This window comes from uncultured Pontibacter sp. (assembly GCF_947495565.1).
Taxonomy (GTDB): domain Bacteria; phylum Bacteroidota; class Bacteroidia; order Cytophagales; family Hymenobacteraceae; genus Pontibacter.
This window is the reverse complement of sequence record NZ_CANLZM010000003.1, coordinates 173,014-230,684: the sequence shown is the minus strand read 5'-3', so window position 1 is coordinate 230,684 and position 57,671 is coordinate 173,014. Positions and strand designations below refer to the sequence as shown.

At 48.5% G+C, this 57,671-nt stretch carries 51 protein-coding genes and 1 pseudogene (2 of these 52 only partly in view); 23 read left to right on the top strand and 29 right to left on the bottom strand.

The annotated features are described in order from the left end of the window. Positions 1–1,051: the 5' portion of a putative DNA modification/repair radical SAM protein gene (locus Q1B04_RS05670; protein ID WP_299756643.1), read on the bottom strand. The gene continues 215 nt to the left of window position 1, outside the view; only the first 1,051 of its 1,266 coding nucleotides appear in the window; its start codon is at positions 1,049–1,051; the stop codon falls past the left edge of the window. A gap of 269 nt (positions 1,052–1,320) precedes the next feature. Between Q1B04_RS05670 and Q1B04_RS05665 the strand changes: the two genes are divergently transcribed. From Q1B04_RS05665 to Q1B04_RS05630, 8 genes are all read left to right on the top strand, one after another. After that, entirely contained in the window at positions 1,321–3,216 is a 1,896-nt protein-coding gene (locus tag Q1B04_RS05665; protein ID WP_299756641.1) for a hypothetical protein, read from the top strand. 73 nt (positions 3,217–3,289) lie between these two features. Then, positions 3,290–3,892: a ferritin-like domain-containing protein gene (locus Q1B04_RS05660; protein WP_299756638.1), complete on the top strand. Its 603-nt coding sequence runs from the start codon at positions 3,290–3,292 to the stop codon at positions 3,890–3,892. A gap of 835 nt (positions 3,893–4,727) precedes the next feature. Continuing rightward, positions 4,728–5,570, top strand: a complete 843-nt coding sequence (locus tag Q1B04_RS05655) for a S1-like domain-containing RNA-binding protein (RefSeq protein ID WP_299756636.1) — start codon at positions 4,728–4,730, stop codon at positions 5,568–5,570. 102 nt (positions 5,571–5,672) lie between these two features. Then, positions 5,673–8,192: a DUF5916 domain-containing protein gene (locus Q1B04_RS05650; RefSeq protein WP_299756634.1), complete on the top strand. Its 2,520-nt coding sequence runs from the start codon at positions 5,673–5,675 to the stop codon at positions 8,190–8,192. An 11-nt stretch (positions 8,193–8,203) separates the two neighbouring features. Further along, entirely contained in the window at positions 8,204–8,869 is a 666-nt protein-coding gene (locus tag Q1B04_RS05645) for an NAD-dependent epimerase/dehydratase family protein (protein ID WP_299756632.1), read from the top strand. Positions 8,870–8,915: 46 nt separating this feature from the next. Then, positions 8,916–9,701, top strand: a complete 786-nt coding sequence (locus Q1B04_RS05640) for a class I SAM-dependent methyltransferase (protein ID WP_299756629.1) — start codon at positions 8,916–8,918, stop codon at positions 9,699–9,701. A 111-nt stretch (positions 9,702–9,812) separates the two neighbouring features. Next, positions 9,813–10,304, top strand: a complete 492-nt coding sequence (locus Q1B04_RS05635) for a hypothetical protein (protein WP_299756627.1) — start codon at positions 9,813–9,815, stop codon at positions 10,302–10,304. 193 nt (positions 10,305–10,497) lie between these two features. Then, on the top strand, positions 10,498–10,734 hold the full coding sequence (locus Q1B04_RS05630; RefSeq protein ID WP_299756625.1) for a hypothetical protein: 237 nt from the start codon (positions 10,498–10,500) through the stop codon (positions 10,732–10,734). Between the two features lie 81 nt (positions 10,735–10,815). On the opposite strand, the gene Q1B04_RS05625 is transcribed toward Q1B04_RS05630, so the two are convergent. From Q1B04_RS05625 to Q1B04_RS05610, 4 genes are all read right to left on the bottom strand, one after another. Then, positions 10,816–11,757: a succinylglutamate desuccinylase/aspartoacylase family protein gene (locus Q1B04_RS05625; protein ID WP_299756622.1), complete on the bottom strand. Its 942-nt coding sequence runs from the start codon at positions 11,755–11,757 to the stop codon at positions 10,816–10,818. 1 nt (position 11,758) lies between these two features. Continuing rightward, positions 11,759–12,661 carry a 30S ribosomal protein S6--L-glutamate ligase gene (gene rimK, locus Q1B04_RS05620; protein WP_299756620.1) on the bottom strand — a complete coding sequence of 301 codons (903 nt, stop codon included), beginning with the start codon at positions 12,659–12,661 and terminating at the stop codon, positions 11,759–11,761. Positions 12,662–12,670: 9 nt separating this feature from the next. After that, complete coding sequence (locus tag Q1B04_RS05615; protein WP_299756618.1) at positions 12,671–13,153, bottom strand: RimK/LysX family protein; 483 nt, start codon at positions 13,151–13,153, stop codon at positions 12,671–12,673. A 106-nt stretch (positions 13,154–13,259) separates the two neighbouring features. Continuing rightward, the gene (locus Q1B04_RS05610; RefSeq protein ID WP_299756615.1) at positions 13,260–14,456 is read right to left on the bottom strand and encodes a sorbosone dehydrogenase family protein; all 1,197 of its coding nucleotides are present in this window, start codon (positions 14,454–14,456) and stop codon (positions 13,260–13,262) included. Positions 14,457–14,529: 73 nt separating this feature from the next. Here Q1B04_RS05610 and Q1B04_RS05605 point away from each other — a divergent pair, with 73 nt between their 5' ends. Further along, positions 14,530–15,111, top strand: coding sequence for a hypothetical protein (locus Q1B04_RS05605; protein ID WP_299756612.1), 582 nt, complete (start codon positions 14,530–14,532; stop codon positions 15,109–15,111). 16 nt (positions 15,112–15,127) lie between these two features. Here Q1B04_RS05605 and Q1B04_RS05600 read toward each other — a convergent pair whose 3' ends face one another. The 4 genes from Q1B04_RS05600 to cmk all read right to left on the bottom strand — a co-directional run bounded on the left by Q1B04_RS05600 (position 15,128) and on the right by cmk (position 18,344). After that, positions 15,128–15,940 (bottom strand): alpha/beta hydrolase, encoded by an 813-nt coding sequence (locus Q1B04_RS05600; RefSeq protein WP_299756609.1) that lies wholly within the window; start codon positions 15,938–15,940, stop codon positions 15,128–15,130. A gap of 177 nt (positions 15,941–16,117) precedes the next feature. Next, positions 16,118–16,660, bottom strand: a complete 543-nt coding sequence (locus Q1B04_RS05595; protein WP_299756607.1) for a DUF502 domain-containing protein — start codon at positions 16,658–16,660, stop codon at positions 16,118–16,120. 78 nt (positions 16,661–16,738) lie between these two features. Continuing rightward, the gene (locus Q1B04_RS05590; protein WP_299756605.1) at positions 16,739–17,632 is read right to left on the bottom strand and encodes a 4-hydroxy-3-methylbut-2-enyl diphosphate reductase; all 894 of its coding nucleotides are present in this window, start codon (positions 17,630–17,632) and stop codon (positions 16,739–16,741) included. A gap of 7 nt (positions 17,633–17,639) precedes the next feature. Beyond that, positions 17,640–18,344: a (d)CMP kinase gene (gene cmk / locus Q1B04_RS05585; RefSeq protein WP_299756601.1), complete on the bottom strand. Its 705-nt coding sequence runs from the start codon at positions 18,342–18,344 to the stop codon at positions 17,640–17,642. A gap of 267 nt (positions 18,345–18,611) precedes the next feature. Here cmk and ade point away from each other — a divergent pair, with 267 nt between their 5' ends. After that, the gene (gene ade / locus Q1B04_RS05580) at positions 18,612–20,258 is read left to right on the top strand and encodes an adenine deaminase (RefSeq protein WP_299756599.1); all 1,647 of its coding nucleotides are present in this window, start codon (positions 18,612–18,614) and stop codon (positions 20,256–20,258) included. Positions 20,259–20,384: 126 nt separating this feature from the next. Here ade and Q1B04_RS05575 read toward each other — a convergent pair whose 3' ends face one another. Then, positions 20,385–20,822, bottom strand: a complete 438-nt coding sequence (locus Q1B04_RS05575; RefSeq protein WP_299756596.1) for a response regulator — start codon at positions 20,820–20,822, stop codon at positions 20,385–20,387. 304 nt (positions 20,823–21,126) lie between these two features. Further along, positions 21,127–22,107, bottom strand: a pseudogene (locus Q1B04_RS05570) (pyridoxal-phosphate dependent enzyme); the annotation flags it as partial. A 304-nt stretch (positions 22,108–22,411) separates the two neighbouring features. On the opposite strand from Q1B04_RS05570, the gene sucD reads away from it, so the two are divergent. Beyond that, positions 22,412–23,302: a succinate--CoA ligase subunit alpha gene (gene sucD / locus Q1B04_RS05565; protein ID WP_119430910.1), complete on the top strand. Its 891-nt coding sequence runs from the start codon at positions 22,412–22,414 to the stop codon at positions 23,300–23,302. Positions 23,303–23,940: 638 nt separating this feature from the next. Here the strand turns inward: sucD and Q1B04_RS05560 are convergent. Both Q1B04_RS05560 and Q1B04_RS05555 read right to left on the bottom strand, forming a co-directional pair. After that, complete coding sequence (locus tag Q1B04_RS05560; RefSeq protein ID WP_299756591.1) at positions 23,941–24,918, bottom strand: Gfo/Idh/MocA family oxidoreductase; 978 nt, start codon at positions 24,916–24,918, stop codon at positions 23,941–23,943. A gap of 84 nt (positions 24,919–25,002) precedes the next feature. Then, complete coding sequence (locus Q1B04_RS05555; protein ID WP_299756590.1) at positions 25,003–25,938, bottom strand: hydrogen peroxide-inducible genes activator; 936 nt, start codon at positions 25,936–25,938, stop codon at positions 25,003–25,005. 167 nt (positions 25,939–26,105) lie between these two features. Here Q1B04_RS05555 and Q1B04_RS05550 point away from each other — a divergent pair, with 167 nt between their 5' ends. Continuing rightward, positions 26,106–26,579 carry a Dps family protein gene (locus Q1B04_RS05550; protein WP_299756588.1) on the top strand — a complete coding sequence of 158 codons (474 nt, stop codon included), beginning with the start codon at positions 26,106–26,108 and terminating at the stop codon, positions 26,577–26,579. A 375-nt stretch (positions 26,580–26,954) separates the two neighbouring features. Here Q1B04_RS05550 and Q1B04_RS05545 read toward each other — a convergent pair whose 3' ends face one another. From Q1B04_RS05545 to Q1B04_RS05520, 6 genes are all read right to left on the bottom strand, one after another. Then, a complete protein-coding gene (locus tag Q1B04_RS05545) occupies positions 26,955–28,838 on the bottom strand; it encodes an AAA family ATPase (RefSeq protein ID WP_299756586.1) in 1,884 nt (627 codons plus the stop codon). A gap of 233 nt (positions 28,839–29,071) precedes the next feature. Beyond that, positions 29,072–30,667 carry a ribonuclease Y gene (gene rny, locus Q1B04_RS05540; RefSeq protein ID WP_299756584.1) on the bottom strand — a complete coding sequence of 532 codons (1,596 nt, stop codon included), beginning with the start codon at positions 30,665–30,667 and terminating at the stop codon, positions 29,072–29,074. A 116-nt stretch (positions 30,668–30,783) separates the two neighbouring features. Continuing rightward, positions 30,784–31,071, bottom strand: a complete 288-nt coding sequence (locus Q1B04_RS05535; RefSeq protein WP_299756582.1) for a cell division protein ZapA — start codon at positions 31,069–31,071, stop codon at positions 30,784–30,786. Positions 31,072–31,129: 58 nt separating this feature from the next. After that, positions 31,130–31,426, bottom strand: coding sequence for a hypothetical protein (locus Q1B04_RS05530; RefSeq protein WP_299756580.1), 297 nt, complete (start codon positions 31,424–31,426; stop codon positions 31,130–31,132). Positions 31,427–31,430: 4 nt separating this feature from the next. Further along, positions 31,431–33,848: a phenylalanine--tRNA ligase subunit beta gene (gene pheT / locus Q1B04_RS05525; protein WP_299756578.1), complete on the bottom strand. Its 2,418-nt coding sequence runs from the start codon at positions 33,846–33,848 to the stop codon at positions 31,431–31,433. 220 nt (positions 33,849–34,068) lie between these two features. Next, positions 34,069–34,686, bottom strand: a complete 618-nt coding sequence (locus Q1B04_RS05520) for a DUF1684 domain-containing protein (RefSeq protein ID WP_299756576.1) — start codon at positions 34,684–34,686, stop codon at positions 34,069–34,071. A gap of 214 nt (positions 34,687–34,900) precedes the next feature. Here Q1B04_RS05520 and Q1B04_RS05515 point away from each other — a divergent pair, with 214 nt between their 5' ends. The 5 genes from Q1B04_RS05515 to Q1B04_RS05495 all read left to right on the top strand — a co-directional run bounded on the left by Q1B04_RS05515 (position 34,901) and on the right by Q1B04_RS05495 (position 38,842). Next, a complete protein-coding gene (locus tag Q1B04_RS05515; RefSeq protein ID WP_299756574.1) occupies positions 34,901–35,263 on the top strand; it encodes a hypothetical protein in 363 nt (120 codons plus the stop codon). 240 nt (positions 35,264–35,503) lie between these two features. Beyond that, entirely contained in the window at positions 35,504–37,348 is a 1,845-nt protein-coding gene (locus Q1B04_RS05510; RefSeq protein ID WP_299756572.1) for a pyruvate kinase, read from the top strand. A gap of 161 nt (positions 37,349–37,509) precedes the next feature. Then, positions 37,510–38,124: a DJ-1/PfpI family protein gene (locus tag Q1B04_RS05505; RefSeq protein ID WP_299756570.1), complete on the top strand. Its 615-nt coding sequence runs from the start codon at positions 37,510–37,512 to the stop codon at positions 38,122–38,124. A gap of 94 nt (positions 38,125–38,218) precedes the next feature. Further along, positions 38,219–38,452, top strand: coding sequence for a hypothetical protein (locus Q1B04_RS05500; protein WP_299756568.1), 234 nt, complete (start codon positions 38,219–38,221; stop codon positions 38,450–38,452). 189 nt (positions 38,453–38,641) lie between these two features. Next, positions 38,642–38,842, top strand: coding sequence for a YwbE family protein (locus Q1B04_RS05495; protein WP_299756951.1), 201 nt, complete (start codon positions 38,642–38,644; stop codon positions 38,840–38,842). Between the two features lie 236 nt (positions 38,843–39,078). Here Q1B04_RS05495 and radC read toward each other — a convergent pair whose 3' ends face one another. Beyond that, complete coding sequence (gene radC, locus Q1B04_RS05490; protein ID WP_299756552.1) at positions 39,079–39,807, bottom strand: DNA repair protein RadC; 729 nt, start codon at positions 39,805–39,807, stop codon at positions 39,079–39,081. A 162-nt stretch (positions 39,808–39,969) separates the two neighbouring features. On the opposite strand from radC, the gene Q1B04_RS05485 reads away from it, so the two are divergent. The 4 genes from Q1B04_RS05485 to uvsE all read left to right on the top strand — a co-directional run bounded on the left by Q1B04_RS05485 (position 39,970) and on the right by uvsE (position 43,600). After that, positions 39,970–41,196, top strand: a complete 1,227-nt coding sequence (locus tag Q1B04_RS05485; RefSeq protein WP_299756550.1) for a metallophosphoesterase — start codon at positions 39,970–39,972, stop codon at positions 41,194–41,196. Positions 41,197–41,377: 181 nt separating this feature from the next. Continuing rightward, positions 41,378–41,830, top strand: a complete 453-nt coding sequence (locus Q1B04_RS05480) for a hypothetical protein (protein ID WP_299756548.1) — start codon at positions 41,378–41,380, stop codon at positions 41,828–41,830. A 179-nt stretch (positions 41,831–42,009) separates the two neighbouring features. Beyond that, the gene (locus tag Q1B04_RS05475) at positions 42,010–42,645 is read left to right on the top strand and encodes a carboxypeptidase-like regulatory domain-containing protein (RefSeq protein WP_299756546.1); all 636 of its coding nucleotides are present in this window, start codon (positions 42,010–42,012) and stop codon (positions 42,643–42,645) included. A gap of 55 nt (positions 42,646–42,700) precedes the next feature. Then, the gene (gene uvsE, locus Q1B04_RS05470; protein ID WP_299756543.1) at positions 42,701–43,600 is read left to right on the top strand and encodes a UV DNA damage repair endonuclease UvsE; all 900 of its coding nucleotides are present in this window, start codon (positions 42,701–42,703) and stop codon (positions 43,598–43,600) included. Here uvsE and Q1B04_RS05465 read toward each other — a convergent pair. Further along, the gene (locus tag Q1B04_RS05465) at positions 43,589–44,086 is read right to left on the bottom strand and encodes a DUF4112 domain-containing protein (RefSeq protein ID WP_299756540.1); all 498 of its coding nucleotides are present in this window, start codon (positions 44,084–44,086) and stop codon (positions 43,589–43,591) included. The two genes, uvsE and Q1B04_RS05465, sit on opposite strands and share 12 nt — an antisense overlap. 41 nt (positions 44,087–44,127) lie before the next feature. After that, a complete protein-coding gene (locus Q1B04_RS05460; protein ID WP_299756538.1) occupies positions 44,128–44,355 on the bottom strand; it encodes a hypothetical protein in 228 nt (75 codons plus the stop codon). A gap of 380 nt (positions 44,356–44,735) precedes the next feature. Here Q1B04_RS05460 and Q1B04_RS05455 point away from each other — a divergent pair, with 380 nt between their 5' ends. Then, positions 44,736–45,935: a proline dehydrogenase family protein gene (locus tag Q1B04_RS05455; protein WP_299756536.1), complete on the top strand. Its 1,200-nt coding sequence runs from the start codon at positions 44,736–44,738 to the stop codon at positions 45,933–45,935. 29 nt (positions 45,936–45,964) lie between these two features. Here the strand turns inward: Q1B04_RS05455 and Q1B04_RS05450 are convergent, their stop codons facing one another. Then, the gene (locus Q1B04_RS05450; RefSeq protein ID WP_299756534.1) at positions 45,965–47,542 is read right to left on the bottom strand and encodes a sodium/sugar symporter; all 1,578 of its coding nucleotides are present in this window, start codon (positions 47,540–47,542) and stop codon (positions 45,965–45,967) included. Positions 47,543–47,785: 243 nt separating this feature from the next. Between Q1B04_RS05450 and agaR the strand changes: the two genes are divergently transcribed. Continuing rightward, on the top strand, positions 47,786–48,550 hold the full coding sequence (agaR, locus tag Q1B04_RS05445) for a transcriptional repressor AgaR (RefSeq protein ID WP_299756531.1): 765 nt from the start codon (positions 47,786–47,788) through the stop codon (positions 48,548–48,550). Between the two features lie 74 nt (positions 48,551–48,624). Here agaR and Q1B04_RS05440 read toward each other — a convergent pair whose 3' ends face one another. The 6 genes from Q1B04_RS05440 to Q1B04_RS05415 form a co-directional block, all read right to left on the bottom strand. After that, on the bottom strand, positions 48,625–49,329 hold the full coding sequence (locus tag Q1B04_RS05440) for a GDSL-type esterase/lipase family protein (protein ID WP_299756528.1): 705 nt from the start codon (positions 49,327–49,329) through the stop codon (positions 48,625–48,627). A gap of 40 nt (positions 49,330–49,369) precedes the next feature. Further along, a complete protein-coding gene (locus Q1B04_RS05435) occupies positions 49,370–50,281 on the bottom strand; it encodes a glycerophosphodiester phosphodiesterase family protein (RefSeq protein WP_299756526.1) in 912 nt (303 codons plus the stop codon). 24 nt (positions 50,282–50,305) lie between these two features. Next, the gene (locus tag Q1B04_RS05430) at positions 50,306–51,727 is read right to left on the bottom strand and encodes a calcineurin-like phosphoesterase family protein (protein WP_299756524.1); all 1,422 of its coding nucleotides are present in this window, start codon (positions 51,725–51,727) and stop codon (positions 50,306–50,308) included. 207 nt (positions 51,728–51,934) lie between these two features. Continuing rightward, positions 51,935–53,254: a DUF5689 domain-containing protein gene (locus tag Q1B04_RS05425; RefSeq protein ID WP_299756522.1), complete on the bottom strand. Its 1,320-nt coding sequence runs from the start codon at positions 53,252–53,254 to the stop codon at positions 51,935–51,937. A gap of 49 nt (positions 53,255–53,303) precedes the next feature. After that, positions 53,304–54,683 carry a SusD/RagB family nutrient-binding outer membrane lipoprotein gene (locus tag Q1B04_RS05420; RefSeq protein WP_299756949.1) on the bottom strand — a complete coding sequence of 460 codons (1,380 nt, stop codon included), beginning with the start codon at positions 54,681–54,683 and terminating at the stop codon, positions 53,304–53,306. A gap of 114 nt (positions 54,684–54,797) precedes the next feature. After that, positions 54,798–57,671 carry the 3' portion of a SusC/RagA family TonB-linked outer membrane protein gene (locus tag Q1B04_RS05415; RefSeq protein ID WP_299756519.1) on the bottom strand. The gene runs 249 nt beyond the window's last position, so the window shows 2,874 of its 3,123 coding nt (coding positions 250–3,123); its start codon lies off the right edge, out of view — the gene reads right to left on this strand; it ends in the stop codon at positions 54,798–54,800.

Sequence of the window (57,671 nt, the reverse complement as noted above, 5' to 3'; positions counted from 1 at the left end):
ATACAATCTTCTGAGCGCTCTTTATGCCGATACCCGGCACACGCAAAATCATCTCATAGTCAGCCGTGTTTAGCTCCACCGGAAATATATGGCGGTTGCGCAGCGCCCAGCCCAGCTTCGGGTCTATGTCCAGGTCCAGGTGCGGATGCAGCTCATCCACAATCTCTTTAGCATCGAACCCATAAAAGCGCATGAGCCAATCGGCCTGGTAAATTCGATTTTCCCGTATAATGGGCGGCTCTGTAATAATAGGCAGGCGGTTATCGCTGCTTATCGGTACATAGCCGGAGTAATACACCCGCTTCAGGCTATAGTCTTTGTAAAGTTGGCTCGACAGCTGCAGAATCTGATGATCGTTTTCGGCAGAGGCCCCTACAATAAGCTGCGTACTCTGGCCTGCCGGCGCAAAACTTGGTGCCGACTTAAACAGTTTCTTCTCCTCCTTGGCCTGTACCAGCTGCTGCTTAATGTTGCCCATTGGCTCCAGCACCTCTTTGTAGTTCTTCTCCGGCGCAAGCTGCTGCAAACTCATTTCCGACGGAAGCTCTATGTTTACACTCAACCTATCGGCATACAGTCCGGCCTCCTTTATCAGCTCCTCACTGGCTCCCGGTATAGTTTTCAGGTGAATGTAGCCGTTAAACTTATGCTCTTGCCGAAGCTTTTTAGCCACACGCACCAGTCGCTCCATTGTATAATCGGCATTTTTAAAGATGCCTGAGCTTAGAAACAGGCCCTCGATGTAGTTGCGGCGGTAGAAGTTGATTGTCAGGTCCACCACCTCCTGCACCGTAAAGGCGGCACGCTTCACGTCGTTGCTCCTTCTGGTAACACAGTAGGCACAGTCGAAAATGCAATGGTTTGTAAGCAGTATTTTCAGCAGCGATACGCAACGACCATCCTCTGTATAACTATGGCAAATACCCATACCCTCAGCATTGCCTAGCCCTTTGTTCTCATTTTTGCGTTTGCCACCGCTAGATGAGCAGGAAACATCATACTTGGCAGCATCTGCTAAAATAGTTAGCTTTTCTATCAATCTGTTCTCCATATCGCCGTGCTTCTCTACTTCTAATGGGTTAAAGATACGTCTATTGTAAACATAAGCCCAATATTTTTAGCAATTTTTATCCACATCTTTGTCTGCAGGTGTTCATAAACTAACAAAATTAGCATCACTCACTACACCATACTTTCGCCTGATTAGCTATAGTGTACCATAATTGCTATTTTTATAGGCTCAGGCCATCATATCTGGCAACAGAAAACGTTATATTGGAAGGCTAAAACCGAAGCCGATGCTGCCTCGCTATACTACTTATGCCTTACTTACACCCTACATTTAGATTTCTGCCGCTGGCATGCCTGCTGTGTATGCTGCTGCTTTGCATAGGCGTGTGTCAGGGGCAGGAGCAGCCTCAGGATACGGTTCAAACTCAGCCTGCCTTCCAAGACTCCGTTCAGCAATCCTTTAACGCCCGTATCATCGAGAACCTCAAGCAGATGTCGGAGCGGAAAACGATAATGGGCAAACTGCTGAGGGCGCTGCTTGATTTTGACAGGAAGGAGGAGGAAGCGTTTGGCATGGATGCTGAGCTGATCCGTAAGGAGTATGAGCTGCACAACTACAAAGTAGTGCGCCGCATTGATATCCTGACCCTAGACCCGTTTGGCTACTCTATTAACGATACCTCCAGGGTCCCGCGCAATTTCTTCGAGAAAGCCGGCAACTCGCTGCACATCAAAACCGGCCGCGGGCAAGTCCGCAATAAGCTGCTTTTCCGCAAAATGGAACGGCTGGAGCCACTGGCTTTGGTAGAATCCGAGCGTTTGCTGCGCCAGACGCGCCACATCCTGGATGCCAGAATTATTGTAAATGAGGAGACCACCACCAACGACAGCGTGGATGTGTTTGTGGTTACAAGGGATATTTTCAGTTTAGGCGGCTCCGGCTCTTACACGCCTTCCTCCGGCAAAGGGCGCGTTACCTTGCGGGAGCTTAATTTCCTAGGGCAGGGCCACCAGGTGGAAGGCACGTATAAGTTTAACCTTAACAGACCGCGGCCTTGGGAGGTGGCAGGTTTTTATACTGTTGAAAACATTGGCAGAACTTACATCACAGCCGACCTGGCTTATGTAGACGAGAATTACTACAAAGAGAAAAGCTTTTTCCTGCGCCGTGATTTCTTCTCGCTTAACACCAAGTATGCCGGTGCCGTGGGAGCCAGCTGGATAGAGGAGCGCCTGCTGCTGCCATCCGCCCCAGAAGACACTGTAGCGCGTTTCGGCAATGTTGGCTATACGCAGCAGGATGCATGGCTGGGGCGCACATTAAAGTTTAAATCATACAACCTGGGTTATGAGCCGCGTGGCCGTATTATACTTGGCGCCCGCGTTATCAATACAAACTACAGCATCACCCCGACAGAGAATTTCCAGGACAATACGCTGATGATGGGCAGCGTGGGTTACAGCATCCGGAAGTACTACAAAGACCGTTATATTTTTGGCTTTGGCCGAACAGAAGACATACCGGTAGGCACGCTGTTTTCCGTAACAGGCGGCTACCAGGATGGCGATATTTGGGACCGCCGCTACTTTGGCACCTCCCTCTCCTTTGCCAAGTATGGCACTAACTTCGGCTACCTCTACAGCAGGGTTGGCTACGGCACTTTTATCAGGGATGACCGCTGGGAGCAAGGCGTGCTGGATGTGGAGACATTATTTATTACCAGGCTGGCGGAGTGGGGCAACTGGAAGCTGCGGCATTATCTGCTGGGGCGCGGCACGCTGGGCATTAACCGTAACCCGGAGGAGCTTCTCTCTATCGATAACGAAAGTGGCGTCCGGGGATTCCGCTCTGACCTGGTGCGGGGCACGCGTCGGGCATCGTTTAACTATGAGGCAAACCTGTTTACTCCGCTCTCGCTGCTGGGTTTCCGGCTGGCTACTTTTGTGTATGCTGATTTAGCCTGGCTCTCGGTTGGCAACCAAAGCTCCCCGTTTCAGGAGAAGCCCTACCGCAGCTACGGCATTGGCTTCAGGTTCCGGAACGAGTTTACCTCTTTTAGCACCATACAAATAACTTTAGGATATTACCCACAGCTTCCGCCCAGCAGTAACATGCGGGATTTCAGGCTGTACGAGTCTTCGGCACCGTTCTATGACTTCCGAAATTTTGAGTTTGGCCGCCCCGGCGTAGCAGAGTTTTATTAATATCTCGTATCCTTTTGGCGCTTAAGCCTGTTTATAGGGTAGTATAAAAACCCTAAACAGCAATTACGCACCTATGAAAAAAGTTAGAGAGAAAAACGAATATGAAGGAAACCCGGTAGGTCTGCCTAAAGAAACAGCTACGGCCATGGCCAAAGAGCTCGACCGCCACCTGGCTTCATTTATTGTACTATATCATCAGTATCACAAACACCATTGGCTGGTAGAAGGCCCGCAGTTCCGCGATCTGCACTTGTTCTTTGAGGAGCATTACACCGAGATTCACGAACAGTACGACGCCATTGCCGAGCGCCTTACCGTAATGGGCTACTGCCCTACCTGCCACCCGGCCAATCAGCTCAAGATTGCTTACCTGGAGCACGAGGAAGAAGGCGAATTCCGTATCCGCGAAATGCTGAACAAAGATATGGACGATGAGAAAACCATTGCCGTAGAGCTGCGCAAGTCAATTAAGAAGGCTTTTGAGATGGAGGATTTTGCTACCAAATCGCTGCTGGAAGGCATCCTGCTGAAGACAGAGGACCGTTGCCATCACATCGAGCACTTCCTGGGCGAAGACGGCCTATCAATCGGCCTGATTGCCAAACCTGAAGACATCATGGAAGACGGGGAAGCCGACGAGTCTAAATCAAAATTAAAGAAAAAAGCCAAGGCTTAAGACACCTCTGCAAGTACAAAGTATAAAACCCCGGTGGCGCAAGCTGCCGGGGTTTTATACTTTGTATGTGTGTTTGCCATGGCAGATATTACATAGCCACTGCTTACATCTAGCTGCTGTCATTGTACGTGTAGGTCGTGACCTGTCCCTACAAGTATGAACCCACCCATAGATTTGCTCGTGAACGATTACCAGTCCCCTGCTCCTTCGAAGGAGGACTTTGGTTAAGCGGTGGCTAGCTGTATCATCCAACCACCCCTAACCCCTCCTTGGCTAAGGTGGGGAATTCTGTTTAAGCTCCGTCAGCAGCGGCTATCGAAATAATTCCCAGTTCTTGGGTTGAGCGCCTTCTAGATTTCTGGTTTCGCTTCAGCGAAATTGCGACGCAGGAGCAAAGGAAATGCAGAAGGCGCGATGCCCTTAAAGAGGGCCCCTTCCCCCAGGACGAGGCCTCCCTTAAAGAGGGCCCCTACCCCCGCCTGGAGGGAGCCAAAGCCAGAGTTGAAACGAGCAGCTGGTAAAGCAGAGGATAAACAGCTACTAGAAAGTATAGCTTGGTTCTAGCTACAGCAGGCTGCGGCTATCCGAGTATGAACCGACGAGTATAGAGTATAGCCTGTTTCTAACTAAAACAAGCAGCGGCATGCGCCAGAAAAAAACGCAGTTACAAATGATTCATAGTATAAATCAACCGGCTCATACTTATACTTCTAGCAAAATATATCATTTATACCCATTTATCTATTGTTGCAACTTTTAAGCCCGCCCGCTTTTTATTAGATTTGTAGAGGGAGTGCAGCCTCTGCACCAGAACACCTCTTAACGCAACACAACCATGGTAGATTTAGGCAATTATAACGAGCTGGAGATAGCGCGTGAAGTAGACTTTGGCGTATACCTTAGCTCCGAAGATGGAGATATTCTGCTGCCGGGCAAATACTTACCCGAAGGCGCAAAGGTAGGCGACAAGCTTCGCGTTTTCATATACCGCGATTCCGAAGACCGCATGATTGCCACCACACTGGAGCCTTATGCCACCATCGGTGAGTTTGCCTGCCTTACCTGCACCGACGAAACGCCTTTCGGAGCCTTCCTGGACTGGGGCCTGGAGAAAGACCTGCTGGTGCCGCTAAACAACCAGAAAAACAAAATGCAAGTGGGCCGCAAGTACTGCGTGTATGTTTACCTGGATGAAACCTCAGACCGCGTAGTGGCTACCTCCAAACTAGGCAAATACCTGCACAATGAGGACATTAAACTAAGCGAGGGCGATGAAGTACAGTTACTTGTAGCCGGGCTTACCGATATAGGCATCAAAGTACTTATCAACAGCGAGTACATGGGCATACTTTATAAGAATGAGGTATTCCAGGATTTGCGCATCGGCGATAAAGCGACAGGCTACATTAAGCTCATCCGCCCGGATAACAAAATTGATGTGACGCTGCGCAAGCCAGGCATAAACCAGAAAGAGGAAAAAGACGATGCCGCCGATAAAATCATGCGCTCGCTGGAGCAGGGCAGCGGCTGGATGCCTCTTTCTGACAACAGCTCTCCCGAGGACATTTACCAGACACTGGGCATGAGCAAGAAAACATTTAAACGCGCCATTGGCAGTTTGTATAAAGCAGGTAAAATCACCATTGAGCCAGACAACATCCGGCTGAAAAAAGGATAACACCTGCCGCACCGCCACCCGAGTAGACACACGCACCTACAACATACCTGACGATCTCACTTTTAAAACCTTTGCACCCCTGACAAGGTGCAGCCTTGATGTATGCTTACTAAACTATTACCCTTCGCGCTGTTATTAAGCTTGTGCACTGGCGGAGCGCACGCACACGAAACCAAACGCAACAACGATACAGAAAATAGCAAGAGCAGTAAAACCTCTAAAGTTACCAGAACGCAGGTAGTGCCCGTGCTGGATGGATACCTGGAGCCGGAAGTATGGCAACAGGTACAGCCGGCGCAGAACTTCTACCGCTACGACCCCCTGAACGGCAGGCCGTCTTCCCAGAAGACAGAGGTATACATGCTTTTTGATAACGATGCAGTATACATTGGCGCAATGCTTTACGATACCGCCCCCGATTCTATACTTACCCAACTGGGCCAACGCGACTCCGGCGAAAATAACTCTGATATGTTTGGGATATACCTGGACACTTACAACGACAAGCAGAATGCATTTGCTTTTTTGGTGTCAGCGGCCGGAGTGCAGACCGATATTAAGCACTCCCAGGGCAACGAAGACTGGAACTGGGATGCCGTTTGGGAAAGCAGCGTAAGTACCCACGAAAATGGCTGGACAGTGGAAATGCGCATCCCTTACGGCGCAATCCGTTTTCCGGAGGCTGAGGTGCAGACCTGGGGCGTGAATTATATGCGGGTGGTGCGCCGCAACCGCGAAAAGTCCTACTGGAGCCACGTAGACAACTCTGTCAGCGGACTGATAAACCAGGCGGGCCGTGTGATAGGTATAGAGGGCGTTAAGTCTCCGGTCAGGCTCCAATTTATGCCTTACATTTCAGGGTACGTAAACCACTACCCGAACAGCAACAGCGAAACCGATGGCGACACCAAGGACGTCTCCCACTCCATTAATGGCGGCATGGATGTAAAGTATGGCATCAACGACGCTTTTACCCTGGACGTAACCCTGATCCCGGATTTTGGACAAACACAGTCGGACAATCAAGTGCTCAACCTGGGGCCATTTGAAGTAAAGTATAGCGAGAACCGGCAGTTTTTTACCGAAGGCACTGAGCTGTTTAACAAAGCTGGCTTATTTTACTCCCGCCGCATCGGCGCAAGACCTGTGGGCCATGGCTACGTAGAGGAGCAGCTGTTGAATGGCGAGATAATAGACCGTAACCCCGTGGAAACGCAATTACTGAACGCCGCCAAGGTATCCGGAAGAACGCGCCGAGGCTTAGGCATCGGCCTGTTTAACGCCTTTACCGGCAACACCTACGCCACTGTGCAAGACTCCCTCACCGGCACCACCCGCGAAGTGCTCACAGATCCGTTTACCAACTATAATGTTTTTGTGCTGGACCAAACGCTGCCGCGCAACTCATACCTTACCTTTACCAACACCAACGTTACCCGCGCCAGCAGCTTTTACGATGCCAACGTAACAGGCCTCCGCGCTCGTTTTGCTGATAAAAACAATATGTTTGCCCTCACCGGCGGCGGAAACTTAAGCCAACTCTACGGTAAGGATGAGGAAAACGGTGTAGACCTGGGCCACCAGTATTTTGTGAACCTAAGCAAGATAAGCGGCAACTTGCGCTACGGCATTAACCATAACGTAGAGTCTGATACATACGATATCAACGACCTGGGTTACCTGAGCAACAACAACGAGATAAGCACCAGCGCCAGCATCAGCTATAATTTTTACCAGCCCGTTTGGAAGTTCCTTTCGTGGAGCAACAGCTTTAGCGTGGGGCACAGCATGCTGTACGAGCCAAATAAATTCACCGCCTTCGACCTGAGCGCCAGAACCAGTATGCGCTTCCGTAACTTTACCAGCATGTGGGTAAACGCCAGCCTGCGCCCCGGCGATAGGTATGATTACTTTGAGGCGCGCACTTTTCCGCAGGTATTTATTAAGCCGCCGGCCGTTAGCTCCAGCATCGGCATCAGCACCGATTACCGCAAGCGCTTTGCCCTGGACGCCTCTACCAACCTCTGGCGCTCCCGCCGCTACGACCAAAATAGCTGGTCATTCAATTTTGAGCCACGATTCCGTGTAAACGACAAATTCTCCATCGTGAACGGCAACAGCTACAGCATCGACAAACGCAACATCGGGTATGCAGACAAGTATGAGGATACCCAGCAGAACACCCATATCCTCTTCGGCGACCGCACCCTTACCACCGTCAGCACCACCATCAGCAGCGCCTACATTTTTAACGAGCGCTCAGGGCTGACGCTGAACATGCGCCATTACTGGTCCAGAGCCGCTTATAAAAGCTTTTTCGAACTGACTGAGGACGGCCTGCTGCAGCCAACCACAACGGAACAGGGAGTTTATACTTCCGAGATCAACGACATCAATTACAACACCTTCACCATGGACCTGGTGTACAGCTGGCGCTTTGCACCGGGCAGCGAGCTACGCGTGGTTTGGAAGAATTTTATAGAGGACAGAGGCAGCGAGATCGAAAACCGGTACTTCGATAATATGTCTAACACCTTTGCCGTGCCGCAAAACAATAATTTCTCGGTTAAACTGCTATACTTCATAGACTATATATCGCTTAAGAACGTATTTTCTGCATAAGAAAAAAACTTATGCAAAAAGTAAGAACCGCACTGATAGCCGGAGCCAGCGGATTAGTAGGCGGGCACCTGCTCTCCCTGCTGCTCAGGAGCGAGCGCTATAGCCAAGTTATCTCTGTTGGCCGCCACGAACTGCCGCTTATCCACCCGAAACTGGACCAGCAGGTTATTAATTTCGACAGGATGAAGGACTATGCCGCAGAGATGGTTGCCGATGATGTTTTCTGCTGCCTTGGCACTACCATAAAAAAGGCCGGCTCTAAAGACAGCTTCTATAAAGTAGATTATACTTATGTAACGCAGCTGGCAGAACTAACGGCCCGCAAAGGAGCCATACAGTTTCTGGTGGTATCGGCGATGGGGGCGGATGCCGGCTCGATGATCTTCTACAACAAAGTAAAAGGCGAGATGGAGCGCGATGTGCAGCAGCAGCCCTTCAACGCGGTTCATATTTTCCGGCCTTCGTTGCTGCTGGGAGAGCGCGAAGAGAAACGCACCGGCGAGGACTTCGCCAGCAAAGTGATGAAGCCGCTTAGCTCCCTCATGATTGGGCCGCTGGAGAAGTATAAACCTATAGAAGCAGAAACTGTGGCGCGTGCCATGCTTGCTGCCGCCAAGGCTGAAAAACCCGGCAAGCACATTCACCCATCCGATGATATTGCCCACCTAGGCTCTTAACTTTAAGCAGTTGGCCGCGTAAGCTTGTTCTCAGAAAGTATAAAGTATGGCTAAACAAAAGCTACAACACGTTTTCCCGAAGGCGATGCGCTACGACCCCGAATGGGTGCGCCGCCACTCTATGGGAGAGAACGTGCTTTTTAACCTCGAGAGCCTCACCAAGTCTTTAGACCTGAAACCGGGCATGCGCGTGCTGGACCTGGGCTGCGGCAAAGCCATTAGCTCTATTTTTCTGGCCAAAGAGTTTGGCGTGACTGTGTATGCCGTAGATGAAGCCGTATCAGCCAGCGATAATTTCCAGCGCATCTGCCAGTCAGGTTGCCAGGACAGGGTAATACCGCTGGAGGCTGATGCCCGTGCACTGCCTTTTGCACAGGAGTATTTTGACGCCGTGATTGTGGTGGATTCTTATACTTACTTCGGGACCGACGAAAAGTACCTGCCCTATATTGCCAGATTTCTAAAACCAGAAGGTTGTATTGCCATTGTGGATGTCTGCTTTACCGAAGAGATAGAATCGCTGGAGCAGGTGCCCGATTTTCTGCGTGAGGATTACCAACGTTATTGGTACTTTATACATACTATATACTGGTGGCGCAGGCTTTGGGAGAAAACCGGCTTGGTGCACATAGAGGCTGCTGCAGAGATTAACGAGGCTGGGCTGGTGCGGGAACATTATATGAAAGACTTTGAGGACTCTAAAGAAGGAGACCCGTTTGCCAAAGCACTTCATCTTGATAAGCAAGGCTTTATATCATTTTTCAAGCTTATTGGCCGCCGCACTAAGAAATCAGCATACCTGCAGAATTACAAATCTGAAGGTAAAAAGTAGTCCCTCCCATACAAAAACAGTTTTAAACGTCGTTAGAAGTTGTAATTTCGCGGCAACCATGGCGCTATCTACAGCCTTGGCCCGCGACGAATTTTCAACTTAACCAAAGTAATGAGACTCTTTACAAAACTGACATTTGCGCTAGCATTTGTACTTTTCGCCGCTGTTGGTGCACAAGCCCAAAGCGGTTACTCTACTGGCATAGGTCTTAGGGGCGGTGCCGCATCCGGCCTTACCGTAAAGCATTTTATCAAGAGCGATGCTGCCATTGAGGGTATCCTGAGCACCAGCTTTAAGTACAGAGGCACTGTTATAACTGTACTTTACGAGAAGCATGCGCAGGCTTTTAACGCCCGCGGCTTGCAGTGGTATTACGGTTTGGGTGGCCACATCGGCTTCTGGGAAGGCCGCCACTATTATGACCGCGACCATAAGCACTACCACGATAACGTAGTAGGCGTAGGTGTTGATGGGATTTTAGGCCTGGAGTACTATATCCGTGACATTCCGTTCACCATCGGTGCCGACATTAAGCCATACATCAACATACCAAGCGGCGGCGGCTTCTGGGACACAGCGCTGCATGTGCGGTATGTGTTTTAGTGTTGATGTTAAAGCTGCAAAAGTATAAAGCAAAAGGCCCTGCTAAAGTATAGCAGGGCCTTTTGCTTTATCAATCTAGTTGGTGCATTTGCTTATTTAGCTTAATTCTAAATTTCCTTAAAACAGCCGTTAAACTAAACCAGCGCCCTCTTAGGCAAGTATAAATACTTATACAAAACAAAACTACGAACCTATGGAAGCAACATGTAACCACTGCACCCACTGGGAGCAGGACCCAAATAAAGTACAGGTACAAAGTAAGGATTTTGGCGTTTGCGATGAACTGACGGGCCAGCATGCCATGGAGCCGTCATACGTACTGCCGCTGGTGCACGAAGCATCAAACGACCTGAAGCCTAAACAATTCGAGATGATAACTGGCGCCCAGTTCGGCTGCAACCACTTCAGCGAGAAAAAGAGATGGGTGTAAATAACTAAAGTATATTATTCATGAAAAAGGGAGGCAGCTATACACAGCTGCCTCCCTTTTTCATGAATGAATTACCTAAAACTAAAAAGCAATATGCAGCAACGCATCGCCTTGGTTTACCACTGGCATGTTGTTTAGCCCTACCACATACCCCGTAGCCGGCGCGTTCAGGCGCACTTCCATCTCCCCGTAAGGGTCGGTAATACTTCCTATCTGCTGGTTCTTTTTCACGTGATCTCCTATATTGATAGAAGTTCGCCAAAGGCCTGCGTTTTTAGCCCTTAGCCAGATATCTTTCATACATACCACGGTTGGCTCTGTGGCATCCGTGCAGTTGGCCATCATACCCAGGTGGTGCAGTACGCGGCACGTGCCTTCTATACCCAAATTTATACCTTTCTCATCAAAGCGGAGGCTCTCCCCTGTCTCGTACACAAGTATGGATTTGCCCAATTTACCGGCCTCTTTGCGCAGAGAGCCTTGGCGGTAAGGCGCGTTCATTATAAAAGGAGGCGCAAAGGCATGGGCCAGTTCAGCGTTTCTATAATCGTTTAGCATGCAGCGAATTTGCGGATAATTGGCCCGGCTGGAGCCACCGGTATGAAAGTCCAAACCGTAATCTACGTAAGGCATCACTTCTTTCAGGAAGCGGTGTGCTACGCGGCTGGCCAGGGAGCCATCGCGGTTACCCGGAAAACTGCGGTTAACGTCTTTACCATCCGGTACTTCTCTGGAAAAATTCAGGAAGCCGTAAATGTTCAGCACTGGTACTGCAATAATGGTCCCTTTAAGCGGGTACAGCATTTTGCGGGAAAGCATACGCCGGATAATCTCCGTGCCGTTCACCTCATCGCCGTGCATACCGGCCATCAGCAGCACAACCGGCCCATCGTGCACCGAGCGGAAAACATAAACAGGAATTTCAATTACGGTACCGCTGGGCAGTTTGCTTATTACCAGTTTTGTGAGCACCTTTTCACCACGGTCTATGCTTCTACCGTTGATTACAATCGTCTCAGGCATACTATTCTTTAACGCTCTTCTTGGTACGTTTCACAGTCTGCCCTTCCACGTACTGTATTATTTTTCCGGCGATGTCTTTCTGCGTGGCTTTCTCGATACCCTCCAAACCTGGCGAGGAGTTAACCTCAAGTATAAGCGGCCCGCGTTTAGACTGCAGCAAATCTACGCCGGCTATGCCTAAACCGAGAGATTTGGCAGCCAATAACGCTGCGGCTTTCTCCTGCCGGCTCAGCTTAATAAGAGCAGCCTTGCCTCCGCGGTGCAGGTTAGACCGGAACTCGCCCTCTTTGCCCTGTCGCTTCATGGCACCCACCACCTCGCCGTTTACCACAAACGCACGGATGTCGGCACCACCGGCCTCGGCAATAAACTCTTGCACAATAATGCGCGCCTTCAGGTTATGGAACGCTTCAATCACCGACTCAGCGGCCTTGCGCGTTTCGGCAAGCACAACGCCCAGGCCTTGTGTGCCTTCCAGCAGCTTGATCACAAGCGGGGCCCCGCCTACTTCCTTCACCAGTTCCGAGGTTTCCTTAGAATAGTTGGTAAAGGCAGTCTTTGGCATGCCCAGCCCGGCGCGGCCCAAAATCTGGAGCGAGCGCAGCTTATCGCGGGAGCGTACAATGGCTTGCGAGTCTACGGCGCTTTTTACCTTCATCATCTCAAACTGGCGTACCACGGCTGTGCCGTAAAAAGTAACAGAGGCTCCAATACGCGGTATAACTGCGTCAATATCCGTCAGGCGCTCCCCTTTGTAGAGGATGTGCGGATCTCCCTGCTCAATCACGAGGTCACAGCGCAGGTGGTCTAAAACGATGGCCTCGTGCCCCCGCTGTTCTGCTGCCTCTACCAAGCGGCGTGTAGAGTATAGCTTAGGGTTGCGGGAGAGAATAGCAATTTTCATAAATGCTCTTTATATCTGTTTATGTTTGATCTTATACTTGTGGGCCAGGTTTTTACGGGCTACATCCACTATAAAGCGGCCTTTCAGGAGTTTGCGGCCAATTAGCACCGGGTACTTCATGTCGCTGCGGTCTGAGAGCGAGAACTCGGCCTCTATCTCTTCCTCAAAAAGCTTGATTTTAGTACGAATGACAAAACGCTCCTGCTTCTCCCCTATCGAGCTTTTGATCTCGCGCAGGGCGTACTCGGTAAACTCCAGTTTTTTGTGGTTGTACTGCGGGTGCGACGGGTCCAGCAGGTCCAGGCAGATCACCTTGGTACCGTCCGGGCGCACTTCCTCGTGTATATCGGAGCAGTGGATAGCAGAAGTATAGGCACCTGTATCCACCTTCGCCTCAATCTCCTCAATATCAAGTTGCGGGAAAGAGACCAGCTCTCGCCGCCCGATCAGCTTTTTTTCCGGCTTAGGTTTATTTTGTTTATCCTCTTTCATCAGCGGTTAAAGATAATGCGATAATAGCGATTTATGCACTACCACTCGTGAATTTAAACAAAGTATAAAATGAGGGTTTTGGTTCAAGGCGGCGGCGGTATTATACTTACCCGGCATACGTGATGCGGTAGATGGCGTTGTTTTTGTCATCAGACACCAGCAGCGAGCCGTCTTTCATTACCAGCACATCTACAGGGCGGCCCCAGTCGTCCTGCCCTTCCAGCCAGCCCTCGGCAAAAGGCTCATAGCCGGTTACGTTGCCGCTGCCGTCTGTGGTGGCCTGCATAATGCGGTAGCCTATTTTTTCGGAACGGTTCCAGGACCCGTGCTCTGCTATAAAGATGCGGCTCTTGTACTCACTTGGGAACAGGCTGCCTGTATAAAATTTCATGCCCAGCGCAGCGCCGTGCGGGCTAAGGTTCTGTACCGGTGCCACAAAATCGTTGCAGTTGCCCTGGCTCCCGAAATCAGGATCAGAAACAGCGCCTGCGTGGCAGTAAGGATACCCGAAGTGCTGGCCTTTTTCGGTGGCACGGTTCAGCTCATCGGGCGGCAGGTTATCGCCCAGCATATCACGGCCATTGTCAGTAAAGTATAGATTTTCGGTTGTCGGGTGCCAGTCGAAGCCCACCGTGTTGCGCACACCTTCAGCGTATACTTCCAGGCCTGATCCATCCGGGTTCATGCGCGCGATGCTGGCATAAATCGGCTCATCCTCCTTGCAAATATTGCAGGGCGCTCCAACAGGTACGTACAGTTTATCATCCGGCCCAAAGGCAATATACTTCCAGCCATGGTGTGTCTCGCCCGGAAATTCATCGTTCACCACCTCATACTTTGGCTTATTCCGGAAGGTCTGCTCAATGTTAGGGAATTTGATTACGCGGCTAACTTCGGCCACGTACAGCTCCCCGTTCCGGATTGCCACACCGTTCGGCATGTTTAAGCCAGATGCCACCTCTACTACTTCATCTGCTTTGCCGTCTTTGTTCTCGTCCACTATGGCATATACTTTGTCGTTGCCGCGCGTGCCTACAAACAATATCCCGGATTCGCTCATAGCCATGGAGCGGGCGTTATCTACATCTTTGGCATAATAGTCTATCCGGAAGCCCTCTGGCAGTTTTATGCGTTGCAGGTCTTTATCAATGGGGCCAGTGGGCAGGCTAATGCCGTTGTTCTGGTCTGCCTGCTGGTTTTCGGTGGGTCCGGTTTTGGTGGTTTCGCCGTTGTCAGAGCCACAGCTCATACTTACTGCCGAAAGCGCGAAACCCAGGCAAAGCAGTCGTAGTGATTTTCTCATAAGGTGTATTTTTTCATCAGGGTGATACTATAGGTGCGGCAAAAGCCTTACAACTTACATGATACGTATACTCTTGAAGAGACACAATGTTCAAGCAACAGCTACGGCAGGCACTATGTTAAAGTATAAATCAGTTTTGAAAATATTGGCACTGGCCTTAGCCGCTGCCCCCGCCGCTGCACAAGAGCCTGACTCGCTGGCGGTGCAGCGCCAGGAGTACAACAAACAGGCTGGCGTAGAAAAGCTAGAATTGCTTACGTTGCTGCTGCACCAGGCGCTGCAAACCAATAATTTTGATGCCGTTAGCCAGCACCTTGCCAACAAGTATGTGTATGATAAAATGATGCAGCTCGGCACTGCCCCCGTGCGCGAAACACTTCTGCTCTATACCCCCACCGATATGCTCCTGGATTTTCAGCGGGATTTTGGCAAGGTGGTTCAGGATGGTGTGCTGCTAGAGGTAAACTGGCCTGCTACTTACATTAGAGAAGTTACTTTTGCAGATACCCCGGCTGCACATAACGCAGTTATCTTTCCAGTTCAGCTGCACCTCAGTTCTGCTATAGGCATGCCTTTTCAGGTACATTTTAATGTTGCCCGGTTAGATGGCCGCTATTATTTATTGCCGCCGCTGCGTTTGCCGGAAGAGTATTAGAAGCGCAAGTATAGATTTACCCTGCGTTTGAAGTGCGTTTTTTGTGCAGCAACTCGGCTACTTCCTGCAGCAAGTGAGAATGGCCGGTTTTAAGTATAACCAGCTCCCCTTTATCCAACGCATCCATAAAAACTGCCACGCGCTTTGGAGAAATAATTTCATCGTACTCCCCCAGAAACATGGTGACAGGGACCTTGTGCTTATTAAGCAGCTGCACGATTTTACGGATATCAAAATTTAAGTCGCGGAAGCCGACCCAGCTGCGGTATACGCGCAGGCGCTTTGGGGTGCTGTCCATTTGGTGATGCGCAAAGCGGAGCAGGCTTTTGTGCACGAGGTTATACCGGTGCAGCATCCGAAGAAACTTGAAAAAAAACTCAGGCTTTACTACCGTACGCTTAAAGAGTTGCTGCAGCCACCCGGGATAAGTAGCAATATTGTACCAGAAGCTGGTCTTTATACCATCAGGGGCTATCAGGAACAGCTCCCGGATGCGTTGCGGCATGTATTCTACCAGCGTGAGCGCAAACTTGCCGCCCATGCTAAAGCCCATCAGCGAGAATTCTTGGATGCCCTGCTTCTCCAAAAATCGCTCAACAAACCTAGACAAGAACGCTTTGGTGAGCGGCATGTCATACTTGTGCAGCTGGCTCTGCCCATGAAAAAACAGGTCGAAGGCGTAAATAGTATAATCCTCGCCCAACGCCTTCTCCATCGGCTGGTAATAGCTGCTGCCTTGCCCATACCCATGGAAGGCCAGCATCACCTGGCTGCCTTGCCCGATAACTCGGTAATGCAATTTCGACTTATCCTGTATTATGTAAGGCACTTGGAGTTTTGGAAGTTAAAAAGTTTAGGAGTTGGAAAGTTTGGAAGTTAGAGTGTTAGAAAGTTAGGAGTTAAAGAATTAAAAGATTAGGAGTAGTGAAAGATAAAACAAAGAATGCTAATGCGTATACAAAGTATACGTCCCAATAACTTCTCAACTTTCTAACCTTCTAACTTTTTAAAGTTTCGAAACACCGCCTGAAACAATAAACTTCATGACTTCAGAGCTTGGCAGGTCGATAAAGGTGACGTTGCGCTTGGGCACCAGAAACAGTTCGCCGGAGAAGTTGTAGGAGTGCGGAAAGTATACGGCCACTTTATCCTCCACATTCAGCTGCAGCAGCACCTCCTGCGTAACAAAGCCGAGCTTATGGTTCTCGGAGTCTTCTGTCATCTTCACCATCACAGGCCTGTTAAACTTCTGGTTATCACCTACAAAGGCATCAAACAAGTCTTTTATACTTGAGTAGATAATGCTCACGAGCGGCACCTTATGCACCAGCTTCTCCATTATCACAAAGAATGGCTTCACGAAAAAGGAAGAGCCGATAAAGCCTACTACCGTAAGCAGTACCACCATCAGTAGTATGCCTAAACCAGGTATGCCTAAGTCAAAAAGACTATCGAGCCAGTCGATAATACCGACTACGATAAAAACAGTGATAGCGATCGGGGCAATGATCAGGAGGCCGTTCAGGAAATAACGAAAAAGGGTTTTCATGTTATTAGGTGCATAAAAAAGGCTTTGCCGAAGCAAAGCCTAAATTAGCGAAAAGCTTTTATAGTGTATTGCTAATATTTATACTTGCTCTGCCTTTAAGGCTGTTATGCTTGCGGCTACCTGCTCCATAAGCCACATAGGCGTAGAGGTGGCGCCACAAATCCCTACGCTACCAGCTTCGGCAAACCACTCCGGCTGCAGTTCTTCTTCGCTTTCTACAAAGTAGCTGTTAGGGTTATGCTGCTTACATACGCTATATAACGCTTTGCCGTTGGAGCTTTTCTTGCCGCTTACAAACACAATCACATCATGCTCTGTAGAGAATTTGGCCAGTTGCGGTTCGCGGTTAGATACCTGGCGGCAAATACTGTCGTTCGCATCGAAACCAGGCACTGCCGTACTGTCTTGGTTAGCCTGCTGCAGCCGCTCCTCAATCAGTGATTTTATATGGTAGAAGCCCTTGGTGCTTTTGGTTGTCTGGCTGAAAAGCGTTACAGGACGTGTAAAATCAATCTTCTCCAGGTCTTCCTCTGTAGTTACAATGATAGCTTCGTCGCGGGTTTGGCCGGCTAAGCCTATCACCTCCGCGTGGCCCACCTGGCCGTAAATAACTACCTGCGCGTTGGCTGGCTTGCCTGCGTCGAAGGCGTGTTTTACGCGGTTCTGCAGCTTCAGCACTACCGGGCAGGAGGCATCTATCAGCTCGATGTTGTTTTCAAGCGCCAGTTTATACGTTTCGGGCGGCTCGCCGTGGGCACGAATCAGCACTTTGCAATCGCGCAGCTCTTGCAGCTGCTCACGGTCTATAATGCGCAGCCCTTTTTTGTAGAGGCGGTTCACCTCCATACTGTTATGCACAATATCTCCGAGGCAGTACAGTTCCTCGCAGCTTTCCATTTCATCCTCGGCCATTTGTATGGCAAACTCTACACCAAAGCAGTAGCCGGAATTCTTATCTATGGTTATGTTCATTTTAGCTTCAGTTCTGTTGGGCCGCATACTCGTTCCGAAGCAGCTGCCCTGTTACGCGCTCAATTACAAACTCAACTTGCTCATCTATCGTCATGTGCGAGGTATCGAGCAGGTGCGCGTCCTCTGCCTGGCGCAACGGGCTCTCGGCACGTGTGGAGTCGATCAGGTCGCGTTTCTGCAGGTTCTCCCGGATCTCATCATAGTTTACCAGTTGCTTCTTCTCCAGCAGCTCATCCTGGCGGCGTTTGGTGCGGGTGTCTACGTCAGCAGTCATAAAAATCTTTACTTCCGCATCCGGAAACACGGCTGTGCCTATGTCACGGCCATCCATTACCACACCGCGCTTGCGCCCCATCTTCTGCTGCTGGGCCACCATAGCCCGGCGCACCTCTGCTATCACGCTCACCTCGCTCACCATGTTGGAGATATACATCTTACGGATCTCATCTTCAACATTCAGGCCATTCAGGTAAATCTCGTTGCGTTTATTTTTAGGGTTGTAATGAAACTCGATGTCAATGTTATCAAGCGCCTCATTAATTTCCTTAGGGTTAGTGAAAGATACGTGGTGCTCCAGAAAATATAATGTAACCGCACGGTACATAGCTCCGGTATCAATATAGGCATAACCAAGTTCGGCGGCTACAAGTTTGGCCGTAGTGCTTTTACCGCATGAGGAGTACCCGTCGAGCGCGATTACAATTTTCTTCATAACAGAGGGAATCAAAAAGGGAGTTTAGTTTGAGTCGCAGGGGCAGGGCATGTTGCCGCTCTTGCTTTTTTTCAGGTATTTAGCCGTTTTTTTCTGCTGAGGTGTTTTGCTGGAGCAGCCAGCCAACGTACCTGAGGCCAGAAAGCCCGCTAAAACGATATATGAAATTAACTTTTTCAAAGCGACTGAATTTGATGCAAATATAAGGTAATTTGCCGGTTTAAGCCCACCCATTGCGGGCAATTTTAAGTCTAACATTTACAACCTATGCATACCGACCATACTGTATCCGGACACATCATCGACATACATAACCAGGAGATTTACCAGGGCACGGTCCATTTGTCAAACGGCCGCATTTCCGAAATAGTTCGTGAGGCCACCGACAGCACTAATTACATTCTACCGGGATTTGTGGACGCACACGTGCACGTGGAGAGTTCTATGCTGGTACCCTGTGAGTTTGCCCGCCTGGCTGTGCCGCACGGTACGGTAGCCACCGTTTCAGACCCGCACGAAATCGGCAATGTATTAGGCATAAAAGGCGTGGAGTACATGGTAGAAAACGGAAAAAAAGTGCCATTCAAATTCTATTTTGGCGCACCATCCTGTGTTCCGGCCACTCCTTTTGAGACTGCCGGCGCTGAGATAACGGCCGCCGACATTGAAAAATTATTCCAGCGGGAAGAGATTAAGTATCTGGCCGAGATGATGAACTGGCCAGGAGTGCTGAACCGCGACCCGGAGGTGATGGAGAAAATTGAGCTGGCCAAAAAGTATGGCAAAGCCGTGGACGGACACGCCCCAGGCCTGATGGGTGAGCAGGCAAAACTGTACGCTTCCGCCGGCATCACCACCGACCATGAGTGCTTTACCGCCGAGGAAGCTTTGGATAAACTGGCCGTAGGCATGAAAATCCTGATTCGGGAAGGCAGCGCCGCCAAAAACTTTGAGGCACTTATACCGCTGCTGCCAGAGCACTACCAAAACATCATGTTCTGCTCTGATGATAAGCACCCCGACAACCTGGTGGAAGGCCACATTAACCTGTTGGTAAAACGTGCCTTGGCCAAAGGCAATAATCTGTTTCAGGTGCTGCAGGCGGCCTGCGTAAACCCCGTAGAGCATTATAAACTGGAGGTTGGTTTGCTGCGCGAGGGCGATGCGGCTGATTTTATACTTATAGACAACCCCGAAAACTTTAACGTGCTGGCCACTTACATCAATGGTGAGTTGGTGGCGGAGAAGGGCAAATCTAACATACAATTTACGCCAAGCGAGGAAATAAACAACTTTGATACGGACGTGAAGGTGGCGCAGCAGTTTGAAGTGCCAGTAGGAGATGCCAACAAAATCCGGGTAATCGAAACATTTGACGGGCAGCTGATAACCAAACAAGTATGGGCAACGCCGCGTGTCGAGAACGGGTTTATACTTTCTGATGTGGCGCAGGACGTACTGAAGATTGCCGTCGTAAACCGTTATCAAAACACTATACCGGCTGTGGCATTTATCAAAAATGTAGGTTTAAAAGAAGGAGCCATCGCCTCTTCCGTCGGGCACGACTCGCACAACATTATTGCTGTGGGCGTGGACGATGAAAGTATAGCCAATGCCGTTAACCTGATTATCGGGGCAAAAGGCGGTGTGGCCGCTGTGGGTATGGGCAAGGAGCATCTGCTGCCGCTGCCGGTAGCAGGCATTATGTCGGCACAGGATGGCTACAAAGTGGCTGAGGCTTACGCAGCAATTGACCAAATAAGCAAACAGATGGGCAGCACCCTGGAGTCACCGTTCATGACGCTCTCTTTTATGGCGCTGCTCGTTATCCCTTCGCTTAAGCTTAGTGACCAGGGGCTGTTTAACGGAGACACCTTCCAGTTTGTGCCGGTGGCAGAGAAGGTAGAGAATTAAAATTCAGGAATTTCAGATACCTAAGTATACTTGCTGCTTTAGGTTTACCAAAGCATAACACAAAAAAGGCGGGTCGCTACCATGGTAGCGACCCGCCTTTTTATACTTTATTTACTAGCTGCGATGCTAAGAATCTTCACGTTCTTCCTGAAAATGCTTTTCTAGCAAGTTGCTTACTTTTTCGGCAGTCAGGGGTTTAATAATATACTCGGCATTATACTTCTTTGAGTTCGCTGTATCCTGTGGGTGCGTAGATGTGGTAAGCACCACCATCACGATATGCTTCCTGAAATCTGCGTCGAGGCGCTCGTACAAGTCCAGCATCTCAAAGCCATCCATTACCGGCATATTTATATCCAGGAAGATCAGCTCCGGACGAAAGTAGTCTTTGCTCTCCGTTTCGTAATTGTTGTTGCTTACGTTATATAGGTAATCAAAGGCCTGCTTGCCGTTAACGAACGTGCGGATATTTTCTGTTACCTGCATCCTGTCTAGCAAACGCTGGTTCAGGAAGTTGGTCGTATCATCATCGTCAATAAGTAATATACCAGACAGTTTTCTCATATAGTTCATTAGTCACTCATCAGCCCAAAGGAAATAAAAGCCTGTTGTGCCTGCTTACAAAAGTATAAAACTTCTGATAATCTACATACATAGAAGCTATCCAATTTACTAGAAAGCTCATGCTCCAGCTTTTGCCACTTAACCACTTATGCCGAAGAATGTCGGGGCCTAACAAATTGGTTTTAGTGTAGCTGCTAATACTTAAGCGCTTGTTTTTATACTAGATACAGCGCTTGGTGTTACCACTCAAAAATAAAAACCCAGCAGTTTTACCGAGCTTTTATCCTTGCATGCTGTTGTTTTAGTCGATGTAGCCTTGCTGGCGCATCCAGTCATCGTTGTATATTTTGCCAAGGTAACGCGTACCGTGATCTGGCAGCAACACCACCATAATATCGTCTTCGGTCAGATGCTCTTTAGCATACTCCAGCGCACCATGTACTGCCGAGCCGCATGACCAGCCTACAAACATGCCTTCTTCCTTTGCCAGCCTGCGTGTCATCAGGGCTCCGTCTTTGTCGGTTACCTTCACAAAGGTGTCGATCAAGTCGAAGTTTACGTTCTTTGGCAGGATATCTTCCCCGATGCCTTCGGTAGCATAAGAGTAAATCTCATTCTCGTCGAACTCGCCTGTCTCCTTATACTTTTTAAATACCGAGCCATACGTATCGATTCCTACAACCTTGACAGCTGGGTTTTGTTCTTTTAAGTACTTAGAAATCCCTGAAATAGTGCCTCCCGTGCCTACGCCTGCAGCAAAGCAGGTAATCTCCCCCTCAGTTTGATCCCATATCTCAGGGCCGGTACCTTCGTAATGCGCTGCCGTGTTCGACATGTTGTCATATTGGTTCGGATAGAAGGAGTTCGGGATTTCCTCGTTCAGGCGCTTTGCCACGGAGTAGTATGAATCCGGGTGGTCAGGCGATACATTGGTTGGGCATACGATAACCTCTGCTCCTACCGCGCGCAGGATGTCCATTTTCTCCTTGCTTTGCTTATCAGCTAGGGTAAAGATGCATTTGTAACCTTTAGAGATAGCAGCCAGAGCCAGGCCCATTCCGGTATTGCCCGATGTGCCTTCTATAATAGTACCGCCTGGCTTCAGGATACCGGCTTTCTCAGCATCCTCAATCATTTTAACGGCCATGCGGTCTTTTACAGAGTTACCTGGGTTAAAGTACTCTACTTTTGCCAATACCGTGGCTTTAATTCCTTTTGTAACGTTGTTTAGCTTTACAAGTGGCGTGTTACCGATTGCCTCGGTGATATTATTCAGATACTTCATCAGTTCTCTTTTTGAATTTGGGTGCAAAGGTAAGGAAAATAAGTGAATTCGCTGCCCATTCGGCCTTGGTTGCCTTGTAGCAAAAGTGGCCAGCCGCCTGCTCTGAAATGGTTAGCATCCAAAGGTATAGCCAAAAAAGCGGTTACTTAGGCTGGGCAGCAATTTGATAACCACCTGCAGCGGGCAGAGGTTCCTTGCAGCAGGGTATATTAGCGGTAACTATTTTTTGCACAGGCCACAAAAAAGCCTATTTTTGCACTACCTAATAGTTCGACCGTCAATACATAAACTAAAAAAGATACACATGAGTGTTTTAGTAAATAAAGATTCGAAAGTGATTGTGCAGGGCTTTACTGGCTCGGAAGGTTCTTTCCACGCATCACAGATGATTGAGTACGGCACAAACGTAGTTGGTGGTGTTACTCCGGGCAAGGGCGGCTCTAACCACCTTGACCTGCCAGTTTATAACACAGTAGAAGACGCTGTGAAGAAAACCGGAGCTGATGTGTCTATCATTTTCGTGCCACCGGCTTTCGCTGCTGACGCTATCATGGAAGCTGCTGCTGCCGGCATCAAAGTTATTGTGTGCATTACAGAGGGTATCCCGGTAAAAGACATGGTGGCTGCTAAAAACTACCTGAAAGGTAAAGATGTTACCCTGATCGGACCTAACTGCCCGGGTGTTATCACGCCAGGCGAGGCGAAGGTTGGTATCATGCCAGGTTTCGTGTTCAAGTCAGGTCGTATCGGTATCGTTTCTAAATCCGGTACATTAACCTACGAGGCCGCTGACCAAATCGTGAAAGCTGGCCTTGGTATTTCTACAGCGATCGGTATCGGTGGTGACCCAATCATCGGAACGCCTACCAAAGATGCTGTTGAATTGCTGATGAACGACCCTGAGACAGACGCCATCGTAATGATCGGTGAGATTGGCGGTAACTACGAAGCAATGGCTGCGAAATATATCAGCGAATCTGGCAACAAAAAGCCGGTAGTTGGTTTCATCGCTGGCCAAACTGCTCCTGCAGGTCGCCGTATGGGCCACGCGGGTGCTATTGTAGGTGGCGCAGATGATACTGCTGCTGCTAAAATGAAGATCATGCGTGAGAACGGTATCCATGTGGTAGAGTCTCCGGCTGAGATCGGCGATGCAATGGTAAAAGCCCTTCAGGAAGCTGGTATCAACGCTTAGTTATACTTAGAAAGTATACTTTAAAGTATAAAAACAGGCTGCTCTTTTGGGCAGCCTGTTTTGTTTTTAATGCCTTAGTTGTTTGGTTGATCTTGCCGCCTCGTGTTTGCAAGCCATGTAAGCCATACTTCTAAACCTTAGTTATACTTTCATAGCTGCTGATTCTGGCAACTTGAGCCAGGCTATCTTTACTAGCTGCTGCTGTTCCTCAGTCTTACATATCTATTGTTTCACCTCTGGCTTTGGTTCCCTCAAGGCCGAGAGGCCTCGCCTTCGGGCATCGCGCTGGGAGCTTTTCTTTGCTCGCTGTCGCTTTGCAATCCCTGCGGGACCGAAAAACTCCAAAGGCGCTCAACCCAAAGGCTGGGATCAGTTTCCAATAGCCGCTGCTGACGGAGCTTCAGCAGAATTCCCCACCTTAGACAAGGAGGGGTTAGGGGTGGTTGGACCCGGCGTTGCAGGTACTCCCTCCCCTGTTTTTAGGGGAGGGCCGGGGAGGGGTAAAAAGTCCCCCTTAGACAGGAATGGACTAAAGCTAGATTAGCCTTATACTTTAAATCATACTTTGCCACGAATCAAAATTCTGATTATTTCCGAGGCATTTCAGAGCATGGCCACTGCGAGGTTTGATCTATATGCTATCCTCTCCCCACAATCTGATCCATCACCCAGGATGTACGCGCGGCTGAAACAGCAGAGCCGGGGCATTTGCCTTTTCCGGTTAGCTCCTCCACAATAGATTGTATAAAAGGCTGCTGCACGTGCTGCGGGGGCGGGAGCAGAAACTGTTCTGTGCCAGCGGTGGTTTCCAAGTATATAGGCTCTTTGGCAAAAGTGGGGAAGGTAATGCGGCCTGCGCTGCCGACAATTTCTATACTATCTGTTTGCTGTTGCTCTGCCACGCTAAAGCACCATACACCACTGCCCAGTACTCCGCTTTGGAACTTGAACTGTGCCGTCACCAGATCCTCTGCTTCGTACAACTCGGCTTGGTTTACTACCTGACCAGAGGCTGAAGCAATAGGCCCAAGTATAAAATCAAGAATGTCGAGCTGGTGAGGTGCCAGATCGTGGAAGAGGCCGCCGCCAGATACCTCCGGCAGAACGCGCCACGGCAGCTCATTCTTATACTGATCCGGTTGCAGCGGCTGGTACAGCCTAATGTTCACGAAGCGGATTTCTCCAATAGCCTTACTTTCCAGCAGCTCCTTTACTTTGTTAAAAGAAGGCTGGCTTCTGCGGTAGAAAGCCACAAACAGCGGCACGTTGGCCTGACTACAAGCTGCGATCATCTCCTGGCACTGCGCATAGTTCAGGGCCATAGGCTTCTCTACATACACAGGCTTACCGGCAGCAGCTACCATTAAAGTATAAGCAGCATGCGAGTCGGGGGGAGTGGCAATGTATACCGCATCTACTTCAGGGTTCTGAATGAGCTTTTCGGCATCATCATACCACTTAGGCACGCCATGCCGCTCTGCATAATCCCTTGCTTTAGCTCCGTCGCGCCTCATCACGGCCACCAGCTCCGAGTTTGCAACCTTACTGAAAGCCGGGCCGCTTTTTACTTCTGTTACGTCGCCGCAGCCAATTATCCCCCATCTTACTTTTTGCATTGCTCTATTTTTTTCTTGCTTCAATTCAGTACCCGTTGCAAGCAGCCTGCTCCGGTGAAACCCAACCAGCAGCCTTTACACACGTTATTTTACGGCCACCACCTTCGCTTTTTCGCGGTTTTTTATACTTCCCGGAATACAGCTGATGATCTCCTGGCGCAGCGCTTCAATCAGCTTTTTCTTTAGGAAGCTGCGGTGCACCACCAGGCTTACCTCACGCAGTGGCTGCGGCTCTTCGAAGACATGTACCATCTTTTGCTTTTCCTCCGGCATCTCCAGCACCGACAGTTCCGGAAGCAGCGTCAGGCCGTGCTGCGTTTCTACAATGCGCTTCAGGGTTTCCAGGGAGCCGCTCTTATAGTCCAGGTGGCTACCGGTACCTGAGCCGCTTCGGTTGCAGATGTTGAGCACCTGGCTCCGGAAGCAGTGGCCTTCGTTCAGCACCCACAGCTCATCCAAGTCCAGCTCGTCGGCGGCAATGTACGACTGCTTTGCCAGCGGGTGGTTCGGGTTTATGTAAGCTACAAAGGCCTCATAGAACAGCGGCAGCTCTTTTATACTTTTATTTGCGAGTGGCGTCACCAGCAGGCCTACATCCAGCAGCTCGTGGTTCAGCTTCTCTACTATCTCATCGGTCAGCAGCTCCTGCACCACCACCCGTACCTGTGGGTGCTTCTCCAGGAAGCTGGTGATGAACAGCGGGATCAGGTAAGGGGCCAGCGTTGGGATAACACCGATACGCAGCTCCCCGCTCAGCTCCTGCTTCTGGTTCTGCACCAGCTCCTGTATCTTCTTGCTCTCGGCCAGCACCACGCGCGCCTGCGCAATGATCTCCTTCCCCAGCTCGGTTGGCCGCACCGGCACGCGGCTGCGGTCGAACAGCTGCACACCCAGCTCCTCCTCCAGCTTCTGCAGCTGCATACTTAGCGTGGGCTGCGTTACGAAGCAGTGCTCGGCGGCCGTGGCAAAATGGCGGTGCGTGTCTACGGCCACCAGGTACTCTAACTGTACTATGGTCATAAGGGATACTCTATAAAAATGCGGCGCCTATACTTTGTACTTCAGGCTACACAAAACTACATCATAAACTATATCTATCAAAGTATAAAAACAATCGATTTGATAGATAATACGAATAATGCGATCTTTGTATCAACAATTAAGCGAAATACGACACAAACGAGACCATGGAAAAACTATCGAATATAGGATTACAGAAGGAAGACAGCAAGCAGGTGGCAGAGAAGCTGAACGAGCTGCTGGCGAACTATCATTTATACTATCAGAACCTGCGCGGCTTCCATTGGAACATTAAAGGCGTGTACTTTTTTCAGCTGCACGAGAAGTTTGAGGAGCTGTATAACACGGCTCTTGGCAGAATAGATGCCATTGCCGAACGGATTCTTACCATCGGGCAGCAGCCGCTCCATACTTTTTCGGATTACCTGCGCCTGTCAAGTATAAAGGAGGCGGGCAATCTGAGCGATGGCCCTGAAACCGTAACCGCCACACACCAAAACCTGAGCACGCTGCTGGACCTGGAGCGCGACATACTAAAGCTGGCCGCTGAAACCGGCGACGAAGGTACGGTTAGCCTTATCAGCGAGGACATCCACGAAAACGAGAAAACGCTCTGGATGCTGAAGGCCTTCCTGAGCTAAAGTATAAGATCAGTTAAACTTCACGCGCACTGCGCATTTTATACATAGCTTACTTAGAACATAAGCTTGGCACGGCAGCTAAAATTATCTCCTGTTGTTTAGCCCCGCTGCCAGGCTTATACTTTAGTTTTGAATCCAAACCAGACTAAAGCGCAATGGGCTATTTATTAAAACTAGTCCTACCAAAAACATATAGCTAAGAGTAAAGCACCTGCAGTTTCTGTGGGTGTTTTTTGTTAAATTTACTTTTTTGGTATGACGGGAAACTGCAATTACTTATACTTTTAAATATCGTGCAGTGACTTAGAAGTTGGTATTTTGCTTTTGCGTTGGATTTGTGAGGCTATGACTTATACTAATTGTTATACATAATTTCTAAATATTCTCTTCGATAGGTTCTGTCACAGGAAGTAATTTGGCAATTTGTTCAAAAATATGACGAAATCTCTCCCAACTCTCTTCTTTGATTTTTATGTTACGATGATAAATGGCTTGAGAAAAGTTTTCTTTTGAAAGAGCTTTGTTTTCGTGTAGTTCATTATATACATCACAATCAATTATTGCTCTTTTGCCGGCTTTGTTCTGCGGACCATTTCCTAAGTTCAGATTTTGATGAGTAATGTGACGAAATGACTTAACGTTAAATTCATCTCCAATAAAAAGTCTTTGCCCCTTTATTTCAGACTTTATCTCACTATCATCAAATAAGAACTCTGTTGAAATGCCATTAGGTTGTATTTTGAAAGAGTGGACACCGTATTCTGGCTTCTTTTTAATTTTGATATCTGTATCAGAGTCGAAAATTCCAATCCGTACTTTTTTTCGCCTTTCCGTATCTCCTGCTCTTAAATCAATTTCGCTTCTAAGATAATTGTTTAGTTGAGCCTCACTAAATTCAGCAAAGTGGGTAGTACCACATACTTTTGAATCACAGTCCTTTTGTGAACCATGTTTACAAAAGAACTTTTCCTTGATACACGTAAATTCATCCTTAGAGTGAAAATACTGTAAAGCACCTAAGATGTATTTCCAATCTGTTTTTCCCTCTGTGATAATTAATATCCCATCATCAGAATCTAAATCAGTTTCAAGATATTTTATTCTTTGGGATTGATTTTCAATCTTATCATAAAATCTTTTATTCACTTTTTGAAGCTCCTTATACTCGTCCTGATTTACTTCAATTATTCTTGAGGTAAAATCGTTTTTCTTAAAAACTTCATAAAAAGTAGAATTATTTGGTGCTAAGGAGATTGTAGCTGAAGAATGTGTTGTTATTATTACTGTTATACCTTTGTCTACATAGTATTTTTTCAGGACAATAAAAAGACTTTCAGTAAGCGATGGATTCAGAACCGCATCTAACTCATCCAGTAAGAGTAGCGCCTTACTTTCCTTCTCTATTTTTCTTAATGAGGTAAAGCATAATGAAATAATTGTTTTCTCTCCATCAGAAAGATCTTTTAAAGTTCGGATTTCTGACTCAATTATATTACTGTCTTTATCAATTGAATATAGCCGAGGCGTTTCAGTAAGTTCTGCATGAATTATCTCATAATTCTCTTTAAATCGATATTCTAGCTTCAAGTCGGAAAACAGATTATTCAATTCATTCCATGGGGCAATACCTAATGAAGTTTCATCAAAGGGAGGTCCATATTTCCTTCCTGCTTCTTGTCGACCTTGTGCAATAGCCATTGCATGATTATAAAACAAAAAACCAATAATATCAGTAAATTGGTCTTCATTACGCCATATAAAATCGCTCTGCCTTAAAGTGCTTTTAAAGTCAGCTTCCGAGATATCCTTATAATGTACCCCAAACTTATCTTTGAGTATGTTGATAGCTTTAATACAAGAACTAGCAAATTGAGGTGATTTATTAGGGTCTAAATTTCCATTTACGAATTGAGCATATGCTTGATTTACAGATTGGCTTGACTGTGCCGATGTTGATAAAGAAATTTCAGGCAGGTTAATATTATCTTTAAAGCTTTTTGATTCAATTCTTTTTTGATCAATTTTTACTCCATTGATTTCAACTGTGCTATTGATTATAATATGACTTGTAGAACTTCTTTGGTGATGCCTTGGATCTTCTATGTCCCTCTGTTCTCTCCCCTTTATAATATTTATTAATTGGGATTTGCCAGACCCATTAATACCTGACAAAATGATAATTTGACCTTGTAAAGAGGCATTGAAACCATTATCAAAAGATTTATACTTTTGGTTTAATCTTATGTTAATCTCATTCATGATAAAATGTCTATGTACTAATACAAGGCATAAGTGATTATTACATTTAGCCAATCAACAATAGGTGGGTAAACATAGTTAGACTCACGAACATACTATATATAACTTACAATATAAATATTTTACTTCATCCAATCAAGCAAACTCTACCCCACCAAAAGTACAGACAAAACAAAACCGCCTGCCACAGATGCGGCAGGCGGTTTAACCTTATTTAATATCAAATGTAATGCTTACTTGGCGTAGCTCACGGCGCGCATCTCACGGATAACCGTAATCTTGATCTGGCCAGGATACTGCATCTCTTTCTCGATCTTCTGGGAGATGTCGTAAGAAAGCTGTGCTGCCTTTTCATCTGTCACGTTATCGGCATCTACCATTACGCGCAGCTCGCGGCCGGCCTGAATGGCGTAGCATTGGTTCACACCTTCAAATGAAACTGCAGTCTCCTCCAGCTCCTTCAAACGCTTGATGTACGATTCCATTATCTCGCGGCGGGCGCCTGGTCTTGAACCAGAAATGGCGTCGCAGGCCTGTACCAGCGGCGATACCATGGCAGTCATCTCTACCTCGTCGTGGTGGGCACCGATGGCGTTGCACACGTCCGGGTGCTCTTTATACTTCTTGGCCAGCTCCATACCAATAATGGCGTGCGGCAGCTCCGGCTCGTCTGGCGTAACCTTGCCAATATCATGCAACAGACCGGCGCGCTTGGCATGCTTCACGTTCAGGCCTAGCTCTGCGGCCATGGTGGCGCAAAGGTTGGCTACCTCGCGTGAGTGCTGCAACAGGTTCTGTCCGTACGACGAACGGAAACGCATGCGGCCTACCATTTTAATCAGCTCCGGGTGCAGCCCGTGTATGCCGAGGTCAATAGCGGTACGCTCGCCAATCTCTACAATCTCCTCCTCAATGTTCTTGCGTGTTTTGGTTACCACCTCCTCAATACGGGCAGGGTGAATACGGCCATCGGCCACCAGGCGGTGCAGCGATAGACGCGCAATCTCGCGGCGAACCGGGTCAAAACCAGAGATAATAATGGCCTCAGGCGTGTCGTCAACAATAATTTCTACGCCAGTAGCGGCTTCCAGCGCACGGATGTTACGACCCTCACGGCCGATAATTTTGCCTTTAATGTCGTCGCTTTCGATGTTGAACACCGAAACGCAGTTCTCAATGGCGTGCTCCGCAGCGGTACGCTGAATGGTTTCGATAACGATTTTCTTGGCTTCCTTGGTAGCGGTAAGCTTGGCCTGCGCCACAATGTCTTTAACATGCGACGAAGCATGAGACTGTGCCTCGCTCTTCAGGGCCTCTACCAGTTGCTCACGGGCTTCGGCGGCTGTCAGTCCGGCTATTCTCTCCAGCTGGCCCACAACCTCTCCGTGCTGCTGCTCTACCTCTTCCTTGCGCTTCTTCAGTTGCTCCTGCTGTACATGCAGGTGGTTTCTTTCCTTCTCCAGCTCCGCATGAAGCTGCTCTTTCTCTTTGTGCAGATCGGCCTCCAGGCGCTTGGCCTGCTCCATCTGCTTCTGCACCTGCTGCTCGCGCTGCTTTACCTTGTTCTCGTTCTGGATGATGATGTTTTTCTTTTTGTTCGTCTCCTCCTCGAACTCAGACTTCATCTTCAGGTGTTTCTCCTTCGCCTCCAGAATGCGGTCCTTTTTAATGGCTTCCGCATTAATCTCTGCTTCACGGATGATGCTTTTTGCTCTCTGGCGAGCTTCTTCCTCCTGCTGCTTAAATACTTTTTGCAGGAGCATGCGCCCAATCAGTACGCCCACAATGAGCGCAACTAAGGCGGTTAATAGAATATAAAGGATATCCATAACTATAGCGTTTAGGTTTGTTTAAACACGTATAGCAAGTACCTGCAAAGGCGGACATGGTGTGGCTCCTTAGCCCAAACGAAGTATAAACGGAAGCTGCAATGGCCTCCTCCGGTTTATTTATTTACTGATGATAAGAGATCATCCAGAAGGTCAAGCTGCTGGTCTATCTGGGATACTTGCGAGGACTGCTCATCCTCCTGCTTCATCTTCTCGGCCATGGTCTCAAACGCTACCATTGCCAGCAGATCCTGCTTATCCTGTATGCCAAACTGATCCTTAAAAAAGCGCAGGCGCTCGTTCAGAATCTTCCCGACAGCTCTTATTCTTTCTTCTTCTTCTTCCTTCACCCGCATCGGATACTCGCGTTCCGCAATGCGAATCTTGATCGATAATTCACTCATCCGTTGCGTGGGTTATGGGTTGGCTTACCAAACCTCTGAGCTTCTTAAAGGCTCATACTTAGTCTTGTAGGTAAGCAATACACTTATCAATTTCTCTAATATATTCGTTTAGCTTGAGCTTCAACTCTGTCGAATTTGAAGCGTTTCCTGCTATCGCGTCTACAATTTTAACAATATTCTCCTGATTTTGAAAATTTTTTATCTGCTCATCCCGTTCATCCAGCAGCCCCTCCAGTTGCTTTACCTGCTCCTGCGCACGCATGAGCCGTTGCTGCACCTCGGTGTGGCGCTGAATTAGTTTTCGCAGCTTATCTTCAATATGCCGGAGTTGTTGTACTTGTTTTTCCTTGGGCATGGTATTATTTGCGGATAAAGGCTCCCAATTGTTTCTCAAATTGCTGCATCAGGCGGTTCATCGTGCTCTCGATCACCTTATCGGTCAGGGTCTGTTGTTTGTCCTGCAGGGTAAAGCTCAGGGCATAGGCTTTTTTGCCGGCCTCAATCTTATCGCCTTCATATACGTCAAACACATTCACATCCTGCAGCAGCTTGCGTTCCACTCTAAAAGCTACCTTCTTCAACTCATCGAAGGTCACATGCTTGTCCAGCACCAGCGACAGGTCGCGGCGCACTTCCGGGAACTTCGGCAACTCGCCAGCCACCAGTTTATCTTTGTACTTCTTCAGGAGGTAATCCCAGTTCAGCTCGGCGTACCACACCTGCTCCTTCACCTCCATAAAGCGGGTAACGCCGGCATCCAGCACGCCAAGCTCTGCCACCACAGTGCCGTTTTTAACATAGGCAATGCCTTGGCGCATATATTGGTGCTCCTGCAGGCTCTGCACCTCAAAATCACCGGCGTTAAGCTTGCGCAGCACGTTTTGAACTACGGCTGCCAAATCGTGGAAAGCGGATTTTATACTTGGCTGCTGCCAGCTTTCGGCCGTTACGTTGCCTACCATGTACAGCGACAGCTTGCGGCTCTCTTTGTAGTCGCCGTCCTGCATCTCGTATACTTTGCCCAGTTCAAACAGCTTCAGGTCGCGCTGGCGGCGGTTGATGTTGCGGCGCAGCACCTCCAGGCCCGAGAACACCATGCTCTTGCGCAGCACGTCCAAGTCTTCGGAGTTATAGTTTACCACATTCACCAAAGTGGCTACTTCGGCCTCTCCGGCCGGTTTGTAGTAGTTGGAGTTGGTGATGGAGTTGGTAATGATCTCGTGGAAGCCGTTAGCCGCGATGTAGCTCATGATCGTCTCCGTCACGTCTTCGGCGTATGGGTTCGGGAACTTGGCTAAGTATGTAGTGGCCAGGTTCTCGCTCATTTCAATGTTATTGAAGCCGTAGATACGCAGAATCTCCTCCACCACATCAGCCTCGCGGGTAACATCCACCTTAAACGGCGGCACCGACAGCGTAAGGTCTGTTTCTGTTTCGTTGGTGATCTCGATTCCCAAATCGGTAAGTATGGTTTTGATGCGCTCGGCACCGATATGCTGCCCAATTAAAGTATGGGCGCGCTCGATGTTCAGCTTCACCTCGTTATTTTGGATGGGCAGCGGGTACACATCCACGATCTCAGAGCTTACCTCGCCGCCAGCTACCTCCTGCACCAGAAGGGCCGCACGTTTCAGGGCAGTGAGCACCATATTCGGGTCGGTGCCACGCTCAAAACGGAAAGAAGCATCGGTCTTCAAGCCGTGCGCTGTGCCTGTGCGGCGGATGGAGCCTGGTGAGAAGTAAGCACTCTCGATAAAGATGCTCGTGGTCTCGTCTGTCACGCCGGATTCTTCACCACCGAACACACCGCCAATCGCCATCGGCTCCTCCGCGTTGCAGATCATCAGGTCGGTTGGGTTCAGCTTACGCTCCACGCCATCCAGCGTCTTAAAAGTAGTGCCTGCCGTTGCGTTCTTCACCACAATTTTATCTCCGGTGATCTTGTCGGTATCGAAAGCGTGTAGTGGCTGACCCAGTTCGTGTAGCACATAATTAGTCACGTCTACCACGTTGTTGATCGGCGAGAGGCCGATGGCGCGCAGGCGTTTCTGCATCCACTCCGGCGAGAGGCCAACTTTTATACCGGACACCGTTACACCAGCATAACGTGGGCAGGCATCGGTGTTCTCTACCTCCACCGCAATTGGGCGGGAGGTGTTGTTTACGTTGAAATTCTCTACATTCGGCAGCTGCGCCTTTGTATCCAGCAGCGCCTGCAGGTCACGGGCCACGCCGTAATGCGAGGCGGCATCGGCACGGTTTGGCGTCAGGCCGATCTCAAATACTTTGTCGGAGCCTAGGCCAAAAAACTCGGCGGCGGGCGTTCCGTTCGGTAGCTCGGTATCCAGCACCATAATGCCGGCATGCGACTGGCCGATACCTATTTCGTCCTCGGCGCAGATCATGCCTTCAGACACTGCCCCACGGATTTTGGATTTCTTGATCTTGAAAGGTTCGCCCCCGGCTGGATAGAGGGTGCTGTTCACGGTAGCTACCACCACTTTCTGGCCGGCTGCTACGTTAGGCGCACCGCACACGATCTGGCTCGGATCACCGGTGCCAATGTCCACGGTGGTAATGCGCAGGCGGTCAGCATCCGGGTGCGATTCGCAGGTAAGTACCTCTCCAATCACAATGCCTTCCAGGCCACCCTGTACTACATCAAAAGTATCAATCGCTTCTACTTCTAATCCGGTGCCTGTCAGCAGCTCCCCTATTTCTTCAGCAGTTTTATCAGTATGTATGAGTTGTTTCAGCCAGTCGAATGAAATCAGCATGATTTTGTATGTTGATAGTTTCTTTAGTTTCCATTCCGGAAACCAATCTTTTCCAAAATTAAGGATAATATCTAAAACTAGACGCAAGTATGAGGGCGCAAGGCACAAGACTTTTCTTAAATATGTTGCAGATCAAATATTCAGGGTCTGGAGCTGTGGGCTTATCCCCAAACATACCCTAAGCCTTTTGTCCTGCTGCCTGCATCTCGGCTCTTAAAATCTACTCGGGTTTTTCATAAGTTTTTTCTCCTGCAGGTATGGCTATACTTAGCCTGTTCTCTTTAGGAGGCACGGGGCACACATAGTCTGGGTTGTAAGCGCAAAACGGGCTGTAGGCGCGGTTAAAATCCAGCACCACTCCGGTATCGCCTTGCTCAAATGGCACGTCTATGTAGCGGCCGCCGCCATAGGTCTCGAAGCCATTTGTTTTATCAGTGAAAGGCACAAAAAGCTGGTCTTTCTCGCTCAGTTTGCGGTAGAGCATTAATTGGTGCTGCTGCCCTTCCAGCTCAAAATTGGCCAGGCCGTAACGCAAGTATGGTTCATAGCTGCCATTGGTCAGGGGCATGAGCAGGGTGTCCTGTTTGGCCAGCTCCTGCACTTTGGCGCTTACCCGGTAGTCCAGGTTAGGCTGGTAGTACACCAGGTTTTTAAAAGCACGCCTGCCGGCATCATCAAAAGGACTGTTGGCGCGGCTCCTGAACGACAGGTCTTTCTCCTCCCGCTCCTGCAGCAGTGGCTTTAAATAGTTATCGTCGTTAAATAAGGCATCCTTTACAAAGTAGAATATTACCAGCGCCAGGCCGGCAAATATTACAAGTCTCAGCGGTCTCTGCATAAAACTCTGTGGCTTTAGTTTGTGCAAAGGTCAGAAATTTTGGGCAGGAAAGCAGCGGCCGCAAAGAAGTACTTAGCCGGAAGCCCTGCAATTAATGTTGCACTTTAGCGATGGAATGTATAAATAGTACAGCCAAATGCTGTTTCTGCCCCAGGTGGAAACTTATGCAGGATAAATCCATGTTCAGAGACTCATACTTCAATTTACTACTTATATGAAAATTGCGCCTTATACTTTTCTTATAGCTTCGGGACTGCTGCTTGCAAGCTGCTCCGGAGACGAGCCGGAAAGCTCTACGACTACCACTACACCTGCTGCCAGCACCAATCAGCTGCAGCCAAACCAGACACCGGCGCAAACAGTAGCCCTGAATCCTCCGCATGGCGAGCAGGGGCATAATTGTGCGATTCCGGTTGGCGCTCCGCTAGATGGCTCGCCACAGCCTAACCTGGTGAAACCGAACCTATCGCCTGTAGCACCGGCGCAAGTGCCCGTAGCGCCCGGCATGAATCCGCCGCACGGACAACCTGGCCATGATTGTGCCATTCCGGTAGGTGCTCCGCTACAAAAGAAGTAGAACTTTGCCTTACCGCAGCTCTGCACCATAAAGTGCCAAAGTATAGCGTGGCTTTGTAGCAGCGTTTGTTTAAAAACAGGCTGAAGTGCAACTTGTAAAAACTTCTTTCAGATTCTTCTGCCTCCCTGCACCACAGGCAGAAGAATCTGAAACAGTGCACTTTGCCGTAGAGCCATACTTCCTTTTATACTATCTCCTGCCCCGACTCACTCGTATGCTTCTATACACACATCAGGAGCTATGCCAGAGAATCAGTACCACTACCAGGATTTGATAAACCAGTTAGACCGGCTACATGAGGAAGCCACTGCACTGGAAGCAAAATTTGCCCCGGCTGTAAAGGCTGTACATTCCCGATTCAGGAAAAGCGCTAAAAACCTGCTGCACTACCTGGCGCTGCGCCAGCACGACATAAGGGAGCTACAGGAACAACTTGCCCAACTGGGGCTTTCATCGCTGGGCCGGGCTGAAGGGCATGTTTTGGCCAGCCTGCAGGCAGTGCGCCAGCAGCTGTGCCTTTTGGCAGAATGCGCCTCCACACCTAAGCAACTGGCTGTATCCTTTTTCGAGAACCGTGAGTTACTGACCAGCCACACCGAAGCCCTTTTAGGGCCGACACCTCAAAAGCGCACCACCCGCATTATGGTTACTTTACCCTCAGAGGCCGCCGACCAGTACGAACTGCTGCCGCGCCTGCTCAAGGCGGGCATGAACTGCGCCCGCATTAACTGCGCGCACGACAACAAAAAAGTATGGCTCAAAATGGTGGAGAACATACACAGAGCGGAGAAGGAAACCGGCATCTCCTGCAAAATATTAATGGACCTGATGGGGCCAAAATTACGCACTGGTCCGTTAAAAAATGGCCCGCAACTGCTGGTGATACACCCGGTACAGGACAACCTGGGCCAAATAACCGAAGCAGCCAAAGTATGGCTGGCACCGCAGCATGTCTCGCCGCCCAAAGACGCCGATGCCTGGCTACCGATAGAGGCTAACTGGCTGGCGCAGCTGCAGGAAGGAGACCAGGTATACTTTACCGACACGCGCCGCCGCAAACGCAGCTTTACAGTTATCCGCAGAGAGGAAAAAGGCATGTTAGCCCACCTGCTTAAAACATCCTACATCAACACCGGCACAGAGCTGGAACTGAAGGGTAAAAACTATAAGGACCGTACCACCAAAGTAGGCAACCTGAAGGCGCTGGAGCTTCCAATCATACTTAAAAAAGACAGCTTCCTGGTTTTAACCCGAGAACCTACTCCCGGTGAGCCTGCCACTTACGATGCACACGGGCATGTGGCGCAGCCAGCGCACGTCTCCTGTACGCTTTCAGAGGCTTTTACGCAAACCAAAGCCGGACAACCCATACTTTTTAATGACGGAAAAATTGAAGGCATTATTGAGGAGGTAACTCCTCAACGGCTCCTCGTAAAGATAACCTACGCCAGCAACACAGGCAGCAAGCTTAGGGCCGACCAAGGTATAAACTTGCCTGAAAGTAAAATACACATTAGCGGGTTAACGGAAAAAGACCGCCAGGACTTAAAATTTGTGGCCAAGCACGCCGATATCGTCAACCTGTCTTTCGTGAACCATGCCGATACTGTGGATGCGCTGCACCAGGAACTCCGAAAGCTGAAGGTTAAGAATTTGGGTGTGATGCTGAAGATTGAAACGAAAGAGGGCTTCCGGAACCTGCCGCACCTGCTCCTGACCGCCATGAAAAGCTATCCCGCCAGCATTATGATCGCGCGTGGCGACCTGGCTGTAGAGTGTGGCTGGCAGCGTCTGGCAGAGGTGCAGGAGGAGATTTTGTGGCTGTGCGAGGCTGCGCATATGCCGGTGGTGTGGGCTACGCAGGTGCTGGAAACGCTGGCTAAGAAAGGGCGTCCTTCGCGCGCTGAGATTACTGATGCTGCCATGGCGCAGCGTGCCGATTGCGTAATGCTTAACAAGGGGCCGCATGTAGTGCAGGCCATCGAAATGCTGCACGATATACTGGCGCGTATGCAGGAGCATCAACATAAGAAAACTTCTATGCTGCGCATCCTTCATATTTCTGATTTAGCAAATCTATCGTAGGGGTAATAGCATCTACATCAATATTTTAGAGATGGTTTTTTTCAACAAATTTTGGGCACAATCTGTACTTTGCAAATTATTTTTTATACCTTTCTCCGGACAAAATACTAATTCGCTGAGGCGGTAACCATTACCTTCATCACTTTATAACATATGATACTATGGAAAACGCAAAGAAAATCCTCCTCCTAACCGGCGACTTTGCCGAAGACTACGAAACAATGGTGCCTTTTCAGATGCTGTTGATGGTTGGCTATGAGGTGCACGCTGTGTGCCCTGGCAAAGCAAAAGGAGAAACCATCAAAACGGCCATCCACGACTTTGAGGGCGACCAAACCTATACAGAGAAACCGGGCCATAACTTTACGCTTAACTATACTTTCTCGGAGATAAACCCGGATGATTACGCTGGGTTGGTAATTGCCGGCGGCCGCGCCCCTGAATACCTGCGCCTGCACCAGGGCGTGATTGACCTGACCCGGCATTTTGCAGAAAACAACAAACCTTTGGCCGCTGTTTGCCACGGCGTTCAGATTCTGACGGCTGCCCGCGTGGTAAAAGGCCGACGCCTGACGGCTTACCCTGCCGTAGGCCCGGAAGTAGAGCTTGCCGGCGGCACCTTCGTTTCCGTGGACCCCACAGAAGCTGTAGTGGACGGTAATCTGGTTACCTCACCGGCTTGGCCTGGTCACCCTAAGTTTATCAAGGCTTTTTTAGATGTGCTAGGCGCTAAAATAGATTTAGGTGCACCAGCTGCTGTTGCCTCAGCGGTTTAAGGGCTGCCATAATAATACTTTAACGCTATACTTTTTGAAGCCTTGGCGCACGCAGAAAGTATAGCGCTCTTGTTATACTTATAAACTTTGCCAGATGAAAGACAGAACTATCGAAAAAATGCTTTATAAAATTGCCGCTCTGTTTGCGGTTGTTGGCATTATACTACGCATGTTACAACCATCTGATAACTACCTTGGGCTTTATCTTATACTGGTAGGCCATATAATGGGTGTAGTGGGTATTTTTGTATACATGAAGCACATTAACGACATAGAGCAGGAGCAGAAAGCAATGCAGCAACCTGTAAAGCAGCTTCAGAGAAAATAGCCATACTTGCTGCAGGCACCTACAGCCACAGCCTTGCTTCCGCAGAAAGTATAACTGACTTACTTCTGAGTTGCGCCCTGGTTATGCAGGCAAACCGACAACCGAGCTTCCGCATTGTTGGGCAGCAACATTAACATCACCGGTTTTACTGCGTATCTTGCAGGCAAAACTACACTTATACTTGCTACCATGGACGGCAGAAAACGCGCAAATATCAAACCTGGCACCCACGTAAATATTGTTCAGAAGCAGGACCAGCGTTCCGGCGACCTCACAGAAGGTTATGTGCAGGACATCCTCACCAACTCCCCTACTCACCCGCACGGCATCAAGGTAAGGCTGGAGACAGGCGAGGTTGGACGGGTGCAAGAGATTTTGCCGGAAGATTAGTATTACATATTACTGCTATACTTACTAGCTGCTGCTCATCCTCAGTTTTGAAACCTATCGTTTCACCTCTAGCTTTGGTGCCCTCAAGTCCGGGAGGGTTCGCCCTGGAGGTAGGGGGATGACCCTGAATAGCCCAATCCATGAAGTTTATACTTTTGAAGTTGCAGCTACAGACTCCCCTCCTTAGACAAGGAGGGGCAGGGGTGGTTGGATACTGCACTCTCTAACCTTCTAACTTACAAAATTCCTTCATCCGCAAAACTGTAGTAATCATTGTCGGTGAAGATGATGTGGTCGAGGATAGGGAGATCCAGGAACTGGCCGGCTTCCTTCATTTTTTTGGTGAGGGCAATGTCGGCGGCGCTGGGCTTGATGTTACCGCTGGGGTGGTTGTGCACCAGTATAATAGAGCTTGCCAGCTGCTCCAGCGCCTTTTTGAAAATCATTTTTGGGTCGGCTACGGTGCCGGCCACACCGCCCGAGCTGATGCTTTCCTTCCTCATCACCACGTTGGCGCGATTCAGAAGTATAATCCAGAACTCTTCGTGGGGCAGGTCGAGCAGCTGCGGCTTTATGTAATTGTAGATATCGGTGGAGCAGGTAATGCGCGTTTTGGCGGCCACAGTCGCTTCTTTTCGGCGGCGGCCCAACTCCAGCGCACTTACAATAGAAATGGCCTTGGCCTCGCCGATACCCGGGTGCTTGGTCAAATCCTTTACCGACAGCCGCGCCAGCTCATTCAGGTCGTTGCCCACAGCCGACAAGATAATCTTACCAACATCCACAGCCGTCAACTTGGTGGTGCCAGAGCCAATAAGTATGGCGATGAGCTCAGCATCGCTCAGGGCGGCCCTTCCTTTTAGCAAAAGCTTTTCACGCGGGCGGTCTTCCTCGGCCCAGGTTTTAATATTAAGATTAAGCGGCTGCAGGTATGGCAGTGTGGCAGGTAGTTCGTTCTCTTTCACTTACGGTACAGAATTTGATAATAAGCAGATGCAAGTGGAATCTCTTTCCGCCAGAAATAGTTCAGCCTGCAAATACCTTTTTTGTACTTTTATACTTTAGAAGAATTGCCGCCACTGCCAAACAATAGCGGCCCCTGGCTGTTTCACCCCGATATGCAACGTATGTTATCATTCGCAATAATTATTCTGCTACTGTTTCTGGTAGACCTTTATGTATTTCAGGCTATCAAAACTGTTACGCAAAACCTGAGCTCCCTGGCCCAGAAGATCATTTTCTCCATACACTGGGCGATTTTTGCCGTTACGGCAGGCACGTTTATACTTGCCTCGGCCACGCGCGGAACGCCGCCCGATGCGTTTAAAACTTACCTGGCCAGCACGCTTTTCATTATTTTCGCCTCTAAGTTAGTGGTGGTCCTTTTCCTGCTGCTGGATGACTCGGTGCGCCTGGGCAAGATTGTACTGAACTCCGCTAACGGGAATGATTCTTTTGACCCTTCGCGCCATAAATTCTTAAACCAAATGGGCCTGCTGGTAGCAGCTGTTCCTTTTTCGGCCTTTATTTATGGGATGGTAAAAGGAGCTTATGATTACCGTGTAAAGCGGATTACGCTGCGCTTCCCCAATTTGCCAGCCGCCTTCGATGGCTACAAGATGCTACAGATTTCGGACTTGCACACCGGTAGTTTTACCTCCACAGAACCTCTGAAAGAGGCTGTAAAGCTTATTAACAAGCAAGAGGCTGACCTTGTGTTCTTCACCGGCGACCTAGTAAACAATTTGGCTTCAGAAGTGCAGGAGCACATTCCTGCGCTGCGGGAAATACGCGCCAAGTCAGGCGTGTTCTCTGTGCTTGGCAACCACGACTATGCCGATTATGTACGGGAGTGGCCTCATGAAAACGCAAAAGCCGAAAATCTCCAGAAGATGATAGAAAGCCACGGCCAAATGGGCTGGCAGCTACTGATGAACGAGAACCGCATCATTGAAAAGGACGGAGAGCAGATTGCCGTACTGGGAGTAGAAAACTGGGGCAACCGGGCGGGCTTTCCGAAGTATGGCCGCCTGGGCGATGCTTACAGAGGCACCGAGCAGGTACCGTTTAAGGTGCTTCTCTCCCACGACCCGTCGCATTGGGATGGCGAGATCAACCAAAAGTATGATGACATTGACCTGACACTATCGGGCCACACCCACGGCATGCAGTTTGGCGTAAATATACCCGGCTGGAAGTGGAGCCCTGTGCAGTACGTGTACGAGCAATGGGCGGGGCTTTACAAGAAGGGCCGCCAGCACCTGTACGTTAACACCGGGCTTGGCTTCTTAGGTTATCCGGGCCGAGTAGGTTTTCTGCCGGAAATAACTGTGTTTGAGCTTAAAAAAGCCTGACCGAAACATATTTATACTTTGCTGAAAAGCGCGCCCTGAGTGGCTGCGCTTTTTTTTGTCGCTCCCTTTGCAGAACCGCCCTCAGAACATTACAACCTACGCCAGCGTACTACTTCCTAAGCCTTCTTACCTCTCTGTTTCTTTCAGAAATGGACAATGTAAACAAAATTTCAAGACAACCATGAACAAGATATTGATCCCGGTGGCTTCTGCAGCCATACTGCTTTTTGCCACTTCCTGCAGCTACGACAAAACAGGCACTTCTTTCGAGGTGGTAGATGCCAACGAAGATGAAAACGTTAACCCGGCACACATACGCGGCTACGGCGACAGAGAACCTGGCGCTGACGGCAGAGCAGACCCAAAACCAAACCAGTACTACGCTTTTAGCACCAGAACAGTACCCGCTGAAACACGCCAGCAACTGGAGGGAAATGTAGCCGTGGAGATGGTAACTGTTTACTACTCGCCGAGCCGCCAACTCAGCGACCTGGCAGAGCAGTACAGCTCGCCCGGAAACCAAGGCGCTGCCACAAGCCCGGCAGCTGCTGACACTGCTGCTGCTACCAGCGGCACCGGCATAACCACTGATTCCGGCACCGGTGACGCAGGCCAAAGCAACGACCAGGACTAATCCTGCCTAAAACATCACTCACAAAAACCTGCCTTGGCTCATGCGGCAGGTTTTTGCATTTTTAGTCTATCTGCTATTTATTCTGTAATTTCGCGTAGCCTTGTCCGTTATAGCAATGCCCGGCATAGTTTTGGCTGATAGTGACACAAAACAGGCGCCAAAGCACTACAGATATTCTCATGCACAAACACCTCCTGCTTTATACCCTGACGCTCATGCTGTTGCTTTGCAGCTTGCCGTCTTTGGCGCAGAAGAGTATCCGGATAAGCGGAACGGTGCTGCAACCCGACCGCACAACGCCTATACCTGGCGCAACCATCGTAAAAGTGAACACGAACATGGGAGTGGTTTCGGATACAACGGGTAAATTTCTGATTGATGTGGCGCAGACGGATACGCTTATGATTCGGGCACTTGGTTTTAAACCGCTTTTATACTTGCCCAAAGCTTTACCTGTATCGGAGCTGCGCGTAAATATTGTACTGCAGGAAGATAGTGTGATGCTGGGCGAGGTGGAGGTTACCAGCCGCCCGTCTCAGGAGATGATAGACCGTGCCTTGCGCAACATGAAGCGCGAGCAGACCAGCCAGACCCAAAACCCAAACTTTATACCTGGTCTGGAACCGCCGCCGCCAGCGCCTGCACCGGCTCCAACCATACTTAGCCCCATGAGCCTGATGTATGACCTCTTCTCCAGCGAAGGCAAACAGAAACGCGCCCTGCAAGAGTACCTACAGAAGCAGGAAGCAAAGCTAAAGCGGAAGGAAGAGGATGATTATAATAAGTACTTCCAGAATAACGAAGGCTACCAGTAAAGTAGCCAAACATCAGGAGGTTTCGTAGGTTCAGAGTAAATCACTACCTGAAACTATGAAAATAGGATACCCCTGCATCAATAACGAGCTCGACTGCAGCTCCTCCCGCACATTTAGACTTGCTTCGTATTCTGAGGAGCGCCTGATAGAGACCGTAGAGCAAAACTTGGCCTGCCTGCGCCGCATACTGGAGTACAATGTACAGCACGGGCTGCTGTTTTTCAGGCTCACCTCTGACCTGGTGCCATTTGCCTCGCACGAGATAAACAAGTATAACTGGCAGGAGCACTTCAAAATGACTTTCCGGAGATTGGGCAGCTACATCAAAAATAATAATATGCGCATCTCCATGCACCCGGATCAGTTTGTGGTACTCAACTCGCCAAACGAGAAAACAGTGCACAACAGCATTGCCGAGTTAGTCTACCAGGGCACCGTACTTGATTTGATGGAGCTGGACACTACCGCCAAACTACAGATACACGGCGGTGGCGCCTACGGTGATAAGGCCTCAGCCATACAACGCTTTGCAGAAGTATACCATACCATGTTGCCTGATGCCGTAAAAACCCGGCTTTGCGTAGAGAACGATGACCGCACCTATACTTTGCAAGATTGCCTGCAGCTGCACGAACTAACTGGAATGCCTATTATTTTCGATAACCTGCACCACGAGTGCGTGAACAACGGAGAACCCATGCGCGAGGCCGTAGAAATGGCCGCTACCACCTGGCAACCAGACAGAGACGGCATCCTGATGATGGACTATAGCTCTCAGGCACCCAACGAGCGCCGCGGCAAGCACGTGCAAAGTATACAAGAACAGCTCTTCCACGATTTTCTGGCCGAAACCGAGGGCCTCGATATGGACATCATGCTGGAGATAAAAGACAAGCAGGAAAGTGCCCTGAAAGCCCGGGATGTAGCCAAAAGCCTTGGCCGTTTAGAAGTATGAGGCTATCAGCTGCCACAGCCACTCGCCAATTTGCCACAGCGCCCATATCAGGAATACCAGCATCAGCACAAGCCCTATTAACACACCAGCCATAATACCTTTGCCGCTGCCTTGGTATTTGCCCTCCTCGTAGTGGCGGCGCAGCAGGCGCACATTGCGCTCGTTGGCCTTAAAGGCAAAGTCGAAGATGTTGCCAAGTATGGGAATGCTGCCAATGAGTACGTCCAGGCCTATATTTAGCATCATCAGGGCAACCAGTTTGCCGCTGGCCCCGTGGCGTGCCATTGTCAGGATTAATACTGCAGACACACCGAAAGAGGCAAGATCGCCGGCAAAGGGCAGCAACCCAAGAATAGGATCTAAACCAAAACGGAAACTTGTACCGGGCAACCGAAACTGGTTGTCCATTAGATGGGCGATATGGTCTACCCATTTAAGCTTTTCGGAACGTGGGGTGCGTGTGTAGTGCGTATCGTGTGTTGCCATACGCGCTTATACGGTAAGCGCCGTTAAAAGTACGCCTGCTGCTACTGCACCATAGTATAGCGCTGCCATTTTGCCTTCCGCTGCTTTTTAGCTGCGGCGCGGTGGTAGTTAACCGTCTTCTTTTTCTTTTTGAATAACTTCTTGCTCTTACCGCCTTTTTTCTGGAAAAGCTTTTGCAGCTTTGGCCCTTCTCCAGGAGCAGCCTCTGTTGGGAAGGCGCAAGTAATACCGCCAACCAGCAGCAGCGCTAATATGAATCCTCTAACCATTAAACCAAAATAAACTGTGATGCTGAAGTTTATCCTTATAACGATATTAAGTATTAGAATAGTTTAGTTAGATAAAAAAGATATCATACTTAAGCAGCTTGTATAGAACTTTGCTTAAAAGCAATTTATATGCCTTTCTCAAAGTATGATTCCCTAATTTACGAGTCTCCAAAATAGTTTATCAACATTGATCATCAGCCAGGTAATGCATAAGGCTTCCTAGCTTATGTACAGAATCTCAATCCATATTTAACCCATTTAGCACTCAAAAGTAAAAATAATACAATTTACTCTTTATCACAGCAACAACTTATTCAGCAGGTTTACGAACACAGGTATAGCCAAAGCCTGGGAATAGAAACAACTTAATACCTACAACTATGGAACAAACTGTTGCCACTTCACATACACCCGGACGCTTTGATCCGGAAAACCTGCAGGTAACCTTCTGCAACAAAACCAATGAGGAAATGAGGCTGGCCTACTGGCTGTTTACCATGATGGGAAAGCCGGCGCTTGTAAAGGCGGGCGGCTTGGCTACTATTGCTGCCTTACGTTTAGGCCTGCCTATCGCACCTTTAATAAAGGGCACGCTTTACCGACATTTTTGTGGAGGCGAAACATTGGAAGAGGCGCAAAAGGTAGTGCAAAAATTGTCTGCCGCCCGAGTACATACTGTGTTAGACTATGCTGCCGAAGCGCAGGATACAGAAGCCGGGTTTGATTATGTACGGGACGAGGTGCTGCGAAACATAGAGACCGGCCGCGACACGAAAGGCTTCTCTTACATTAGCGTAAAACCAACCGGCATTGGCCACAGTCATATTTTTGAGAAGCTGCACCACAGCCAGGAGTTGAATGAGGAAGAGCAAAAATCCTTTGCCAGAACCAAGGAGCGCCTGGAAAGTATATGCCAATCCGCAGCACAGGCAGGTATTAAAGTTTACCTTGATGCCGAAGAATGCTGCCTGCAGAACCCTGTTGATGAACTGGCTGAAGAAATGATGAGGCGATTTAATAAAGAACGGGCCGTACTTTTCAACACCTTACAAATGTACCGCACCGACCGCGTTGCCTACCTCCGGGGCTGCCTGCAGCGCTTTGAAGGCGAACCGGTGATACTAGGAATCAAGCTTGTGCGTGGCGCCTACCTCGAAAAAGAGCAGCAACGCGCAGAAGAAAACGGCTGCCCTTGCCCTGTCTTCATTAAAAAAGAGGACACAGACCAGAGCTTTAACCAGGCTATAGACATTTGCCTTGCACACTTACACCGCCTGGAGCTTTGCGCCGCCACTCATAACGAAAAAAGCATTACCTACTTAACCGAGCGAATTCAGCAGGACCCTATTAAAAACCACAGGCAGCGCATTCATTTCTCGCAACTATACGGCATGAGTGATAACCTTACCTTTAACCTGGCTGATGCCGGCTATAATGTATCCAAGTATTTGCCCTACGGAGAAGTGGTTACTGCTGTGCCATACCTGATTCGGCGGGCAGAGGAGAACACTTCTATCGCAGGGCAAATGGGAAGAGAGCTATCGCTGTTACAAAAAGAAATGCGCAGGCGCAGGATGTAACTCCTTCAGATCAAATTTATACTTACTTTCTACCAGAAAATAATGTAAACAGCTGCCAACACAAAGATGATAGCGGTAGCTGTGACATTAAAGATGCTATCCGTCTTAAAGAGACCTTTATCAATGTGCACGGTGTTTTCCGGATACTTGCCCCTTACGTTGTTCTCGAACAGCGAGTAGCCTACCATCAGCGCAGAGAGCAGCAGGAATACAATCCCCATCTGGTCCAGGAACGGCATGGTTGGGAACATCACGTCGATGATGATACTGAAAGGAACAGACGCAATGGCAGTTGCCAAAGCAGCATTGGAAGTAGCCCGTTTCCAGAACAGGCCGAACAGGAACAGCACCACAATGCCCGGGCTAACATAACCTGTGTATTTTTGGATAAACTGGAAGATCTGCTCCTCTCCACCAAGCAATGGCTCTGCCACCAGCACCGCAATAATTATCGCTATAAGGCTTACAAGGCGGCCTGTCATTACCATTTGGTTCTCCGTGGCATCCTTCTTCAGGTGCGACTTATAAATATCCATGGTGAAGATAGTAGCCGTGGAGTTCATCATAGAGCTCAGGGATGACAGGGCAGCGGCAATAAGCGCAGCAAAAGCCAAGCCTTTTAAGCCGGTAGGCACCAGGTTGCCAAGCAGCCAAGGGTATGCTTCATCGTAACGGCTGATCTCAGCATTTAACGCAAAAGCCGCAATACCCGGAATTACCACTACCAACGGAATCAACAGCTTCAGGAAAGCGGCGAAAACCAAGCCCCACTGCACTTCTTTCACACTTTTAGCGGCCAATGCACGCTGCACAATGTACTGGTTAAAACCCCAGTAGCTTATGTTAGCTATCCACATACCGCCAAACAACACTGTCATACCTGGCAGGTCTTTGTAAAACGGATTCTCTTCGGATAGAATCATATCGAACTTCTCCGGGGCTTGTGCAAACAGCATACCCATACCTTTCACAGGGCCTTCTCCCCCACTCACAGCATCCAGGGCCAAGTATGTAGTTACCAAGCCGCCAAGTATCAGAAACACCACCTGAATTACGTCCGTCCAGGCCACGGCTTTTAGACCGCCGTAGATGGAGTAGGACACCGCCACCACAGCCAAACCAACAATTGCAGCAGTGGTACTAATGCCTAACACTACGCTCAATGCCAGCGCCGAAAGGTAAAGTACTGTTGTCAGGTTCACGAAGATGTACAGCATGATCCAGAAGATGGCCAGGCTGGTGCGGATACGGTCATCGTAACGCAGCTTCAGGAACTGCGGCATAGTAAAAATCCCTTCCTTAATATAGATCGGGAGGAAAAACTTTGCCACAAGTATAAGAGTGGCTGCCGCCATAAACTCGTAGCTGGCAATGCCCAAACCTATGGCAAAGCCGGAGCCTGACATACCGATAAATTGCTCGGCCGAAATATTAGACGCGATAAGCGAAGCCCCGATTGCCCACCATGGCAGTGATTTACTGGCCAAAAAGTAGTCGGTGGAGTTTTTAACATGCCCTTTTTTCTCCCGGGATATCCAGATACCGAAAACAATAATGAGCAGGCAGTAGCCTATAAATACAATAAAGTCGAGTGTAGAAAAATTCATGTATAAACTATTTTAAGATAGCTAATATATAATATTAGTTCTGATTTATACATACTTCAGCTTTATTTTATCAAACCCCCACCTTATAAAGCATGAAGCGCTACTTGTTCTGTGCTGGTTAAATAGATACTCTGAACATGAAATAAATTTTAGCTCGACTATCAGATTATCAACATTTAATTATGGGCAGAACGATTAATGTTTTATTTTCAAACTAAATTTCTGCCAAAAAGAATATCCTATATGGTTAACATAGCTGAAAGACATCAGCAGATTATAAGCAAGCTTCAGAAAGAGGGGAAAATCAACGTTACGGACTTATGCGAGGATCTGGATGTTTCTTCTGTTACCATCCGCAAAGACCTGAAGCTTCTGGAGGACAAAGGGCTTTTGTTCCGGACGCATGGCGGTGCCACCTTGCACAACCCTTATACTATAGACCGGTCTGTAAACGAGAAAGAAAAGATCCAGTCTACCGAAAAAATGCTGATTGGCGCTAAAGCGGCATCGCTGGTACTGCCTAACGATTCCGTTCTTATTGCTTCGGGCACTACTGTGCTGGCGCTGGCTAAAAGTATACAGCCACAGGGTCACCTGATCGTAACAACCTCTGCACTTAATGTCGCTTTAGAACTGATCAGGCACCCTGAAGTTGAGGTGATGCAATTAGGCGGGCTTCTCCGGAAAAGCTCCTCGTCTGTAACCGGCCCTTACGCCGAAAGTATTTTATCCGACTTCTCTTTTAGTAAGTTGTTTTTGGGTGTGGATGGCATTGACCTGGAGTTTGGCTTAACAACCACTAATGTTATGGAGGCGCACCTAAACCGGCAAATGATTAAGGTGTCTCAGAAAACAATTGTCTTAGCCGATTCCACTAAATTCGGGAAAAGGGGCTTTGGAAAAATTTGCGGATTTGATGATGTAGACCATATCATCACAGACAAAGGCATTTCAGAATATGTTGTAAAGGCGCTGGAAGGGATGGGCATCAAAGTCACGATTGTATAGCACCTTTGCTTTTAAAGTATAAAGTATAAAAGGCTTGCAGATGGTGCAGCCTTTTATACTTTATACTTCCTAAACTACTTCAGGTATTTGCCTTTTCGAAGAATCTCAGCCCACTTTTGGTATCCTTCATAAGTCAGGTGCAAGCCGTCGTGGGTGTAGGCCTCCCTTAATTTACCTTCGCTATCTGTAAACTCAGGATAAAGATCAATTAAGGTGATATTTTCCGCTGCCGCCAGCTGCTTTAGTTCTTTGTTCAGCCAGAAAACGTGCTCCTCTCTATTATAATGCCTCTTAAACTTTGTAAACGTGTTGTTGGTTGGCAGCAGCGTCTGGATGTAAAGTTTAGTTGCCGGCGACTCAGCTTTAACCCTTTTTACAATCTTCTTATAGTTCTCCAGAATCAGGCTGTCAGGGATGTTCCGGGAAATATCGTTAATGCCGATCAGCAAAAACACTTTAGATGGTTTGCCCTCTGTTACTTCATTTAAGCGCTCCAGCACGCCAAACGTGATATCGCCAGATATGCCTCTGTTTTTGGCATGTTTTAACTCCAGAAGTTCGCTCCAGTTTGGATGTGCCGTAAGGCTATTGCCCAGAAAAATGATGTCTTTGCGGGAGTTTGGGTACGCTCGAAACTGATCTACTTGCACCTGGTAGGTAGCGGGCCGATACGTGCTGTCCCAGGCGGCTTCTATCTCCTGCGCTACTACTACCTGAGGCAACGCTAAAAGGCCTACAAGGGCAAAGCAGCCCCTAACTGTTCTGGTTATGGAATTCATACTTTAACTGATCTTCAATTTATACTTTCTGAGGCAGGAACTAAAGCTTTTGCGCAAACAGGTCAGGGTAGTCCGATATGATGCCGTCCACGCCTAATGCTTTAAGTTTGGCTATTTCTTCTGCGGAGTTTACCGTCCAGGGGATTATTTTCATCTGGCGGTCGTGGCATTTCTTCACCAGTTCTTCGGTTACGAGCTTGGCATTGGGGCTGTAAATAGCTGGCGTAAAACCTAGCTGCTGTATATTCTCCTCAAAAGAATCTTGGTTGCTAACCAGCAGCGAAGCCCTGATGTGCGGATATTGGCGGTGCAGCGCCTGCAGAGCACGCTTATCAAACGACTGAATAATTACCCATGGCGTAATTCCTTTCTGCTCCACCACCTCTACCACCAGCTCTGTAAACCTTGCTGGCTCCGGGTGAAGCTCGTTATCTTTACCTTCTTTTGATTTGATCTCAATGTTATAAAAAACCTGTGGCAGGTTATTCACCTTCAGGTGCGTCTGCACAGAATCGATGAGATCTGCCAGCAAAGGGATTTGCGCCTTCATTTTATGCTGCCGCGGATAAAGACCATACGGTTTAGAACCAACATCAAACTGGCGCACTTGCTCATACTTCATTTTATAGACGGCGTATTGCTCGCTCTCTTCCTTGGTAAAGTCGCTGCCGTCTGGTGTCCGTGCATATAAATGGTTGATGTATGGATCATGCGTCACAACCACCTGATTATCCTGTGTTATGTGGCAATCCATTTCAACAGTTGTCACGCCCAGGTCTATGGCTCGGAGCATGGCCGGCACTGTGTTCTCCGGCATCAGCCCGCGGGCACCGCGATGGCCTTCCGTATCAAAAGCTGGCAGCGGCATATTCTGCTGCGCTGTTCGTTCGCTACTCTTGCAGCCGCTGGCAAGTATAAGGGCAGCAAAAGCTATACTTAAAAATCTCTTCATCAAATGAGTTTATACTTCTAAACTTTATGAAATCCTTACATCAGCGGCTTGCTCATACTTGCGCCCGAAGCGATCGGTAGCCTGCACTTTAACGTGTTTTGCTCCAGCAGGCAGCGCCACCTTAAATAAGTGGTTTGTTTCTACAGGCTCTGCAAAAGCGCGTGGCTGTGGCAGTTTATCGCCGAGGTATAGTGCGCTGGCTTGTGGGTCTAAGCCTTTAAAGTTGCTCAGTTCACCCATGGCTTTGCCATCGGCCCACCACTCTACTTTCCAGGCGGGGTCCCAGTTCCATACATTGGCAACCAGGTTCTTCTGCCCGCTGGTTTCGTCGAGGTGCAGGCTAATCTGGTGCTTCAGGTCATACCCCGTGGATTTGTACTGCCAGCTAAGTTCATTGCCGTTTACCTCATACACGCCGTAGCCGCGCGGCGCACCGTCTCCGCAGATCGGGCCGGTCCACCAGGCGCCGCAAAGTGTGCCGTGCACGTGCTCGTACACATTATCTGTGATAACATTGCGGTTATAATGCGTGTGTCCCGACATGATGTGTACCTGGCGGTCTTTCAGTAAAGCATATAACTCCTGGCTGTTCTTCACGCCATTGTGCACAGGTATGTGCAGGCAAAGTATAACCAAGTGGTCTTTTGGCACCTGCTCCAGGTCTTTTGCCAACCACGCCAGCTGCACCTCCGGCAGATGCCCGTCATAGTTTCTGTCTGTGCCTAAATAGCGGACATCATCCAGCACCACATAGTGGGCTTTGCCGCGGTTAAACGAGTAATAGGTTGGGCCATAGGTTGCCTGAAAGGTATCATCAGAGGCATCATCGCCGCCTTTGTTATAATCCATGTCGTGGTTGCCCAGCACCTGAAAGTATGGAATGCCTGTGGCCGCAACTGCCTGGTTGTAATCGTTAAAAAGCTCGTGCTTGTCCCAGACAATATCGCCTACGGTAATACCGTGCACCAACGCTCCGGCCCCAAACGACTGCAACAGTTGCTGCACGTCAGGCACCGACTGGGTCATCATTTGCTCCACGTCCTGCTTGTTTCTCACCTGCGGATCGGCCCAGATGATAAACTTATGCTGGTTATCGTCCTGCGCCAGTGGTTTCAGTTCAAAATCATACTTCTCCTGCCCTGCTTTAAGCACCTGGTAATGGCGGGCAATGCCGTTCTCGTTAGGTAGTTCGTACCCTGCCGGCACCGATACAAACACGAACTGCGCCTGCTCGTTATGTGGCAATGCATAGCGCCCTTTTCTGTCGGTTTGCACCACGCTATACCCATCCGACACGACAACCTGCCCCAGCTTTTTACCCTGCGCCGTAACAGTGCCTTTTATTTTTTTAGTAGAGGTAGCAGCCAGGCCAAATGCTGAGCGGCCTCCTACCCAAAGCCCTCCGGCCAAGAGGCTGACACGAGCAATAAATTCTCTTCTTTTCATGGATTAACCTGATCGTTTTATAAACCTTGAATGGTTTTAAGTTCCTTAAAAAAGTTTATGTAATCGCTGAAAAGTATGTGGTCTTTCAGCAAGACCATAGTTTCGTTGTTGAAGCGAAGCGCGTTACCGGTAAAGACTGCAGTGATGTAATTCTACAAAAAACTAAGAGGCACCTAGTTTAATACCGGCGCCCCCTTAATTATAAATTTAGTTTGAGTAAACTGCAATATCATCAAAGCACAGGCGGCCATTTTGTACTGTTGCTGTGGTTGTGCCTAAACCAAGCTTAACCACTCTAAATCTTACGGGTCCAGATATATCCATTAAGAAAACAGCTGTTTTTGCTTCTTTACTAGCATCCGTTACAGTTTCCCCTATTTGCGTCCAGGTGGTACCCTCATCTTGCGAATACTCTAATCGCCAACTACTAGAGGCATCATTATAGTAGGAACCGTAGAGCATAGTAACTTTTGATGCACCATCCGGCATATCAAAATTCATCTGGGTATAAGTATCATAGTCGAGTTGCTGCTGCATTCTAACCCCTTGGCTTCCCGTAAATCTGTCTCGGCCTGGTGTGTTTCCAAGTATAGCTTGATATAGTTTCCACTCACCTGAGGCTACAACGATATTGTTATCTATCGTAGTCATGTTATAGCTTGGCTTCGTTTCCTGTGGAACAGCCTCGAAGCTTTCAGGAAACCCTGTATAAATAGGGCCACTAGGGTCTTTCACATCATCTATCGTTCGAATCCAGAACTGCATCAAAGCCTCCTCTCCCGTACCGGATGGGCTGGTGAAGGCAACAGGTATCCCTGTATAGCTTGCGCTTGCGTAAACTCTGCGGTTGGAAAAAGCCGCATTGGGCTCTGTGTGCAGATACACATTATTGCTCCCGTCTGACATTATTTTATCCCCACTAAAAGTGGCTGTTGGCGCTGGTAATGGAGAAATATTACCGGCTACAACACGCACAAGAGTTCCTTCGTACTCATCCGCTTTCATTGCTAAATCTTCTAAGGTGACCTCACGCAGGTGCACTTTCGAATCTTCAGCAACTTTAACAATGTCACCGGCAGAAAGGCCACTTATTTGTAGCATCCCGCTGCTCTTTGTGAGGGTAGTGCCAGTTATTTGCACCACTACAGAGTCTCCCACATTGTAAGGCAGGTTAGCCGCACCATCAAAGTTCAAAAGTATACCACGTATCTGCCCCCGTCTATGGTTTTGGATAACAACACTGTTGCTCCCACCCGGCACGTTCTGGCCAGTTGCATCAGAAATAACCACACCTATTACCTGTTGCGCCCCAAGTAGTTTATCCCGTGTTAATTTAACATCATTGCCTTTGTAAAAAGACCTAATATCCTCGATGGATATAATGGGACTTGGGGTGCCAATAGCATTATTTGTGTCTTCCTCCAAGCAGGCTGTAAGAGCAAAGACGCTTAACAGCAAAGCCAAATAAGAATATAATTTAATTTTCATATTGATATCCATTACTATTGATTGTATAAAGATCTTCATACAGATAGAGCTTTTATATAAACCGGTGTATGTTTAGCCCTGCCGCTCCTTATTCTTGCCACCAAACTTTTGTGTTGATGTTGTCAGGGCCCTGTTCTGCCACAGCAGCCTGATAACTGGCTTGATTCAAGGACTGCACATAGAGCGGATAGTTAATTCTGGCAGGCATCATGCCATCATTTCTCAGGCCCGGCCCTTTTGGCAACACAGGATGCCCGGTTCTTCTATGCTCAAACCACTGCTGGAAATCAGTAAAGAATAAAGTATAGTACTTCTGCAAGTGAATCAGCTCCATTTTTGAATCAAAGCTGTAGTCTGATCCCCACTTAACTTCATCCTTTTCTAAATGCCCTTCCGGCACCTCAACGTCCCATAATGTAATGGCGGAAACCACACCTTTCTCATAATGCATTTGCGCATCTCCTGAAGTATACTCTTTAAGGGCTGCCTCAGCCAGAATGAACTGCAGTTCAGGGTAATTAAGAATATTGCCAAGACGGGATTCCCTGGCAAGCTCCGGCTTATACCTTGATTGGCCTTCCGGCAAATTGGTTACAGCATACCCGCTCGGCACTCCTGAGTAAATACCCTCCCAAGTAGTGGCCCACAGCTCAAGCCGAGGATCCCCCCACTGCACAAGGTTATTGACAAAGAACTGACTTAAAGAGTTATCCCCATTAAAATCGTAAGCGCGCCAATTATGGAACTCAGATTGATAGGGCACAACCCCTGTGAACTTCAGAGTCGCAGATTCTTCAATACTCGTCATGATCGGATAATCCCCGGGCCGCTCATCTACTATTTCCCTTATCTTTTCAGCAGCAGTCTTTCCTCCTGCAATCGCATCGGGTTTTCCTGAAACACGCAGTAGGAGGCGCAGGTAAAGAGAGTTTCCAAACTTTCTCCATAATAGCGCATTACCCTGGTATAAAGGGTCCTGCTCTGCCTGTGCAACAGCTAGATTACCTCCCTCAGCCAGTAAAACGTTAGCAGAGTCAAGCTTCTGAAAAAGGTCAGCGTAAATATCCTCTTGCTTATCAAAAGCAGGCATGTAAAGCCCTGCTCTTCCCTTAATAGCATCTTTATAAGGTACATCTCCAAAAGTATCTGTCAGCAAAGACATCACCCAAGCATCAAGTATGAGAGAGATACCCATATAGGTCTTGTTTGCAGTTTCTTCACCGGATGTATAAATGTCCCTTATATTGGATAACTCTGTATACCAGTTGTTCCACATATAATCAGCTTCTGCAGTACGGATTTCATACCGATGAATTTCATCTGAATTCACCAAAGTTACATGAACCTGCATTAGCTCATTTGTAAGCCGTATAGCTCTGTTCATGTTTCGCTTAACCAGCTCCGTGATGGATGGAGCAAGAAGGCTTTCAGGGAGCGCCTTAGGACTTTGGTTAGGGTTCACGTTCATCTCCTCGAACCCATCTGTACAGGAGGAAATCACCGACACACTAAAAGCCGCTACTAAAGAAAGGCCAATTAATTTTATCTTTTTCATTCTTGTAACTTGTAAGTGCTTAAAGTCTTAGATTCCAATAGTTAAATTTACCCCCATAGTTCTGGTTGCCGGGAACTGACCAAGCTCAAAACCGGCATCGATAGTACCATCATTCAGGGTGCCAAACTCTGGGTCAAAGGCAGGCCAGTGGGTCCACATAAATAAGTCGCGGCCATACACTCCAATTGATGCCTTCTGTAGCTTCAGGCGGCTTAGCAGATTAGAAGGCAAGCGGTAGTCGAGGCGTACTTCACGTAGTTTGATATAGTCGGTACTAAATAGGTTTCCCTCCACATTATCACGACCAAAATGCCTGTTGTAATAAGTCCAGATATCTTCTGCAATGACATCGTTAGGGCGGTAAGACCCGTCTCCATTTGCTATTACCCCGTTACCGATAATGCCATTGTAGCGCCCAGGTATTGTCTTTTCAAGCTTTCCTGCATCAGCTAACACAGCATGCGTAAGTGAATATGCTTTTGCTCCGAAAGATCCATCAAATAAAATATTGAAGCCGAATTGTTTGAAGTTAAACTGATTACCTATGCCTGCCTTCCACTTTGGCATTGTATTACCTAAAAGGATCATTTCATCACCTAGCACAGGGTATCCGTTTTCATAGATAATTTGTCCGTCTGGAGACCTCAGGTAGCCGCGGCCATAAATATCCCCCATAGTAGCACCCGGCCGGGCTTCTACTGACCCACGGCCACCAGGACCGCGCTGCATCTGGTAGGTGTCTAGGCTGTCAGCAAGCTCAACTACTTTATTCCGGTTTGCGGAAAAAGTACCTGTGACCTTCCATGTAAGTCCTTCTTTATTTTTGAAAGGGGAAGCGTTTGCCTGTACCTCTATACCTTTATTCTGCACTTCCCCTGCGTTCAGGATGGCGGCACTATAGCCAGAAGCCCTGTCAATGGGTACACTCAGTATTTGATCAAAGGTATTGTTCTGGTATACCGACACATCCACTCCCAACCTGTTGTTAAAGAAGCGTAAATCGGCACCGAACTCTAAACTTTGCGTGCGCAGAGGCCTTAAGTTAGGGTTAGCTATCGCACTAGGGTTAGACAAGCCTCCCGGGAAACCCACTTGTGTGGCATAGGTAAAAGCTGTCTGGTAAGGTCTGGTAGTACCACTGCCCACTTCAGCAAAAGATCCTCTTAGTTTAGCAAAGGTGATAAAAGAGGGCATTCGTACTAGCTCTGAAACAATGGTGCTTACACTAGCAGAAGGGTAAAAGAAGCCAAGACTCCTATCTATTCCAGGAGTAGCCAATGTACTCGTCCAGTCTTGCCTAGCAGTCAGGTCAAGGAAAAGCCATTCATTATAGCTAAAGGTTCCTAATGCGTACAAGGAGTTAACAGCATACTCACTACGGTATGGATAAGCTAGTAAAACATCGGCACTGTTTGCAAAATTGAACACATTAGGGTACAATAAACGGTTTGCTCTTGTTTGATCCCTGTTATAGCGGTTAGTCATTCTGCTACCTCCTGCAGAAATACTAAAGTCGAACTTATCGCCTATCGCTTTTCCGTACCGGAGCAGGAAATCACTGTTCAGCTCTTGCGAGAATATGTTCTGCGTCCAAAACATACCTTCCTTGAACTTCTCTGTGTCTTTAGGGCGCTGCTGAGATCGTGCTTCATAAGAAAAATCAATGGCCGTTCTTACCATTAAACTCAGATCCTGATTAAAGTCATAAGTAGCCTGAACATTACCAGTTACTGTGTTTCGGTTTGATTTATTCAGCATTTCATAAGTGATCAGGTAAGGATTGTCCACTAAGCTACTGAATGGGTAATTTTGTACAATCCCTTCTTGCCCTGGCTCCCAGTATTGTTTTAGCCAATTTAAGTCAGCATTAGGTACTTGAAACATCAGCCAGTACATCAAAGACTGGTTGTTGTAACCCGTTGAAGGAAGATTATCCGTGTACTTATTGGTATAGTTAACCTTGGTTGAGATTCTTAGCTTATCTGTAACATTATGCCCTGCAGACAGTGCTACAGTATTTCTGTTATAGCCTGTATTAGGTATTATCCAATCATTCTTCAGGTTCGTTAATGAGAAGCGCACCGATGTTTTATCATTTGCACCATCTAAAGTAACACTGTTAGTGAATGTTTTACCTGTCTGGAAGAAGTCCTTCCGGTTGTTTTCGTAAGGCACCCATGGTGTTCTCACAGCCCCTGTGGTACGAGTCTCTGGGTCGTATTGGTAGAACATTTGACCATCAAACCTAGGCCCCCAGGCAGAACTAGTGCTTCGGGTGCTGGCACCGTCCTCAGTGTTCAAAAATGAGTAGTAGTTGGCACCATTTGTACCTTGCCCAAACTCATATTGGTAATCAGGCCATCTCGAAATTGTTTCTATAGAAGTGTTTGAGTTGATAGTAACTCCAATTCCCTTTTGCCTCTTTGTTCCTGACTTTGTTGTTATTATAATTGCACCGTTAGCTCCTCTTGCTCCATATAACGCCGTTGCTCCAGGGCCTTTCAACACAGAAACAGATTCAATATCATCCGGGTTAATGTCGTTCAGGCCGGAGCCGAAGTCAACAGGTGACTCCGATTGAAGATAGGCACTACTACCTGTACCGGTTTGACGGTTACTGCCTCCTGTTACAACGCCGTCAATTACTATAAGAGCCTCACTATCCCCAGCCAAAGAATTCTCGCCACGCAGAATTATTTTGTTAGAACCACCAGGGCCTCCTCCTGATTTGATCATGTTCAAACCTGCGACTTTTCCAGAAAGTGCATCGGTCCAGTTATTTGGCGTTGCTTGCGTTAATGCCTCACCCTGCACTGTAGTAGTGGCATAACCGAGCGCCTTCTCCTCACGCTTAATGCCAAGAGCTGTTACTACCACCTCAGAAAGCTGCTGGTTATCAGT

Excerpts from the sequence above, each read along its gene's own strand:
- Q1B04_RS05520 (WP_299756576.1), bottom strand. The coding sequence starts at position 34,686 with ATGCAGAGACCGCTGAGACTTGTAATATTTGCCGGCCTGGCGCTGGTA.
- Q1B04_RS05510 (WP_299756572.1), top strand. The coding sequence starts at position 35,504 with ATGCCAGAGAATCAGTACCACTACCAGGATTTGATAAACCAGTTAGAC.
- Q1B04_RS05650 (WP_299756634.1), top strand. The coding sequence starts at position 5,673 with ATGCTTACTAAACTATTACCCTTCGCGCTGTTATTAAGCTTGTGCACT.
- Q1B04_RS05630 (WP_299756625.1), top strand. The coding sequence starts at position 10,498 with ATGGAAGCAACATGTAACCACTGCACCCACTGGGAGCAGGACCCAAAT.
- Q1B04_RS05455 (WP_299756536.1), top strand. The coding sequence starts at position 44,736 with ATGGAACAAACTGTTGCCACTTCACATACACCCGGACGCTTTGATCCG.
- Q1B04_RS05575 (WP_299756596.1), bottom strand. The coding sequence starts at position 20,822 with ATGAGAAAACTGTCTGGTATATTACTTATTGACGATGATGATACGACC.
- Q1B04_RS05665 (WP_299756641.1), top strand. The coding sequence starts at position 1,321 with ATGCCTTACTTACACCCTACATTTAGATTTCTGCCGCTGGCATGCCTG.
- Q1B04_RS05430 (WP_299756524.1), bottom strand. The coding sequence starts at position 51,727 with ATGAAAAGAAGAGAATTTATTGCTCGTGTCAGCCTCTTGGCCGGAGGG.
- Q1B04_RS05460 (WP_299756538.1), bottom strand. The coding sequence starts at position 44,355 with ATGGTTAGAGGATTCATATTAGCGCTGCTGCTGGTTGGCGGTATTACT.
- Q1B04_RS05425 (WP_299756522.1), bottom strand. The coding sequence starts at position 53,254 with ATGAAGATCTTTATACAATCAATAGTAATGGATATCAATATGAAAATT.
- Q1B04_RS05625 (WP_299756622.1), bottom strand. The coding sequence starts at position 11,757 with ATGCCTGAGACGATTGTAATCAACGGTAGAAGCATAGACCGTGGTGAA.
- Q1B04_RS05550 (WP_299756588.1), top strand. The coding sequence starts at position 26,106 with ATGGAAAAACTATCGAATATAGGATTACAGAAGGAAGACAGCAAGCAG.
- Q1B04_RS05505 (WP_299756570.1), top strand. The coding sequence starts at position 37,510 with ATGGAAAACGCAAAGAAAATCCTCCTCCTAACCGGCGACTTTGCCGAA.
- rny (WP_299756584.1), bottom strand. The coding sequence starts at position 30,667 with ATGGATATCCTTTATATTCTATTAACCGCCTTAGTTGCGCTCATTGTG.
- Q1B04_RS05485 (WP_299756550.1), top strand. The coding sequence starts at position 39,970 with ATGTTATCATTCGCAATAATTATTCTGCTACTGTTTCTGGTAGACCTT.
- Q1B04_RS05440 (WP_299756528.1), bottom strand. The coding sequence starts at position 49,329 with ATGAATTCCATAACCAGAACAGTTAGGGGCTGCTTTGCCCTTGTAGGC.
- Q1B04_RS05535 (WP_299756582.1), bottom strand. The coding sequence starts at position 31,071 with ATGAGTGAATTATCGATCAAGATTCGCATTGCGGAACGCGAGTATCCG.
- Q1B04_RS05615 (WP_299756618.1), bottom strand. The coding sequence starts at position 13,153 with ATGAAAGAGGATAAACAAAATAAACCTAAGCCGGAAAAAAAGCTGATC.
- Q1B04_RS05495 (WP_299756951.1), top strand. The coding sequence starts at position 38,642 with ATGGACGGCAGAAAACGCGCAAATATCAAACCTGGCACCCACGTAAAT.
- Q1B04_RS05635 (WP_299756627.1), top strand. The coding sequence starts at position 9,813 with ATGAGACTCTTTACAAAACTGACATTTGCGCTAGCATTTGTACTTTTC.
- Q1B04_RS05560 (WP_299756591.1), bottom strand. The coding sequence starts at position 24,918 with ATGCAAAAAGTAAGATGGGGGATAATTGGCTGCGGCGACGTAACAGAA.
- Q1B04_RS05590 (WP_299756605.1), bottom strand. The coding sequence starts at position 17,632 with ATGAACATAACCATAGATAAGAATTCCGGCTACTGCTTTGGTGTAGAG.
- Q1B04_RS05515 (WP_299756574.1), top strand. The coding sequence starts at position 34,901 with ATGAAAATTGCGCCTTATACTTTTCTTATAGCTTCGGGACTGCTGCTT.
- Q1B04_RS05610 (WP_299756615.1), bottom strand. The coding sequence starts at position 14,456 with ATGAGAAAATCACTACGACTGCTTTGCCTGGGTTTCGCGCTTTCGGCA.
- Q1B04_RS05655 (WP_299756636.1), top strand. The coding sequence starts at position 4,728 with ATGGTAGATTTAGGCAATTATAACGAGCTGGAGATAGCGCGTGAAGTA.
- cmk (WP_299756601.1), bottom strand. The coding sequence starts at position 18,344 with ATGAAGAAAATTGTAATCGCGCTCGACGGGTACTCCTCATGCGGTAAA.
- Q1B04_RS05660 (WP_299756638.1), top strand. The coding sequence starts at position 3,290 with ATGAAAAAAGTTAGAGAGAAAAACGAATATGAAGGAAACCCGGTAGGT.
- Q1B04_RS05420 (WP_299756949.1), bottom strand. The coding sequence starts at position 54,683 with ATGAACGTGAACCCTAACCAAAGTCCTAAGGCGCTCCCTGAAAGCCTT.
- Q1B04_RS05555 (WP_299756590.1), bottom strand. The coding sequence starts at position 25,938 with ATGACCATAGTACAGTTAGAGTACCTGGTGGCCGTAGACACGCACCGC.
- uvsE (WP_299756543.1), top strand. The coding sequence starts at position 42,701 with ATGAAAATAGGATACCCCTGCATCAATAACGAGCTCGACTGCAGCTCC.
- Q1B04_RS05640 (WP_299756629.1), top strand. The coding sequence starts at position 8,916 with ATGGCTAAACAAAAGCTACAACACGTTTTCCCGAAGGCGATGCGCTAC.
- Q1B04_RS05465 (WP_299756540.1), bottom strand. The coding sequence starts at position 44,086 with ATGGCAACACACGATACGCACTACACACGCACCCCACGTTCCGAAAAG.
- Q1B04_RS05480 (WP_299756548.1), top strand. The coding sequence starts at position 41,378 with ATGAACAAGATATTGATCCCGGTGGCTTCTGCAGCCATACTGCTTTTT.
- Q1B04_RS05595 (WP_299756607.1), bottom strand. The coding sequence starts at position 16,660 with ATGAAAACCCTTTTTCGTTATTTCCTGAACGGCCTCCTGATCATTGCC.
- pheT (WP_299756578.1), bottom strand. The coding sequence starts at position 33,848 with ATGCTGATTTCATTCGACTGGCTGAAACAACTCATACATACTGATAAA.
- Q1B04_RS05645 (WP_299756632.1), top strand. The coding sequence starts at position 8,204 with ATGCAAAAAGTAAGAACCGCACTGATAGCCGGAGCCAGCGGATTAGTA.
- Q1B04_RS05435 (WP_299756526.1), bottom strand. The coding sequence starts at position 50,281 with ATGAAGAGATTTTTAAGTATAGCTTTTGCTGCCCTTATACTTGCCAGC.
- agaR (WP_299756531.1), top strand. The coding sequence starts at position 47,786 with ATGGTTAACATAGCTGAAAGACATCAGCAGATTATAAGCAAGCTTCAG.
- Q1B04_RS05500 (WP_299756568.1), top strand. The coding sequence starts at position 38,219 with ATGAAAGACAGAACTATCGAAAAAATGCTTTATAAAATTGCCGCTCTG.
- Q1B04_RS05530 (WP_299756580.1), bottom strand. The coding sequence starts at position 31,426 with ATGCCCAAGGAAAAACAAGTACAACAACTCCGGCATATTGAAGATAAG.
- ade (WP_299756599.1), top strand. The coding sequence starts at position 18,612 with ATGCATACCGACCATACTGTATCCGGACACATCATCGACATACATAAC.
- Q1B04_RS05545 (WP_299756586.1), bottom strand. The coding sequence starts at position 28,838 with ATGAATGAGATTAACATAAGATTAAACCAAAAGTATAAATCTTTTGAT.
- Q1B04_RS05475 (WP_299756546.1), top strand. The coding sequence starts at position 42,010 with ATGCACAAACACCTCCTGCTTTATACCCTGACGCTCATGCTGTTGCTT.
- sucD (WP_119430910.1), top strand. The coding sequence starts at position 22,412 with ATGAGTGTTTTAGTAAATAAAGATTCGAAAGTGATTGTGCAGGGCTTT.
- Q1B04_RS05450 (WP_299756534.1), bottom strand. The coding sequence starts at position 47,542 with ATGAATTTTTCTACACTCGACTTTATTGTATTTATAGGCTACTGCCTG.
- rimK (WP_299756620.1), bottom strand. The coding sequence starts at position 12,661 with ATGAAAATTGCTATTCTCTCCCGCAACCCTAAGCTATACTCTACACGC.